The following is a 57,671-nucleotide window of genomic DNA, read 5'->3' on the forward strand; positions in this document are numbered from 1 at the left end:
TTCTCCAGAGCGGTCTGGCCGTCCAGCGAGGCGGCGATTTTCATGCGCACCCAGGGCGTCTTGCGCACCATGCGGCTGAAGAAGCCGATATTGAGCTCGCGTGATTCGGCGGCACCCGGGCCGATCTCGACCTCGATGCCGGCGGCGCGCAGCCGGGCAAAACCCTGACCGGCCACCTGGGGGTTGGGATCCTGCAGCGAGGCGACCACCCTGACGATGCCGGCTGCCACCAGCGCATCACAGCAGGGGCCGGTGCGCCCCTGGTGGGCACAGGGCTCCAGGGTGACGTGGGCGGTGGCGCCGCGGACTGAGTGGCCCTGTGCAGCCGCGTCATTGAGCGCCATGATTTCCGCATGCGGGCCACCGGCGCGCTGGGTGTGGCCCTGGCCCAGTACCTGGCCGTCAGGAGCGACGATGACGCAGCCCACGCGGGGGTTGGGTGAGGTCAGGCGCAGGCCTTGCGTGGCTAGATCAATTGCCGTAGCCATGGCCTTGGGGTGTGGTGTCATGGCGTTGCTTGGTCAGCAGGGTCCCTGGGCCAGGGCAGCTATGGTCTTTGTTGTGAAGGGGGTGAACGATGTACCGGCAGGCCACAACCCGAGCCGTTCAGCGACTCAGGGACACCATTCGTCACTTCGGTGAGGGGTTCATGATGTCGGCCACCTATTATGGTCCGTAAGTTCCCTTGCGTGACAGGTCTGGTAGTCGTCGGCAACGGGTGGCACTGATCGGTCCGACTCAATTTTGCTGGAGATTCTCGATGCTCTCTCTCTCAACCCTTGCCGAGCGAGTAAACCCCCGCACCCTGGCGCATCGCCACAAGGGTTTCACCTTGGTCGAGGTGCTCATCGTGGTGGCCATCATCGGGATCCTGGCCGCCATCGCCTTGCCTTCCTACAACGACTACATCACGCGCGGGAAGATTCCAGACGCCACATCCAATCTGGCGGTCATGCGGGTCCGGCTGGAGCAGTTCTACCAGGACAATAAAACCTATCTCAATGCGCCCGATTGCAATAACAACGCGACGGCCAGCAAGTACTTTACCTTTGGCTGCACGACGGCAGGTTCGGCAACCGGCTACGTTTTGCAGGCAACGGGCGTGGGAGCGATGGCCGGTTTTGCCTACAACATCGACCAGACCAATCTCAGGACGACCGTTAGCGTTCCTGCGGGTTGGACGGTGCCCAATCCCAATACGTGCTGGACGATCAGGAAGGGGGGCGTGTGTTGAGGCCTCGCCAAACCGGTTTCAGTCTGATCGAGTTGATGGTCGCCATCGCCATACTGGCCATGCTGATGGTCGCGGGGGTTCCCAGCTTCAGCTCTTTTATCCAGAACAGAAAAATCCGCACAGCAGCGAGTGCTGTTCAGGATGGACTGAATGTGGCCAAGTCCGAGGCGGTCAGGCGCAACACGAACATCAGTTTCGCATTGGATGCGGCGGGCGGCTGGGTCGTGGGGTGCACGACGGTCGTCGGGACGGATTGCCCCGCATCGATCCAGGCACGTCCCTCGGGCGAGGGCTCGGTCGGCATCGCGACGACTGCGACCAACCTCACCTTCAATGGCTACGGCAGGGCGTCATCCTTGGCTGCGGGCACCAACGCCACCATCGATGTGAGCAATCCGCTGGGGGCTTGCGAGGACGCGGGCGGCACCATGCGGTGCCTGCGAGTCGTGGTCACCCCCGGTGGGCAGATCCGCATGTGCGATCCCAAGTCGACGATATCGAATCCAACTTCCCCACAGGCGTGCTGATATGGAATTGCAATCGTTTTCACCCAAGCGCAGGCCGGCATCGCAATCGGGCGTGATGCTGATCGAGGTCATGATTGCGATCCTGATTTTCGCGCTAGGGGTGCTGGGCATCGTGAGCCTCCAGGCGGCCTCGGTGTCACAGATTTCAGATGCCAAGTACCGCTCGGACGCCAGCTTTCTGGCCAACCAGCTCTTTGCAACGATGTGGGTGGGTGACCGGAAGGTTGCGACCTTGCAGAACAATTTCAATACAAATAACCCGGCTTACGTGACATGGAAAAACAAGGTGACGGGTTCTCTCCCCGGGGTGGCGAGCAAGGCGCCTGATGTCGTAGTGTCGAACGATGGAATCGTGACGGTGACCATTTACTGGCTGCCACCGAGTGCGCCGGCTGGCACTGAGCACAACAAGTACGTAGCGGTTGCCCAAATCAAATAGGGGAAGATCAATTGATACGCTCTCAGTCAGTCACCTTGCGTCGCATGGCGGGTTTTAGCCTGGTCGAGATCCTGGTGGCCATGGTCATCGGCCTGATTGCGACGCTTGTCGTGATGCAGGTGTTTTTCGGTTCCGAGGCGCGCGGGCGTACGGCCGCCGGCAATGCGGATTCGCAGAGCAATGGCGTCATGACTTTTTATCAGATGCAAAGTCATATCCAGAAGGCGGGTTATGGCCTGGACTCCATCGGGCTCTATAACTGCCTGATGTCATGGACGCCAGCGTCGGGAGCACCTGTCGACAAAGCCATCACCCTGGCCCCAGTGTCCGTCAACCCTGTGGGCACCAAGGGGGGGGTGAAATCGCTGCTCCTGCCAGCGGGCGATGCCAATACCGATACATTGCTGGTGGTGTATGGCAACGGCAACGGCCAACCCCAGGGCAACCCCATCATCGACAAGTTGGGGGTGGTCTACACCATGCAGATGCCGGGTACGTTTGAGGTGGGCGACCGGGTCATCTTGGCTCTGGATACGGCGCCAGGCTTCTGCGGCACCACCGTCTTGAATATTGATCGTGTGGCTGCGGTGGACGCCACCACGGTCACGCTGGTGACGGGAAACGCCGGTGTCGCCATGTTCAACCTGGGCAAAGGGCCCAACGGCGTCAATGTCACCCCCACCAGTGCCAACCCCAGCAATGGACCGTCGATCCTTGCCTACGCGGTGCGAAACGGGGATTTGACCGTGTGTGACTTCACCGTCCATGACTGCAGCCTGGATGCCAACAAGACCTTGACCACCGTCTGGGTGCCCATCGCCAGCAATATCGTGAGCATGCGCGCAACCTATTGGAACGATACCAGTGGCGCCTGGGATGGCAGCTCAAGTGCGAGCAATCAGACGCAGCCCGCGACGGCCTGCCTTTGGGCCAAGGTCAAGGCCATCAGCCTGGTCCTGGTGGCCAGGAACACGGAGCGAGACAAGGACGTGGTGACCACCACCACCTTGAATGGCGTGAGCGCGGCCGATGCCAACCGGCCGGTATGGGACCAGGACGGTGTGGCGCCGTTGGTCGCCAACACAGGGGCTTTGGGTCCGGATGCGGCCGCCGATGAAGAGTGGAAGCACTACCGGTACAAGACATTCCAGGCGTTGATTCCCTTGCGCAACGTGAACTGGATGGGGAGGCCCACAGGATGCTAAATCACTCAATTCGTCGTCGTGGCACGGCCATGGGCCGCCACGCCCAGTCGGGTGTGGTGCTGGTCATCATGCTGATCGTTTTGGTCGCCATGACCTTGGCTGCCATTTCCATGGTGCGCTCGGTCGACACCACCAATTTGATCGCCGGCAATCTTTCCTTCCAGCAGGCTGCAACCCATTCGGGGGATACCGGCGTCGAGCTGGCTTCGACCTGGCTGTTTGCGAATGCGGCGGGCGTGGCGCTGGAGAACGACGATCCGACCAACGGCTATGTGGCCGCCGGACTCAAGATCGCTCCCAATCTGACGGCCAATCCGCCGCAGTCATGGAACGATTACTGGGTCAACACCCTGGCGGCACGTGCGGTGAAGGCGAATCAGGTGGACGCCGCCGGCAATACGGTGTCCTACGTCATCGACCGCATGTGCAACAACGCCGGGTCCTCAACCGGTGGCGCATCTTGCGTCGGTTCGCCGACGGTCACCTTGGCTTCCGGTAACAGTGAAGAAGCGGGCGAAAAGCAGCTCAATGCCTCGTCCGGTGTGTATTACCGCATCACGGTCCGTGTCGATGGCCCCAGAAATACCGTCAGTTATGTGCAGGCGGTCGTGTCCATGTAGTGGCAGGCACGGCTGGAGATTCATCGATGAGCAGGCTCAAGGTTTCCGGTGCCCGATAGGGCGCCAGCAAAGGAGAAGTTTTCATGGCAATCAACCAAACAAGCAAACTCGCCGGCAAGGCGGCGGTGCTGGCTTTGCTGGGCCTGGTGGCGGCAGTGTCGGGTGCGACCGATATTTCGACGGTTCCCCTGAGCACCTATGCCGCCACTTCGTCCACTGATATCAAGCCGAATGTGCTGTTTATCCTGGACGACTCGGGCAGTATGGACTGGAACTACATGCCCGACTACGCCGACCCGGCCGATGCGATCTCGAGCCCCGTCTACCGTTTCAGGAACGCGAACTACAACGGCATGGCCTATAACCCGGCCATCGTTTACAAGCCGCCGATCAACGTCAACAGTTCTGGCGTCACCGACACGACGACCTACAAGAACATGACCGGGGTGGATTCGACGACCGGTGGTGATGGTGCGGCGACATCGGCTTCGCCCAATTGGAATTCGGTCAAGAACGATGCGTATGGTGTGCAGAGCACGAGCACGACCAACCTGACACCCAGTTCCACGGCGGCGCCTTATTTCTACACCTCGATCGCCGGAGCGTACTGCAAGACCGCGAGTCTGCGCGAGTGCCAGGCGGCGACCGCACCAACCACGACCTATCCGTACCCGTCCTACCTGCGCTGGTGTAGCACCTCGGCGCTGACCACCTGCCAGGCTGCGTTTGACGCCACCAATTTCTCCTTTCCCCGCATGGCTTTCCCCAGGACGGGGACGGTGACCATCACCAGTGCATCCTCCGGCGTCATCACCGGGATCACGGTCGATTCGAAACAGATCATGTCTGCGGCAACAGCGTCGTCGTCAACGGCCAGCACGGTAGCGAACCTTATTGCTGCCCGGATCAATGCCTGCACTTACGCGATCTCTGGCAATTGTCAAATCGTCGGGTACACCGCTAGCGACAACGGCAGTGGCGTCCTCACCATCACGGCGCCGGGTCAGACATCCAGTTCGCCGGTGGTGACGTTCACTGGCACCGTTGCCTATTCAACGGCTGCATTCAGTCAAGGCACGGTGCCGGGCGAAAATCTGCGCACCACGATCTCACCGGATGTCACCAGCTATCCCTATCCCGGTAGCACGACCAAGGCATCCTCGCGTACCGACTGCGTTGGCACCACCTGCACCTACCTTGAGGAGATGACCAATTACGCCAACTGGTTCACGTATTACCGCACGCGCATGCAGATGATGAAGACGGCTTCCAGCAACGCGCTGGCAGCCGTCGACAGCGCTGTCGATATTGCAGCTGGTAAATCCAGGTTCCGCCTGGGTTTCATGACCATCAACAACAACAACACGACCGATTTCGTCAACCTGGGCGAGTTCACCGGGGCCCAGAAATACGCCTGGTACCAGAAGCTGATCAAGGCCAAGCCCAACAACAGCACGCCATTGCGCGAGGCCTTGGCAGATGCCGGCCGCATCTATGGCGGTAAATTGAACGGTGCCACCTTCAATGGCGTGACGGTGACGGACCCGCTGCAATACTCCTGCCAGCAAAACTTCACCATCCTCTCGACCGACGGCTTCTGGAACGGCAATGCCGGCTACAAGCTGGACGGCAGCACGGCCGTGGGCAACCAGGATGGCGGGATGTCCGCCCCTTACGGGGATGGCGCAACGGTCCAGCTGCAATCCCGCACCAGCACCTTGCAGACTGCCGCCGGCGCCCGCTACAGCCAGTCGACCAGCAACCTGCAGTCGCGCACCTTGTCGAGTCAGACGGCGCCTTTGCATCGTCAACGTACGTCGACCGACAGTGGAGCGACGTGGACCGCCTGGACTGACGTGGCGTCTTGCACCATTGATACGTCGGGCACAACCAGGACAGATTGCGAGTTCCCAACCAGCACGTCATCGGATAGTGGCACGTCGTGGACCAACTGGACCTATCTGGGTACGAATACGGTTTGCGTGGTCGATAATTCAGGCGGTAACCGAAGGGCCTGCTCAGGAAGCGTGGCCGTGTACAGCAACTGGGCCAACGTGAGCACGTGCACGGCCACGGGTGGGGTGGAGTGCCAGTACACGACCTGGTCCACGGCTGTCCCGGTCGGTTCCTGTACCGCGGTGGCCAGGGACACGACCTCGCCCCACACTGTCGGTACCGCCGTCCAGTGCACGGACAATGGCACGACACTGACCTGGACGAATGCCACCAATACCTGCACGCAAACGAGCACCACGAGCTGCCGTTACACCGCATGGAGCAGCTGGTCCAACACCACGGCATGTACCGCGGTGCCGCAGGATGCCGGGCCCACCTTCACCGTGCTGTCGGCACGCGGGTGCCAATCCCTCAGCACCGGTGGAACGTCGGATACCCTGGCGGACGTGGCGGCGTATTACTACGCCACCGATCTGCGCAGTGCCACCGCCACCGGCGTTGATGCGACGGGCACATGTACCGGCCCCGTCATCTCGCCGAACACCACGCCCAATGACCTGTGCGCGGACAACGTCGCGGTCAATGGCCTGGATACGGCCAAGACGCAGCATATGACGACTTTCACGCTGGGTCTCGGTGCCCAGGGCAAGATGATTTATGCCCCCAACGACGGGTCCAACTACTGGAATGACACCATTGGTGACTTCTACGACGTCAAGAACAAGACGACGGCCTCGCCCAGCACCGGCATCTGTTCCTGGCTCTCCAGCGGCACCTGTTATTGGCCGACCCCGGCCGCCAATAGCAACGCCAATATCGATGACCTCTGGCATGCCGCCGTCAACGGACGTGGCACCTACTTCAGCGCCAAGGACCCGTCTTCTCTGGCGAGCAGCCTGACCAGCTTGCTCGCCAAGATATCGAACACCCCGCGCCCGGGCACAGCGGCGGCTGCGGCCAGCAGTAACCCGAACGTGAGCACCAGCGACAACTATGTGTTCAGCTCTTCGTACCGGTCGGTGGACTGGTTTGGCGAACTGGTCCGCCAGCAGATCACCACTGCGGGCACACTGACAGCACAGAACTGGTCGGCCATGCGCTTGCTGGATTGCGCGACCACCCCCTGGGCAGCCAGCACTCTCTACACCACAGGCAAGGTGTACCGGCAGGGCGGCGCTTGCCATCTGGTCCTGGGCGACTACACCTCGGGCACGAGTTTTGATGGTTCGACTACGGGTGTGGATGGGCAGAGCACGCGTATCCTGAAGGAGGATGAAGCCTCTTCGACCTCCAGTGCCGTGACGGCGAAAACATCGCGCACCATTTACACCAACAGTGCGAGTGCTTTGATACCTTTCGACTGGACGGACCTGGTCACTGCGGGGCTGGATGGCAACTTTGCGCAAGCTTATCTGACGGGGCGCCTGTCCCAGTTCTGTGCGACAGGTGCCGATTGTCTGAGCAGTGCAAATCAGGCCAGTGCCAGTGGTTCGACCCTTGTGAACTATCTGCGTGGTGATCGCACCAACGAAAAAACCTACTACAGGGAAAGGGCGCACGTGCTGGGCGACATCGTGGCCTCGGAGGCTCGCTACGTGAAGGCGCCCTTGTTCAACTACGTGGACGCTGGGTATGCCGATTTCAAGACCCTGATGAAGACGCGCAACGGCGCGGTTTATGTAGGTGCCAACGACGGCATGCTGCACGCTTTTGATGCCGCCAACGGGCAGGAGCTGTGGGCGTATATCCCGCGCCCTGTCCTGCCCAATATGCATGCCCTGGCCGACAGGAATTACTCGAACAACCACCAGTTCTTCGTGGACAACACCCCCGAAGTAGGGGAGATCTCGGTACCCTGCACGGCCGTTTTCCCGGCGACCACCTGCAACCCATGGAAGACGATTCTGGTGGGTGGTTTGAATCGGGGTGGCAACAGTTATTACGCGCTGGATATCACCGACCCTGCCAGCCCGAAGTTTCTGTGGGAGTTCACGGCCAGCACCATGGGCTACAGCTATGCCAACCCCCGGATTACCAAGCTCAAGGATGGGACCTGGGTGGTGATGCTGACCTCAGGCTACAACAATGCCGATGACAAGGGCTACCTCTATGTGGTGAATGCGCAAACCGGTGCCCTGATCCGGAGTTTCACTGCCGACCCCGGAACGGGCAAGAAGGGGAACCTCGCTCGCATCAGTGCCCATGCCAAGACCGCCGATACGAACAACACGGTGACTGCGGTCTACGGTGGCGACATTCTGGGCAACCTCTGGCGCTTTGACGTGAATGGCGACATGGGCGCCAGCGGATACGACGCACAGTTGCTGATCAACTTCCAGGACGCCAGTGGGAATCCCCAGCCGATTACCGCCAAGCCTACGGTTGCGACGGTTGACGGCCAAACCGTGGTGTATGTCGGAACCGGGAAGTTCCTGGGTGTCTCTGACATCAGCGATCCGCAGTTCCAGTCTTTTTATGCGGTGGTCGACAGTGGCGGTAGCACGACGCTGACGACGCCGCGTACATCAGGCAGTGGCTTTGTCAAACAGGTGCTGACCGATACCACATGCCCTACAACGGCGTCTTCGTCGGTCTGTGCCCAAGGGCAGGTGGTTCGCACGTCCACATCGAACCCCGTGGACTGGACCTCGAACAAAGGCTGGTATATGGACTTTCTGGGTGCAGGTGAGCGCGCCAGTACAGACCCCAGCCTGGGCTTGGGGACCTTGCTGTTCACCACCAACCTGCCTTCTTTGACCTCGGGCAGCGTGTGCGGTGACCCCAGCACATCGGGTGCGAAAAGCTTCCTGTATTCCTTGAACTACAAAACCGGGGGCGCCGTAACCAACGCTTCTGGAGTTGCCGGTGTGTCCTTGGGCGATGGCGCAGTGACCCGCCCGGTCATGATCCTGATGGCGGATGGCACGGTCCGCGCTCTGACGCGTGTGTCCAACGGCCTGTCGAGTGGGGACAGCAACAGTACCGACCAGGGGCAGACCGTCATCACCACGCCGCCGATCGACAAGGGCGCAGGAAGCGGCCTGCGTCGAGTGTCCTGGCGCGAGCTGACGATGCAATAGTGAGTTGACTTGGCTGCGGTGGGGTTGGAAACGAGCGAGACTGGACGCATTGACATCCTGAAAGGTGGTCTTGCGCTCCTGTCCCGGCATCGTACGAGCCTGCTGGCCCTTGCGCTTTCCGGTCTGTTCCATGCGGTGCTGTTCTGGGGGCTCAGAACCGAGGTTTTGAGCGGCAGCGCACTTTTCGGTCTGCGCTCTTCTTCGACGGTTGTTCGCTTCGCCAGCATGCCACCTGACGGTGCCAGCATGAAGGTTGGAGAGCGTCGCTCCGAACTATCCGTCCCGGACACCTCAAAGCCTGGGCCAGAGGTGACGCCCCGAGCTTCGGAGGGTTCGAACCTTTCAGATCGGGGCACTGCCCAGCGTCTCTCGTCCGACGCGATGCCCCTGCTGGGCGGGCCTCTGCCGGAGCTTCACTATTTCTCTCCCGATGAGTTGTCGGTCAAACCACAGCTCATGAGTGACGCCGAGGTCTCGGGGCCCACTTTTATTCCTGACATCCTTCCATTGCCGGTATTGGTTCAGCTCCTGATCAATGAGCAAGGCGGGGTGGACAGGGTCATCCTGGGTGAGAACTTTCTGTCGGATGTCGCCAGGAAATACATCGTGGAATCTTTTTCGGGCATGAAATTCAGCCCGGGCATGCTGGGGGCGCGTCCCGTGAAATCTCAATTGCAGATCGTGGTGAACCTGGATCCGGCCATCCCCGTCAACTAAGGGCCACAAGCCATCCTCGGCGTCAGTCTGGGGATTTTTGATGGAAGGCATCCCCAATTTTGGGGATGCCTTTTTTCTTGGGCATGAATTAACTTACGTCCAGTCGCAACGGCCTCGATGCTGAAGGGGGATGTATGGTGTCGTATCAGATTGCTAAAGGGTATTCGCTGCCTGAGGTGATGGTGGTGATGCTGGTTTTCTCGTTGTGCATGACTCAGGCGGTCCCCGCCATGTCAAGAGTGGTGGACAACGTCCGGATAAAAACCGGGGTGTCTGCGTTCATGGACAGTCTGCATCTGACTCGTTCCGAAGCCATACGACGTAATGCCCGCGTTGTGTTGTGCAAATCGGCTTCCGGTAGCTCCTGCGCACCAACTGGAGCCTGGGAGCGCGGCTGGATCGTATTTCAGGATGTGAATGGGAATGGCGTGGTCGATCCTGGTGAAGAGGTGCTTCGCAGAGAAGCCTCGCTGCCGTCGAACTTGCGGATCGTCGGAAACTCAACAGTCGATGACTACGTGGCGTACACGGGGCTGGGGAAAACAACCTTGAACTCCGGCGCATTTCAAGCCGGTACCATTACGGTGTGCCAGCCATCGACACAGAGGGTCGATGCTTACCAGATCGTCATCAACAGTTCGGGTCGAGCGCGTGTCGCCAAGGCAGCGTTGAACGCGTGCCTTTGATTCAGCGCCGCACCTCATCCACCAGCGTCTTGAACTCGTCGATGTCTTCGAAGCTGCGGTAGACACTGGCAAAACGCACGTAGGCTACCTTGTCCAGTTTCTTGAGCTCGCGCATCACCAGTTCGCCGATGCGGGTGGATGCCACTTCGCGCAGGCCAAGATTGAGGAGTTTTTCCTCGATGCGCTCCATGGCGCTATCAATCTGCTCGGTACTGACCGGTCGCTTGCGCAGGGCCAGTTTCATGGACGCCAGCAGCTTGCCTCGCTCGTACTCAATGCGCCGGCCATCCTTCTTGACGATGGATGGGAAATTGACGTCCGGTCGCTCGTAGGTGGTGAAGCGCTTCTCGCAGGCACCGCACTGCCGGCGCCTGCGGATGAAATCCCCGTCCTCTGAAATTCGGGTCTCGACGACCTGAGTTTCAGAGTTTCCGCAGAAGGGGCATTTCATCGGGGCTGGCTTACTTGTAGACCGGGAAACGAGCGGTCAGCGCGTTGACCTTGGCGCGCACGGCGGCGATGTTGGCTTCGTCACGCGGCTTGTCCAGCACGTCGGCGATCAGGTTGGCCGTCATGCGGGCTTCCTCGTCCTTGAAACCACGGGTGGTCATGGCCGGCGTGCCGACGCGCACGCCGCTGGTGACCATCGGCTTCTCAGGGTCGTTCGGGATGGCATTCTTGTTGATGGTCATGTGGGCGGCGCCCAGCACGGCCTCGGCTTCCTTGCCCGTGATGCCCTTGGAACGCAGATCCACCAGCATGACGTGGCTCTGCGTGCCGCCGCTGACGATGCGCAGGCCGCGCTGGGTCAGGGTTTCGGCGACGATCTTCGCGTTCTTCACCACCTGTTGCTGGTAGGTCTTGAAGCCCGGGTCCATGGCTTCCTTGAAGGCCACGGCCTTGGCGGCGATGACGTGCATCAGCGGGCCGCCCTGCAGGCCGGGGAAGATGGCGCTGTTGATGGCCTTCTCGTGCTGGGCCTTCATCAGGATGATGCCGCCGCGCGGGCCGCGCAGGCTCTTGTGGGTGGTGGAGGTCACCACGTCGGCGTGCGGCACGGGGTTGGGGTAGACGCCGGCGGCGATCAGGCCGGCGTAGTGCGCCATGTCCACCATGAAGATGGCGCCCACGTCCTTGGCCACCTTGGCGAAGCGCGCGAAGTCGATGTGCAGGCTGTAGGCCGAGGCGCCGGCGATGATGAGCTTGGGCTTGGATTCGTGCGCCTTGCGCTCCATGGCCTCGTAGTCGATCTCTTCCTTGGCATTGAGGCCATAGGACACGACGTTGAACCACTTGCCGCTCATATTGAGCGCCATGCCGTGGGTCAGGTGGCCGCCTTCGGCCAGGCTCATGCCCATGATGGTGTCGCCGGGTTTGAGGAAGGCCAGGAAGACGGCTTCGTTGGCCGAGGCGCCGCAGTGCGGCTGCACGTTGGCGGCATCGGCGCCGAAGATGGCCTTGACGCGGTCGATGGCCAACTGCTCGGCCACATCCACATGCTCGCAGCCACCGTAATAGCGCTTGCCCGGGTAGCCCTCTGCGTACTTGTTGGTGAGCTGGGTACCTTGCGCGGCCATGACGGCGGGCGAGGCGTAGTTCTCGCTGGCGATCAGCTCGATATGGTGTTCCTGGCGGGCGTTTTCGGCCAGGATGGCGGCCCAGAGTTCGGGGTCGGTTTGTTCGACGAGGATGTTGCGGTTGTACATGGCAGTCGGAAAAAACAGGTGTCCCCCGGTGGGGTGGGGGCTGCCCAGGCGAACGGCTGAACACCGGACGAGGCTTGCCGCCTATCCCGTGGCACGCTTCCCGGTGGTCTGTCCACGTCAGCGCCACCCGACCTAAGGAGTCAGGCGCGCCTATCGCCAGTCGCGTGCCCGGCTAGTGTAGCGGAGAGCAGCGACCTGGCCAGTCTGGAACTCAGGAGTTCAGCAGGACGACGGTTTCGGTCGTTGCCGGTTTGGCCGGCGCCGTCACCGGGATAGGCTGGACGGACTGGGTCGGGACGGCGCGGCCGGAGGCCACCTGGACCAGGCGTGCATGCTCGGCCAGTACCTTGGCTGCGTAGCCGCCATCGTCCGGCAGGTTGGCCGCACCGACGTAGTAGCGCAGGCCGCCCTCGACCGATCCGGCGCGCCGGACGTATTCCTGCAGCACCAGGGCGCCGACACGCAGGTTGGCAACCGGGTCGAAGGCCGCCAGCTTGCCGCCAAAGGCTTCGTATTTGTCGCTGTGCACGCGGGTCATGACCTGCATCAGGCCCTGGGCCCCGACCGGGCTTTGTGCAAAGGGGTTGAAGCTGGACTCGATGGCCATGACCGAGAGCAGCAGCAGGGGGTCGATGTCGATGCGGCGGCCGATCTCATAGGCCTCCATGACCAGCGCCGAAACCGGTTCCGGCGCGACACGGTATTTCTTGCTGAGCCAGTAGGCCACTGCAGCCTGCTGTTTGGGCAGTTCATGCGGATGAGCTGCCGTGGCGCGCTCGACGGCCACGGGCTCGGGCTCGATACCGCTGGTTTCGAATTGGCGGTTCTGCAGCCAGTCCATCAGCTGGACTTCTCCCGCCTGGCGCAGTTCCGGGCGGGCCACCAGGGCAATGGTGGCGAAAAGGACAGCCAGCCCCAGCAGCGCAAAGCTGTTGTGGATGGTGGCGAAGAAGACTTGGGAGATATGGCGTGCGACGGATCGCATGCCCTGGCCCATTTCTTGAAACGCTGTCATAGCACTTCCTCATCTCGCGTGGTGCCGGGTCTGGGGCTGTGACTTGCTCACAGAACCAGACCGCAGTCAGCACGTCTGGGTTGGTACGCCATCTGGATCGGCCCGGCGACGTGTTGCCGGCATGTGATCCGATGTAGCCGGGGTCGGCAGCGGATTGGGGTAATCCCTAGTTCAGGGTGAAACGAATTGTAAGACCCCATATATAACCAGTCAATAATATCAAATCAATTAAATAGATCAAAAATGGATAACAAATCACTTTCAAAGCAAAAATAATTGAAGGTAATTCATATAAATCAATGACTTACATAATTCATATAAATATCAGCCTTAGCTCTACTGTATTTTGTAACAGTGCCCATCAGTCGTTTTCAAGCTCCTTGGGAGGGAGCTTCGGGTATCAATCAGGACGGAGGGTTTCATTGATACGGTGATTTGAATCCCGTGGCGGGCGAACTAGAGTGAATGGGCCTGTCACATCAGGCATCTCTGCTGGAAGTAGCCGGCACACACCTTCAGGGTGCAGGTGCCAGCGCCAAACTGGCAATCAAATGGAAGCAATCTCTTGCTTCCTTCGCATTGCGGGACTCGACTCTCCCCTTTGCGATACCCAGACGGCATGGGCTTGTAGCCCGCCGTCAGGCCCGGCGGGCTGGCTTATGGCCACCCGGCCGGGCTTTCTGCTTGTGGTGGCAAAAATCCGCGAAGCGGATGCAAATGACGGCGACAATCAGCCTCTTCATTTGCCACCCCGAGTCCGTGCCGTGTCCCCGTCTTCTTCTGCCCAACGCAACGATACCCAAGCCCTCGATGAACTGACAGGCGGTGCTTTTTCCGCGCCCACGGCGGGGGAGCGTGCTGCCCGCGTGCGAGCCTGGCTGCAGAGCATGCCCGCCGCCGAGCAGATGCAGCAGGTCTACCGAGAACTCAGCGTCAAGGACAAGGGTGCCGCCAAGCTCTTGCGCGAGAAGCTGGACGAGCTCAAGCGCCAGCGCGACCAGGAGGGCATGGCGGCCGACTGGGCGCAGAAAGCGCAGGCCTTGCTGGACGCTGCCAAACTGAATGTGGCCGACGCCATGGCCTGGCAGCGTGATGCCGCCAAGGCCGGGGCGCCGTTGAGCCGGGAGCCGCTGGCCACCCTCAAGGCCCGCCTGGCAGACCGCGTGAAGGCCATCGAGGATGTACAGCACCGTGCCCAGGTGCAGCGCGAGGCCGCCGTGTTGCTGGCCCAGCGCATCGAGGTGCTGTCCACCAAGTCCTGGATCGACGCCCAGGCGATCGCCGAAAGTCTGGCGACTGACGTGAATCACTGGCAGGCCGAGGCGGCTGCGCTGCCGGGCGACCCGCATTGGACCAGCATTGACCTGCGTTTTGCGCCGCAACTGGAGGCTTCGCGTGCCCAACTGGCCCTGGTCTGGGAGGCTTTTAGCGCGGCTCTGGCCCAGGCCCGGACAGCGGCCGCCGATCCGGCCGCGCCCCTGCCCAAGGTGCCGGTCTGGGCCGATGAGCTGCGCAAGGCGCGCGGTCTGCCGGTCGAGGCTGTGTCGCAGCCCTCCAAGCCCAAGGTTGACCCCGAAATCCGTGCCCAGGCCATGGCAGCCGTGCGTGAGGTGTTGAGCCGGCTGGAAGCAGAAGTGGCGCAGGGCCACGGCAAGGCCAGTGCGGGAGCAGCCAATGCACTGCGCCAGGCCCTGAAAGAACACGGCCGCCATATAGACAGTCACCTGGACCGCCAGGCCCATGCTGCTTTGGGGGCTGCCGGTGAACTGGAAGGCTGGCAGCGCTGGCGTGCCGACCAGTTGCGTGAAGAACTGGTGGGCAAGGCCGAGGCCTTGCTCAAGCGACCCGAAGGCCAGGCCCTGGGCGGGCGCAAGATGCAGGAGTCCTTGCGCGAACTGCGCGAGCTATGGAAACAGACCGACCAGGGCGGGGTGCCCAACCACGCACTCTGGAAGCGTTTCGACGAAGCCTGCAACCAGGCTTACAAGGTGGTCGAGGCCTGGCTGGAGAAGGTCAGGGCCGAGTCGGCCGAACACAGGGCCAAGCGTCTGGCCCTGATCGAGGAGCTCAGGACCTGGGGGCTAGCCCAGGCGGCCGCACCTGCCATTGACTTGAAAGCCTTCAACCGTGAATTGCACCAGTTTGCCGAGCGCTGGCGTGAAGCCGGGCATTTGAGTGAAAAAGCGTTTGCCGAGATGCAGCCACAGTGGAAGGCCGCCATGCATGCCGCCGCCGCGCCCCTGGAAGCCGCCCAGCAACTCAGCTTGCAGAACCGGCACGCCATGATCGAGGAGGCGACGCAGCTCGGTGCCGCGCCCATGCTGCGCATCGATGCTGTCAAGGCGCTGCAGCAGCGCTGGCAAGCCGAGGCCCATGCCGTCCCGCTGGAGCGGCGCCAGGAGCAGAAGCTGTGGGACGCTTTCCGCAAACCGATCGACGAGGCCTTCGCACGCAAGAGCGCGTCGCGCGAGCAGGCGGTCGCGGCCATGAGCGAACACGACAAGGCCGTGCTGCAGGCGTCCCAGGCGCTGGATGCTGCCAATGCCAGCGGCGATGCGCAAGCCATCCGTGCTGCCATGGGCGCGCTGGAGGCTGTGATCAAGGGGGCAGGGCAGGCGCCTGAGGCCGCCCCGCAACCGTCTCCCGCGACGGCGAGCGAAGAATCCGCATCCCTGGCCGCCGCGCCGGTTCAGCCGCGCAAGCCCGTGGTGGCCGTGCGTGGCGATGACCGTCCGGGCATGAAACGCACCGAGCCGGCGGCACCCGCCGGGCGGGCACGACCCGGGGAGCGACGCGATGCGCCCCGCCGTGACGAGCGCCGGCCCGAGCGCGAAGGCCGGCACGAGTTCAGTCGTGAGCGTGAGGGCCCGCGTCTGGGGGATACCGCTTTCCGCGCCCAGCGCGATGCGCTGGACCATGCGCAATCCGCCTTGAAGAAACTGGCGGTGCAGGCCCATGGAGAGGCGCTCACCCACTTGCTGACGGCCTGGGAGCAGCGCGATGCAGCCCAGCTGCCGACGGTTGCCGAGATCGGTGGGCGTGTCACGCCGGCCGTGCGCAGCCTGTGGACCCAGGCGCTTTCGGCCGCGCCTTCGGCCTCGGCAGATGAAACCCTGCTGCGCCTGGAGATCGCGGCCGAGGTGCCGACGCCGGCCGAGCATCTGGATGCGCGTCGCGCGCTGCAGCTGCAACTGCTGACGCGGCGCAATGATCCGGCACCGGCGCAGACCTGGGGCCAGGATGTGGCGCGTGTGTTGGCGGCCGCTCATGACGCCAGCCAGGCACGGCGCCTGCAGCAGGCGCTCAAGGCCTTGCTCAAGCGCTGACGATGGGCTGGGGGCCCGCCGCGATCAGCGTCCGGGCCGGAAATAGGCGTCGAAGAGCGGCAGCAGCGTGCCGAATTCGCGCCCGAAGCGCTCGCGGCTGACGAAATAGGCTTCGCTGGTCACGGCGAAGAATTCGTCGATGGCTTCGGCGCCATAGGGGTCGAGCCAGGTGGGTTCTGTGCCGAAGCGCTCGGCTTTGATGACCGCCTCCCTGAATGAGTCGTAAGCCAGCTGCAGTGTGGACTGCCAGTGATTGCGTGCCGCACGGGCCGTCGGCTGGCCCATGAACCCGGCCGGCAGGGGCGGGCAGCCATCAGCTAGGCCGTCTTGCAAATCAAGCTTGTGGACGAACTCGTGGATCACCACGTTGTAGCCGGTCTCGCTGGACGCCGATGTCACGTCGCGCCAGCTGAGCATCACCGGCCCTTCGTGCATGGCCTCGCCCGCCAGGGCCTCCTCATACCGGTGCACCACCCCGTGTTCGTCCACCACCTCGCGCTGCGCCACGACTTCGTCGGGGTGCACGACGATGCCCACGAAATCATCGTAGCTGCGCAGCGGCCGGTCCCCGGGGCCGAAGTGCAGCACCGGCAGGCAGGCTTGCGCGGCGATGGTGAGTGCCATCGCATCGGTGATCACCAGGCCCTGGGCGCCATGGAATTCCTTGTCTTCGAGGAACATGGCGCTGAGCTCGCGCAGCCTGGCCAGTTCGGGGGCGGAGCACGCCAGCAGAAAGCGGCATTCAGCCAGGGTCTGCCACCAGAGGGCATCGGGGAGATCCTGGCGTGGCCGGCGCTCACGCCTCCAGAAGCGGGCAAGCCAGGCCCGCATGCTCAGGCGATGTCGCTGGCAGGCAGGCGCAGAACCCGGACGGCACCCGTCGGATCGGACCGCTGTAGACGCAGCACTTCGGCACGCGGCGGCTGGGCGGCCGCGTCCCAGTCGCTGAGTACGTGGCGAAGCTGGCCCCTGCCCAGATCATGATCGGCCGGCCTGTGCGTGTGTCCATGGATCATGGTGCCCGCGTTTGCGATCCGCAGCCAGTCCCGCGTTATCGGGGTGTCGACGTCGGCGTAGGTCATGCCGCTTTGCTTGCGGTCCTCGCTTTGCTGGCGCAGGCCGCGCGCGAGGGCCCGGCGTTCGGCCAGCGGCTTGGCGAGGAAGGCCTGTTGCCAGTTGGCGGTGCGTACCTGGGCGCGGAACTGCAGGTAGTCGGCATCGTCCAGGCACAGTGCGTCGCCGTGGGTCAGCAGCCAGCGCTGCCCGCCAAATACCAGCACACAAGGATCGTCCAGCAGGGTGAAGCCGGTGGCTCGGGCGCAGGCGGTGCCGAGCAGGAAATCGCGATTGCCGTGCATGAAGTGCAGGGCGCATCGGCTGGCGGTCGCCTTCATCACGTCGACGCAATGCTGTTCGAAGCGGGCCTCTTCGTCTTCGGCCTGTAGCCCGTCATCACCGACCCAGACCTCGAACAGGTCGCCGAGGATGAACACAGCATCGGCACGCGTGCCCGCCATGTAGTGTTCCCAGGCCTGGGCGGTGCGAGGCTCCGTGGCCTGCAGGTGGAGGTCGGAAATGAAATCGACCACCCGCCAGTGCGCCGGTGCGTGCAGCTCGGCGAACCGGGGGGTGGTCGGGGTCATGGGGCCCGCGATCAGAGCGCGACGGCCTTCTCGATCACCACGTCGTCCTTGGGGACGTCGCCATGGAAGCCTTTTTGGCCGGTCTTGACGGCGGCGATCTTGTCCACCACATCGGTGCCGGCCACCACCTTGCCAAACACGGCGTAGCCCCAGCCCTGGGCCGAGGGGGCGGTGTGGTTGAGGAAGCCGTTGTCGGCGATGTTGATGAAGAACTGCGCCGTGGCCGAGTGCGGATCATTGGTGCGCGCCATGGCCAGGGTGTACTTGGTGTTCTTCAGGCCGTTGTTGGCTTCGTTGTCGATCGGCTTGTCCGTGGCCTTCTGGGTCATGCCGGGTTCGAAGCCGCCGCCCTGGATCATGAAGCCGGGGATGACACGATGGAACACCGTGCCGTCATAGTGGCCCTTGTTCACGTAGGCCAGGAAGTTGGCCACGCTGTTGGGCGCCTTGGCGGCGTCGAGTTCGATCTTGATGGTGCCGAGGCCGGCGATGTGGAGTTCGACGTGGGGATTGCTCATGGTGGATCTCAGGGCAGCACGGTGGCCGCGTTGATGGTGATGGGGGTCTGGGGCACGTTCTGGTGCATGCCTTTGTCGCCGGTGGGCACGGCGCTGATCTTGTCGACGACATCCATGCCTTCAACGACCTTGCCGAACACGGCATAGCCCCAGCCTTGCTGGGTGGGCGCCGTGTGGTTGAGGAAGGCGTTGTCAGCGACGTTGATGAAGAACTGCGCGGACGCCGAATGCGGATGCGGCGTGCGCGCCATGGCCAGGGTGTACTTGTCGTTCTTCAGGCCGTTGTTGGCTTCGTTCTCGATCGGCTTCTCGGTGGGCTTCTGTGCCATGGCGGCATCAAAGCCCCCGCCCTGGACCATGAAGCCGGGGATGACGCGGTGAAAAATCGTGCCCTTGTAGTGGCCTTTGCGCACGTAGGCCAGGAAGTTCTCGACGGTTTTGGGCGCTTTGGCGGCATCCAGTTCGATCACGATGTCGCCAGCGCTGGTGGCCAGCTTGACGCGCGGCGATTTGGCCTGTGCCTGTACCGCACTGGTGAACAGCAGACAGGCGCCGGCCAGCAGCAGGCCACGGCGCAGCCCGGAGAAAAAAGTCAGACTCATCCAATGATTCCTTCAAAGAAAATTTTCCATTCGCTGCCCTGGCGTACCCAGTACTGGCGTTTGGTGGGTCCGCTGCGCTCGCCGTCGGCGACTTCACCAAAGGTCACGACCATGGTGTCGGTGGCGTCGGTCCAGCGCAGGTAGGACAGGTCCTTGAGCTGGATGGGTTTGCCGCGGGCCTTGTCGACCTCGCTGCGCAGCGCTGGCACCCATTCGGCCAGGGATTTGTCGTAGCTCTTGAAGTCGGGCGTGTAGAAGCTCAGCAGCTGATCCACGTCGCCGCGGGATTTGGCACTGCGCCAGGCGTCCAGAACGTCTTCGAAGGGCTTGCGCTGGGCCTGCACACTGTGGGGGGCGACCCATTCCAGCCTTGGCGAGATGACGACCGGCGTGGTGCGGATCTCGACCGTTCGGCTGAGAAACGCCAGATCAGGGTTGGACAGGACCACGCAGCCGTCGGAGGCCAGGGGGGCGCGTGAGAACTGGTTGGGCGGCGTGCCGTGCAACCAGATGCCACGACCGGTCTTGCCGCGCTTGCTGTCGAGGACGTTGGGGTAGTTGATTGGGAGCGCCCCCGAACCGTAGAAGTCGCTCAATGACTTGGGGTCGAGATTGCTGATGATGAAGTACACACCCAGCGGAGTGCGGGCATCGCCTTCGACCATCTTTTCGATGCCCGACTTGCCGACCGAGATGTAGAAATCGGCCACCAGCTTGAGTTGCTGCGGAGTGTTCTCGAAGAGGTACAGGCGGGAGCGCGAGGCATCGATGGCGATGGCGTGGCGGTTGCGCGGCGACAGGGCCAGGAACTGCGAGGGGATGGCGCCGACGGGCGGCCGTTCGCGCAAGGCCTTGATGCGCATCTGTGATTCGTGGCGTAACTCGCTCAGGGTGGTGCCAGCGCTGCCACCGGCCAGGGCCGCAGGCACATCCCCAAAATCGCGCACGGGTCGGGCCTGGGTCGTCAGCAGGTCGCCGTAGACCAGTTGGGCCAACTGGAAGTTCGGATGGTCGCGCACCAGGCTTTCGGCGCGCTCCAGGGCATCCCGCGTGTAGCCGGCGCCGGTCAGTCGGTAGATCTCGATCAGGCGAGCCTCGGCCGCACCATTGACCTGACCAGCACCAGACGCAGATGACTGCATGAGCGCTGCTTGCATGGGCATCTGTGGCGCAGCCATCGCCACGGTCTCGCCACGCGCCTGTTCGCCACGGTCGCTGGCAAGCGCCACGAGGACGATGGTGGTACCCAGGAGCAGCAGAAGAGGGCGGGAGCCTAGTTTCATGTCAGTACGGAATGTGTCCAGCGCGGTGACGCAAGGCCTGCACGTCAGGTTCTCAGCCGCCGCTGGATTCCTTGACGATCAGCCAGCGGTCGCCCGCCCGGACCAGTTCGAGCGTCTTGCGGCTCAATACCGCCAGAGCGTCGGCCTTGTAGTCCTGGCGGAATTTTGCCACGGCGCGGTTGCCTTTGACAGTGATTTGCAACTCCAGCAGGTTGACCGAAATGCGCGACTTGCCAGTAATGCGCAGTCTGCGGTCCTGTTCCCAGGCGCTGCGGCTTTGCTGACCAGGCGTTTCGAAGCTCTTGTCGTAGGCCGCAAGATACTGGGTCATGTTCTTGTCGGTCCAGGCGCGGGCCCAGGCGCGCACGGCCAGTTCCACGTCGCGGTTGCTGTCCGCGGCAATTGGGGGCTGAGGTGGCGTGGCAGGAGGTGCTGGCACTGCTGCCGTTGCGGCCGCGGGTTTGGCCGGGGCGGGTGCGGCGGCCACGACGGCGGGCTTGGTCGGCGCCGGCGCGACGGGCTTGATCGCGGGTGTGCTGGGGGCGGCTGCCAGCACCGGCCGCGCCTGGCTGGCGGGTGCGGGGGAGAGTTCCCGGATCAGGGCCAGGCGGGCCGGGCCGGGCTGGGGGCTGCCATCGAGCTGCAGGGCCTTGCTGTAGGCCTGGCTGGCCAGGCGGGCGTAGACGTCAGCGAGGTTCTCGTGCGCCGTGGCGTAGCTCGGATTGGTGCGCAAGGCCTTTTCCAGCGCGACACGGGCCTTGTCGTATTGCCCCTGGGCGGCATGGATGACCGCCAGATTGTTGTAGGGCTCGGGCAGCTCGGGGTGGTCTTCGCTGAGCCGCGTGAAGGTGGTGAGGGCATCGGCCGGGCGGCCCGTTTCACGCTGGATCACGCCCTTGAAAAGGCGCATCTGGGGGTCGCGTGGCTTGGCGGCGAGATGACGGTCGACCCGGGTCTGGGCTTCGACCAGTTTGCCCTCGCGCAGCAGCTGGGCGACGTCACTGTAGTCGTCGGCGTGCGCTGTACCCAGGGTCAGGCTGATGGCCAGGGCCAGCAGGCGAACCAGCAGCAGAATGGAGGAGTGGGCACGACCTAGCTTCATGAACTGGACGAATTGTAGGGGGACAGGTCCCGAATGATGGCAGACAGCAGGACCGCTTGCAGCCGGTGAGAGCAGCGGATCACGGACAGCTGGCGCCCTGGGCTGCCAGCCTGGCTTTCAGGCCGCTGTTGGTGGCATCGAGCTGCAGTGCCTTGCAGTAGGCCTGCTGGGCCAGCCGCGCATGGATATCCCCCAGGTTTTCATGGGCTGTGGCATAGCCGGGATTGGCGCGGATCGCCATCTCGAGTGCGATACGAGCCCTGTCGAAATCGCCCTGCGCGGCGTGGATGACGGCCAGGCTGTTGTAAGGCTCGGGCAGTTCCGGGTAGTCCTCGGTCAACTTGGTGAAGGTGGCCAGCGCTTCAGCCGTCTGGCCCGATTCGCGCTGGATGACACCCTTGAAATAACGCATCTGGGGGTCGCGCGGCTTGGCGGCCAGGGCGCGGTCGACCCGGGCCTGGGCCTCGGCCAGTCGACCGGCGCGCAGCATCTGGCCGACATCGCTGTAGTCGTCGGCCACGGCCATGCCAGAACCCAGGCTGGCGCTTATCGCGAGCAGGCGTAGCAATGCAAGAAGGTGGGCGCGACCGGGCTTCATGAGGGCTGTGCTAGGGGTGGGGCATACCCGGTCCAGGGAGGTTGGCCGGGGCTTTATACTGCGTTCGATTGTAGCCCCCGTCCTAGTTCTCCGCCGGCGCGCCTGCCCTTGCGCGACGGTTTCTGATTGATCCATGAGTCTGCGCATATACAACACGCTGTCGCGTGCGCTGGAGCCTTTTATCCCGCTGGAAACCGGCCATGTCCGCATGTACGTCTGCGGCATGACGGTCTACGACCTGTGCCACCTGGGTCACGCCCGTGCCATGGTGGCTTTCGACGTGGTGCAACGCTGGCTCAGGGCCAGTGGTCTGCGTGTGACCTATGTGCGCAACGTCACCGACATCGACGACAAGATCATTAAGCGCGCGCTGGAGAACGGTGAAACCATCCGTTCCCTGACCGACCGCATGGTCGAGGCCCTGCACCAGGACGCCGATGCCCTGGGCATCGAGCGCCCCACGCACGAGCCGCGTGCCACCGAGTACGTGCCGCAGATGCTCGGCCTGATCGGCACCCTGGAGCAAAAGGGCCTGGCCTACCGCGCCGGCAATGGCGACGTGAACTATGCCGTGCGCAAGTTCGTGGGCTACGGCAAGCTCTCGGGCAAGTCGCTGGACGAGTTGCGCGCCGGCGAGCGCGTGGCGGTGCTGGACGGCAAGGACGATCCCTTGGATTTTGTCCTGTGGAAATCAGCCAAACCCAACGAGCCGGCTGAAGCCAAGTGGGACAGCGCCTACGGCCCGGGCCGCCCGGGCTGGCACATCGAGTGCTCGGCCATGAGCTGCGAGATGCTGGGCGAGACCTTCGACATCCACGGCGGTGGCGCCGACCTGCAGTTCCCTCACCACGAGAACGAGATCGCGCAGAGCGAAGGCGCCACCGGCAAGCCGCTGGCCCGTTACTGGATGCACAACGGCTTCGTGCGGGTGGACAACGAGAAGATGTCCAAGTCCCTGGGCAATTTCTTCACCATCCGCGAGATCCTGTCCAGGTACGACCCGGAGACGGTGCGCTTTTTCATCATCCGCGCGCATTACCGCAGCCCGCTGAACTACAGCGACGCGCATCTGGACGATGCGCGCGGCGCGCTCAAGCGTCTGTACACGGCCTTGCACGCGGTGAAGCCCGCGACCGTGGCGATCGACTGGCTCGACGCCCATGCGGCGCGCTTCAAGACCGCCATGGACGAGGACTTCGGTACGCCCGAGGCGGTAGCCGTGCTGTTCGAATTGGCGACCGAGGTCAACAAGACGGGCTCGGCGCAACTGGCCGGCCTGCTCAAGGCCCTGGGCGGCTGTCTGGGTTTGCTGCAGGATGATCCTGAGGCCTTTCTGAAGGCAGGCTCCGCGCTGGACGAGGCCTCGATCCAGGTGCTGATCGGGCAGCGCGCCGCGGCCAAGGCCGCCAAAAACTTCGCCGAGGCCGACCGCATCCGCAAAGCATTGCTGGAGCAGGGCATCGTGCTCAAGGACTCGCCCGCCGGCACCACCTGGGAGGCAGCCCAGTGAGCCCGGCCCTGGCACCCAAGGTGTACACGCCCGACTACTGGGAAGAGGCCTGCAAGCACCTGATGAAAAAAGACCGGGTGATGAAGCGCCTGATCCCGCAGCACGGCGACGCCTGCCTGCAGACCCGGGGCGACGCCTTCACCACGCTGGCACGCAGCATCGTGGGCCAGCAGATCTCGGTCAAGGCGGCGCAGACCGTCTGGGACCGTTTTGCAGAACTGCCCAAGCGCATGACGGCGGCCAATGTGCTCAAGCTCAAGGTGGACGACATGCGCGCTGCGGGCCTGAGCGCGCGCAAGGTCGAGTACCTGGTGGACCTGGCCCTGCATTTCGACAGCGGCGCCATCCGTGCGCCGGCCTGGAAGGACATGGACGACGAGGCCATCATCACCGAACTGGTGGGCATCCGTGGCATCGGCCGCTGGACGGCCGAGATGTTTTTGATCTTTCATCTGATGCGTCCCAACGTGTTGCCCCTGGACGATGTGGGGTTGATCAACGGCATCAGTCGCAGCTATTTCTCCGGTGAGTCCGTCAGCCGCAGTGACGCCCGCGAAGTGGCGGCCGCCTGGGCACCGTTTTGCAGCGTCGCAACTTGGTATATTTGGCGCTCGCTCGATCCGGTACCGGTCGAGTATTGACGTTTGGGGCCCGGGCTTTGGGAGCGGGCACATAAAACAAGGAGTTTCTCCATGGCCAAGAAGACATTTCTCGATTTCGAACAGCCGATCGCCGAGCTCGAGGCCAAGATCGAAGAGCTGCGTTATGTGCAGACCGAATCCGCCGTCGACATCAGCGAGGAGATCGATCAGCTCAGCAAGAAGAGCCAGCAGCTGACCAAGGACGTCTACAGTGACCTCAATCCCTGGCAGATCACCAAGATCGCCCGTCATCCCGAGCGTCCTTACACGCTCGATTACGTCAACGAGCTGTTCACCGACTTCGTCGAGATGCACGGTGACCGCCACTTTTCTGATGACCTGAGTATCGTGGGCGGCCTGGCGCGTTTCAACGGCACGGCCTGCATGGTGCTTGGCCAGCAGAAGGGCCGTGACACCAAGGAGCGCGGCCTGCGCAATTTCGGCATGAGCAAGCCCGAGGGCTACCGCAAGGCCCTGCGCCTGATGAAAACGGCCGAGAAGTTCGGCCTGCCGGTCTTCACCTTTGTCGATACACCCGGCGCCTACCCCGGCATCGATGCCGAGGAGCGCGGCCAGTCCGAGGCGATCGGTCGCAACATCTTCGAGATGGCGCAGCTGGAAGTGCCCATCATCACCACCATCATTGGTGAGGGCGGCTCCGGTGGCGCGCTGGCGATCTCGGTGGGTGACCAGGTGCTGATGCTGCAGTATTCGGTCTACTCGGTGATCAGCCCCGAGGGCTGCGCCTCCATCCTCTGGAAAACCGCCGAGCGCGCACAGGACGCAGCCGAGGCCCTGGGCATCACGGCGCATCGCCTCAAGGCCCTGGGCCTGGTCGACAAGATCGTCAACGAGCCGGTGGGTGGCGCGCACCGCGACCCCAAGCAGATGGCAGCCTTTCTCAAGCGCGCCCTGGGCGATGCCTACCGCCAGGTGGCCGACCTCAAGGTCAAGGAGCTGCTGGAGCGCCGTTATGAGCGTCTGCAGAGCTATGGCCGCTACACCGACACCAAGACCAGCGGCAAATAAGCCCCAGGCGCGGCGAAGAGCTCCGCCGGGCCGCTCCCAAGATGCTCGCGCCGCAGTGCGCAGCACGAAGGTACCCCAGTGACCCGCACACTGGCGCAGGCCCTGCAGGATTTCCAGCCCGGCTTGCCCCTGGCGGTGGCCTACAGCGGCGGTGCCGATTCCACCGCGTTGCTGCTGGCCTGTGCCGAGCGCTGGCCGGGCCAGGTCAGCGCCATCCACATCCATCACGGCCTGCAGGCAGCAGCCGACGGTTTCGAGTCGCATTGCCGCGAGGTCTGCGCCCGTCTGGGCGTGCCCTTGCAGGTGCAACGCGTCGATGCCCGCCATGCGCCCGGCCAGAGCCCCGAAGAAGCCGCCCGTAGTGCCCGCTACGCCGCCTTGCGCCAGTGTGCCGAGGCACACGATCCGCCGATCCGGCACATCGCCCTGGCCCAGCATGCCGACGACCAGGTCGAGACGCTGCTGCTGGCCCTGAGCCGTGGGGCCGGCCTGCCGGGCCTGAGCGCCATGCCGGTGCAGTGGGAACGTGATGGCATCTATTACTACCGTCCCCTGCTGGAGGTGAGTGGGGCCGAGTTGCGCCTGGGCTTGCGCGAGCGGGGCGCCTGCTGGGTCGAGGATCCGACCAATGCCGACGAGCAGTACACACGCAACCGCATCCGTTCCCGCCTGTTGCCGGCGCTGGAGGCAGCCTTTCCGCAGTTTCGCGATACCTTTGCCCGCAGTGCCGCCCATGCGGCGCAGGCCCAGCGCCTGCTGGACGAACTGGCAGCCGAGGACCTGGTGCGTGTGGGGGCACCACCGCAGATCCAGGCCTTGCAGCAGCTGTCCCGGGAGCGCCAAGCCAACGTGCTGCGCGCCTGGCTGCGCGGTACCCATGCCACGGCCCCCAGCGCGGCGCAGTTGCAGGAGTTGCTGGACCAGGTGGGGGCCTGCACCACGCGCGGCCACCGCATCCATCTGAAGGTCGGGAGCGGCTTTGTGGAGCGGCGGGGGCTCGTGCTGACTTGGTACAATCCCTAGGTTTTGCCCCTGGCGGCATTGCCGCGGCGGCAGGTCACTCACCCTTGTAGATACCGGCGCTTCGCCATCCAGGCGGGGCCAGCCATCCAATCCAGATATTTCAATGGCACTGATCGTTCACAAGTACGGCGGCACGTCCATGGGCTCGACCGAGCGCATCCGCAATGTCGCCAAGCGCGTCGCCAAGTGGGCCCGCGCCGGCCACCAGATGGTGGTGGTGCCCTCGGCCATGAGCGGCGAAACCAACCGCCTGCTCGGCCTGGCCAAGGAGCTCGCGCCCGCAAAGTCCAATGAGGCCACCAACCGCGAGCTCGACATGCTGGCCGCCACCGGCGAGCAGGCCTCCAGCGCGCTGCTGGCCATCGCCTTGCAAGCCGAAGGCATGGCCTCGGTGAGTTATGCCGGCTGGCAGGTGCCGATCAAGACCAACAGTGCCTACACCAAGGCCCGCATCGAATCCATCGACGACCAGCGTGTGCGCGCCGATCTGGCCCAGGGAAAAGTTGTGATCGTCACCGGTTTCCAGGGCATCGACGAGCAGGGCCACATCACCACGCTGGGTCGTGGCGGCTCGGACACCTCGGCCGTGGCCGTGGCGGCGGCCATGAAGGCTGACGAGTGTCTGATCTACACCGACGTCGATGGCGTCTACACCACCGATCCGCGTGTCGTGCCCGAGGCGCGCCGTTTGCATACCGTGAGCTTCGAAGAGATGCTCGAGATGGCCTCCATGGGCTCCAAGGTGCTGCAGATCCGCTCCGTGGAATTCGCCGGCAAATACAAGGTGCCGCTGCGCGTGCTTTCCAGTTTCACGCCCTGGGACATCGACATCAACGAGGAAGCCAAGTCCGGCACCCTGATCACCTTTGAGGAAGACGAGAAAATGGAACAAGCCATTGTTTCCGGCATTGCATTCAACCGCGACGAAGCCAAGATCTCCGTGGTCGGCGTACCCGACAAGCCGGGCATCGCCTACCAGATCCTGGGCGCCGTGGCTGACGCCAATATCGAAGTCGACATGATCATCCAGAACATCAGCAAGGATGGCAAGACCGACTTCAGTTTCACCGTCAACCGCAACGACTACGCGCGTGCCATGGACCTGCTCAAGGACAAGGTCGTGCCCGCGCTGGGTGCGCAGGAAGTACTGGGTGACACCAAGATATGCAAGGTCAGCATCGTTGGCATCGGCATGCGTAGCCACGTCGGCATCGCCAGCAAGATGTTCCGCTCGCTGAGCGAGGAGGGCATCAATATCCAGATGATTTCCACCAGCGAGATCAAGACCTCCGTCGTGATCGACGAGAAGTATATGGAGCTGGCCGTGCGCGCCCTGCACAAGGCCTTCGACCTGGACCAGCCTGCGGCCTGAAATCGCGCTGATCACAGGCGGGATTCATGCGATAATCCCGCTACCTTTTGGAGACGTGACCGAGTGGCCGAAGGTGCTCCCCTGCTAAGGGAGTATGGGGTGTAGAGCCTCATCGAGGGTTCGAATCCCTCCGTCTCCGCCAAAAGAAAAGCCCCGCCTAGTGCGGGGCTTTGCTTTTGGCGGAGACGGGAGGGTGAGAACACTCTGGTTCGCTCGAAAACAGTCCGGGGGACTGTTTTCGGACGCGCGCAGCCCCGAGAAATTCGCGTCAGACGAATTTCGAGCAATCCCTTGGCGCCAACCGCATCGCACAAACGCAGCGCTCAGGAGTCAGTGGAAGCACTCCACCGCTCGTTCCAGCCGGCCTTCTCGATCTGCCGCCGATCCCGCTTGGTCGGCCTTCCCTGCTCGATGCTGAGCGCCGGTTCGGCCGCCAGTCGCCGCTGTTCGACCGCAGCTTCACGCGCCAAACGGCTGGCCTCGGTTTCCTCATAGAGTTGTTGCGCGACCGGTGCCGGCCCACGTTGCCCGCTCAGACCCCGGACAGTCACGATGCGTGTGACAGGGCCCTGGCGCAGGGTGACCAGATCGCCGGACCGTACCTCGCGCGCTGGCTTGACCGTCTGCTCGTTGACCAGCACCCGGCCCTTGGCGATCTCCTCCACGGCCAGCGAGCGCGTCTTGTAGAAACGGGCCGTCCACAGCCATTTGTCGATGCGCAGGGCGTCCATCAGGGAAAGCGGGGAGGGCGGAACATGCGGGTCACTGTACCATCGCCGCATGGAAAAAACGGACGTCCTGCCGCGCGATGCCCAGAGCATCCTGGAGCTGGCTGCCCGCTCCATGTTCGACCTGTTTGCCAATGCCAGCGAAGGCATGCTGCTGGTGGACCGCCAGGGCAAGGTGGTCTGGATCAACGAGCAATACAAGCGCTTCCTGCCGGCGTTGGGATATGCGCGGGTCGAGGATTTCGTCGGCCACCCGGTGTCCAGCGTGGTCCACAACACGCAGCTGCACCATGTGCTGGAAACCGGCAAGCCCATCCTGATCGACCTGCTGAGCAACCGGGCCGGCACCTTCGGGGTCAGCCGTATTCCGCTGCGCGACAGTTCAGGGGAAGTCATCGGTGCCCTGGGCATCGTGCTGTTCGATCACCCCGAAACCAATCTGCAGCCGCTCATCAACAAGTTCGCCGCCCTGCAGCGTGAACTGGATGAGGCAAGGCGCGAACTGGCCAGCCAGCGCAGCAGCGGCCAGCGCCGCGCCAAGTACACCTTTGCCAGCTTCGTGGGGGGCAGTCCGGCCGTGGTGGAGCTCAAGCGTCTGGCGCGCCGCGCCGCGCAGTCGGGCAGCCCGGTGCTGCTGCTGGGCGAGACCGGCAGCGGCAAGGAGCTGCTGGCGCATGCCATCCATGCCGTGTCCTCGCATCCCAATGGCCCCTTCGTCACCGTCAACATTGCCGCCGTGCCCGACACCTTGCTGGAGGCCGAGTTCTTCGGTGTGGCACCCGGCGCCTACACCGGGGCCGAGCGCAAGGGGCGCGACGGCAAGCTCAAGCTGGCCGACGGCGGCACGCTGTTCCTGGACGAAATCGGTGACATGCCGCCGGGCCTGCAGGCCAAGCTGCTGCGTGCCCTGCAGGAAGGCGAGTTCGAACCCCTGGGCTCCAACCGGCTGCTGCGTTTCGAGGCCAAGGTGATTGCCGCCACCTCGCGCGACCTGGTGCGCCTGGTGCGCGAGGGCAAGTTCCGCGAAGACCTGTATTACCGCCTCAATGTGCTGCCCATCCGCGTGCCGCCCCTGCGTGAGCGGCGCTCCGACATCCCGGCGCTGGTCGAGGCCCTGGGCGAGGAACTGGCCCAGCGCAGCGGGCTGCCGCAACCCGAGTACACGCCCGAGGCCATGGACCTGCTGGCGGCCCAGCTCTGGCGCGGCAATGTGCGCGAACTGCGCAATGTGCTGGAACAGGCCGCCTTGCTGGGAGACTCAAGCCGGATCGACGGCGAACGGATCACGCGGGTGCTGCGGGAAACCGGTATCGAACAGCTGGAAGCGCCACTGTCTGCCGCGGCACCGGCCCGTGTCGCGCCGGAGGGCGGGGTGCGGCCACTCGCTGAGCAGGTGGCCGAACTCGAGCGCTCGGCCATCGCTACCGCCTTGACGGCCTGTGGCGGCAACAAGGTCGCCGCAGCCCGGATGCTGGGCATCTCGCGGGCCACGCTTTATGAGCGGCTGGATGCAAATGTCTTGAACTAAGACATGTGTATTAATTTCAGACATTTATTTGTATGATATTCAGTCAATTCATTGGCATCTGAAAATAAAGTCCATTGGAATCAATGGCTTGCGATGTGGCACGGTATCTGCAGATATGTATCCATAACATTTACATGAGGAGACCTGTATGCAACGTCGTTTCTGGATCATCCGCAGCGGCCTGATCGGCGCCGCCCTGATTACCGCCGTCCTGGCGGCAGGCGTCCACGCCCAGGGCAAGGACATCCGCATCGCCCACATCTACAGCAAGACCGGTCCACTCGAAGCCTATGGCAAGCAGACACAGACCGGCTTCATGATGGGCCTGGACTACGCCACCGGCGGCACCATGCAGGTGGCCGGCCGCAAGATCGTGGTGATGGAGAAGGACGACCAGGGCAAGCCCGACCTGGGCAAGAGCCTGCTGGCCGCCGCCTATGGCGACGACAAGGTGGACCTGGCCGTCGGCCCCACCGCTTCGCCCGTGGCCCTGGCCATGTTGCCTGTGGCCGAGGAATACAAGAAGATCCTGCTGGTCGAGCCGGCCGTGGCCGACTCCATCACCGGCGACAAGTGGAACAAGTACATCTTCCGCACCGGCCGCAACAGCAGCCAGGACGCCATCGCCAATGCCGTGGCCATGGACAAGGAAGGCATCAGCATCGTGACCATGGCGCAGGACTCCGCCTTCGGCAAGGACGGCGTCAAGGCCTTCCGCGAGGCGCTCAAGAAAGCCAAGCTGGTGCACGAGGAGTACCTGCCCCCGGCCACCACCGACTTCACCGCCGGCGGCCAGCGCATGATCGACAAGCTCAAGGGCCTGCCGGGCCGCAAGGTGATCTTCATCATCTGGGCTGGTGGCAACCCCTTCAAGATTGCCGACATGGACCTCAAGCGCCACGGTATCGAGATCGCCACCGGCGGCAACATCCTGCCGGCCATGGTGGCCTACAAGCAGTTCCCGGGCATGGAAGGCGCGGCCTACTACTACTTCGGCATGCCCAAGAACCCGATCAACGAGGCCCTGGTGGCCCAGCATTACAAGCAGTTCAAGGCGCCACCGGACTTCTTCACGGCCGGCGGTTTCAGCGCGGCCATGGCCGTGGTCACGGCCCTCAAGAAGACCAATGGCGACACGGCGACCAACACGCTGATCAAGACCATGGAAGGCATGAGCTTCGACACGCCCAAGGGCAAGATGACCTTCCGCAAGGAAGACCACCAGGCCATGCAGAGCATGTACCACTTCAAGATCAAGGTGGACCCGGCGTTCAACTGGGGCGTGCCTGAACTCGTGCGCGAGATCAAGGCAGAAGAGATGAACATCCCCATCCGCAACCGCTGAGGGTGTGCTCGGCTACTGCGCGCGCCGATGGCGGCGTTGCGCAGTGCTCGAAATCCTCACGTACCGCAAGTACGTTCCGGTTTCTGCGCGCTGTGCGCCTTGCCCTCGGCGCGCTCGCTACGCCGCTCCCACCCTCAGTACTTCTCCCTGGACATGCTGGAAACCAGAAATCTCACGATCCGCTTCGGCGGCCACGTGGCGGTCAACGCCGTTTCGTGCCGCTTCGAGCCGGGCACGCTCACGGCCATCGTCGGTCCCAACGGGGCGGGCAAGACCACCTATTTCAACCTGATCTCGGGGCAGTTGACGGCTTCCGAGGGCGCGGTGTTGCTGGGTGGGCGGGACGTGTCGGCCCTGTCGGCGTCGGCGCGCACGCGCGCGGGGCTGGGCCGGGCTTTCCAGCTGACCAATCTGTTTCCCAACCTCAGCGTGCTGGAGAACGTGCGCCTGGCCGTGCAGGCCACGCTCGGCGGGCCGCACCGCCGTGGCCTCAACCTCTGGAGCATCTGGAGCGACCACGCGCGCCTGACGGCACGTGCGCACGAGATTCTTGAATCGGTGGCCATGGCACAGCAGCAGGACGCCCCGGTGGCCAGCCTGCCGCATGGGGATCAGCGCAAGCTGGAAGTGGCGCTGCTGATGGCGCTGGATCCGCAGGTCTACATGTTCGACGAACCCACGGCCGGCATGAGCCACGACGAGGCGCCGGTGATCCTCAATCTGATACGCAAGTTGAAGCAGGACAAGAGCAAGACCATCCTGCTGGTCGAGCACAAGATGGACGTGGTGCGTGAACTGGCCGACCGCATCATCGTGCTGCACAACGGCACGCTGGTGGCCGATGGTGAGCCGGCGGAGGTGATCGCTTCGCCCGTCGTGCAGGAAGCCTATCTGGGTGTGGCGAAGGAGCCCGCATGAGCGACATCCTGCTGAAACTCGAGGGCGTACACACGCACATCGCGGCCTATCACATCCTGCATGGTGTGGACCTGCAGGTGCCGCGCGGCCAGCTCACCCTGCTGCTGGGCCGCAACGGCGCGGGCAAGACCACCACGCTGCGCACCATCATGGGCTTGTGGCGCGCCTCGGCCGGCCGCATCACCTTCGACGGCCAGGACATCACGGCCCTGCCGACACCGGCGATCGCGGCGCTGGACATTGCCTACGTGCCCGAGAACATGGGCATCTTCGCCGACCTCACGGTGAAAGAAAACATGCTGCTGGCCGCGCGCCAGGCACGTCGTGCCGGCGACATGGACGAAGCCCGCCTGCAGTGGATCTTCCAGCTCTTCCCCGCGGTGGAGAAGTTCTGGAACCATCCCGCCGGCAAGCTCTCGGGCGGGCAGAAGCAGATGCTGGCGGTCTCGCGCGCCATCGTCGAACCGCGCCGCCTGCTCATCGTGGACGAACCCAGCAAGGGCCTGGCGCCCGTGATGGTTGCCAACATGATCTCGGCCTTCCAGCAGCTCAAGGCCAGCGGCGTGACCATCCTGCTGGTGGAGCAGAACATCAACTTCGCCAAACAGCTGGGGGACAGCGTAGCCGTGATGGACAACGGCCGCGTGGTCCATGCCGGCAGCATGCAGGCGCTGGCCGGCGACGAGGAACTGCAGCACGCGCTGCTGGGGCTGGCCCTATGAGCATGAACAAGGATTTCGATTACAAGCCGCTGCTGTTGGTGCCTGTGCTGGCGCTGGCCGCACTGCCCCTGATCGGCTCGGGCTCCACGTGGCTTACGCTCACCGTGGCCGGCCTGGCCATGGGCATGATCGTCTTCATCATCGCCTCGGGCCTGACGCTGGTGTTTGGCCTGATGGACGTGCTCAACTTCGGCCATGGCGTCTTCATTGCGCTGGGCGCCTTCGTGGCCACCAGCGTGTTGGGAATGATGGGCGACTGGACCGGCTCACAGGAACTGTGGCGCAACCTGCTGGCCGTGCTGCCGGCCATGGTGGTGGCCATGCTCGTGGCCGGTGCCATCGGCCTGGCGTTCGAGCGCTTCATCGTGCGGCCGGTCTACGGCCAGCACCTCAAGCAGATCCTCATCACCATGGGCGGCATGATCATCGGCGAGGAGCTGATCAAGGTGATCTGGGGGCCGCTGCAGATCGCGCTGCCGCTGCCCGAGGGCATGCGCGGCGCCGTGCTGCTGGGCGATGCCTCGGTCGAAAAATACCGCCTGATCGCCGTGGTGGTCGGCCTGGCCGTGTTCGCCGCCCAGGCCTGGACGCTGTCGCGCACCAAGATCGGCCTGCTGATCCGCGCCGGTGTTCAGGACCGCGAGATGGTCGAGGCCCTGGGCTACCGCATCCGCCGGCTCTTTGTGGGCGTCTTTGTCATGGGCAGCGCACTGGCCGGCCTGGGCGGTGTGATGTGGGGCCTGTACCAGCAGAACGTGGTGCCGCAGATGGGTGCGCAGGTCAATGTGCTGATCTTCATCGTCATCATCATCGGCGGCCTGGGCTCCACGACGGGCGCCCTGATCGGCGCGCTGCTGGTGGGCCTGATGGCCAACTACACCGGCTTCCTGGTGCCCAAGGTGGCGCTGTTTTCCAACATCGCGCTGATGGTGGCCATCCTGCTGTGGCGGCCCCAGGGTGTTTATCCGGTCGCCAACCGCTGAACGGAGCGAAGCATGTTTGCCCGTCTCATCTCCAACGACCTGCCGCGCAGCCGCATCCTGACCGTGCTGCTGGTCCTGCTCCTGCTGGCCCTGGCCGCAGCGCCCTTTATCGTGCCGGGTGTCAAGGCGCTCAACGTGGCGGCCAAGATCCTGATCTTCCTGGTGCTGGTGGCCAGCTTCGACCTGCTGCTGGGTTACACCGGCATCGTCAGCTTCGCCCACACCATGTTCTTCGGCATCGGCGCCTACGGCATCGCCATCGCCACCACGCATCTGGGGCCGACCTGGACGGCACTGGCCGTGGGGCTGGCGGCCGCCCTGGCGCTGTCGCTGCTGCTGGCGCTGGCCATCGGCCTGTTCTCGCTGCGGGTGCGGGCGATCTTCTTTGCCATGATCACGCTGGCCGTGGCTTCGGCCTTCCAGACCCTGGCCTCGCAGCTCTCGGAGTTCACCGGCGGCGAAGACGGCCTGAGCTTCAAGCTGCCGGCGCTGCTCTCGCCCAGCTTCGAGTTGTTCGAGGAACCGGTGCTGGGCACCATGATCGACGGCAAGCTGATTTCCTACTACCTGCTTTTTGTCGTAGCCCTGCTGCTGCTGCTGGCCCTGCTGCGCATCGTCAATTCGCCTTTCGGACGCGTGCTGCAGGCCATCCGCGAGAACGAATTCCGGGCCGAGGCCCTGGGCTACCGCGTGGTGGTCTACCGCACGCTCTCCAGCGTGCTGTCGGCCCTGTTCGCCTGCCTGGCTGGCGCCATGCTGGCGCTCTGGCTGCGCTACAACGGGCCGGACACCTCGCTCTCCTTCGAGATCATGATGGACGTGCTGCTGATCGTGGTCATCGGCGGCATGGGCACGATCTACGGCGCGGCCATCGGCGCGGCGCTGTTCGTGGTGGCGCAGAGTTATCTGCAGGACCTCCTGCGTCTGGGCAGTGAGGCCGCCGCCGGCTGGCCGCTGCTGGCCGCCTTGCTTTCACCCGACCGCTGGTTGCTCTGGCTCGGTCTGCTTTTTGTCTTGTCGGTCTATTACTTCCCCACCGGGGTCGTGGGACGCTTGCGGGCGGCCTCTGCCCGTCGGATGGCCATGGGGGCTGCACGATGACTCCCCGGTCGACTTACCTGAGTTTGGCGGGGCGCGAGATTCACTGCATGGAGTGGGGCGCTGACCATCACAAGACCGTGATCGCCTGGCATGGCCTGGCGCGCACCGGACGCGACATGGACGAGCTGGCCGGGCACCTGAGCGCCCAGGGTTACCGCGTCATCTGTCCCGACACCCTGGGCCGCGGCCTGAGCCAGTGGAGTCCGCAGCCGCAGCAGGAATACAAGCTGGCCTTCTACGCGCGCCTGGCGGCCGATCTGTTCGAGCAACTGGGCATTGCTTCGGCGCATTGGGTGGGCACCTCCATGGGCGGGGCCATCGGCACGGTGTGCGCCGCAGGGTGCCTGCAGCCGCAACTCAAGGCCCGCATCCGCAGCCTGGTGCTCAATGACAATGCGCCGCAGCTGGCCGATGCAGCCATCGCACGCATCCGTGCCTATGCCGGCAACCCGCCGGCTTTCGAGACGGTCTGCGAACTGGAAGCGTTTTTTCGCCAGGCCTACAAGCCCTTTGGCTGGCTCAGCGACGCGCAGTGGCGCCGCCTGACCGAGACGTCGACGCGCCGCCTGCCCGACGGCCGGGTGACCCCGCACTACGACCCGGCGATGGTGCAGCAGTTCGTTCACCACCCGGACGACTACCTGTTGTGGGAGCACTACGACCAGATCGACATCCCGATGCTCTTGTTGCGCGGGGCCGAATCGGATCTCGTGCTGCCCGAGACGGTGGAGCACATGCGCACGCGAGGGCCAGGTAGCCAGGGCAGGCTGCAGGTGATCGAGGTCCCGGGTTGCGGCCATGCGCCGGCGCTCAATGTGCCTGCTCAACTCGATGCCGTGCTGGACTTCATCCGTCGCAACGACTGAGCCGGGGCGACATCAGGCCCAGGGTCTTGGGCACAATGCTGGCTGTTTCAAACGAGGAGACTTCATGGCATTGACGATCTACGGCATCCAGGCATCCCGGGCGGTGCGCCCGCTCTGGGTGGCGACCGAACTCGGCCTGGCGTTCGAGCACGTGCAGACGGACTACAAGGCCGGCACCACACGGATGCCGGACTTCCTGGCGCTCAATCCGAACGGCCATATTCCGGTGGTGGTGGACCATCGGCCCGAGGGTGATGTGACGGTCTGGGAGAGCATGGCCTGTGCGCTCTACATCGCGCGCCAGCACGGGCAGTCCGATGGCCTCAACCTGGTACCGGCCACCCCGCGCGAGGATGCCGAGGCCCTGCGCTGGAGTTTCTGGACCGTCACCGAAGTGGAAAAGGATGCGCTTACCGTGCTCATGCACCGGCTCGCCATGCCGGAAGACCAGCGCAAGCCCGAGCTGGCCGAAGCGGCCGAGCAGCGCCTCAAGGTGCCGCTGCGTGTGCTGGAACAGCACCTGGCGCAACAGAAGGCGCGTGGTGAGGCACACATCGCTGCCGCCCGTTTCACCGTGGCCGATCTCTGCGTTTCCAGCGTGATGCTGTGGGTGCGCCCGGCACGTGAACTGCTGGCGCAATACCCGCTGGTCAGCGAGTGGCTGACGCACTGCCTGGCACGGCCGGCCTACACCTCCTTGCGCCACCCCAAGAAGACCTGAAGCTACGCTGATTCAGCGCGGGGCTCCCAGGGCCAGGGCGGCGGCACGCGAAGCCGCCAGCGCGGCTGCATCCGGCGCCTGCCGGGTCGGCCAGCCGGCCAGGTGCTGCTGCGTCAGCTGACCCATGGCCTCGATCCATGCCGCGCTGTCGTTCAGGCAAGGGATGTAGTGGAAGGCCTGGCCGCCGGCGTGCAGGAAGGCTTCGCGCACTTCCTGCGCGATCTCCTCCAGCGTCTCCAGGCAGTCGCTGGTGAAGCCGGGGCAGACCACGTCAATACGCTTGATGCCGGCCTGCGCCATCCGGATCACGGTCGGCTCGGTATAGGGCTCCAGCCACTTGGCCTTGCCAAAGCGCGACTGGAAGGTCACCGTGTACTGCTCCTTCGTCAGGCCCAGTTCCTGCGCCAGCAGGCGCGCGGTCTTGTGGCACTCGCAGTGGTAGGGATCGCCGAGGTGCAGGGTGCGCTCGGGCACACCATGAAAGCTCATGACCAGCTGGTCCGGCTGGCCATGCGCCTGCCAGTGGGTGCGGATGCGCTGTGCCAGTGCGCCGATGTAGCCGGCATCGTCGTGGTAGCGGTTGATGAAACGCAACTCGGGGATGGTGCGCACGCGGTCGGCCCAGTGGTAGACGGCATCGAACACGCTGGCCGTGGTGGTGCCCGAGTACTGCGGGTAGGCCGGCAGCACCAGCACGCGGGTGGCGCCCTCGGCCTTGAGCGCATCGAGCTGCGCGGCCATGGACGGGTTGCCGTAGCGCATGGCGTAGCGCACGGTGACGTGGTGGCCCTGCTGCTGCATCCACGCCTGCAGGGCTTGCGCCTGCCTTTCGGTCCAGACCTTGAGCGGCGAGCCTTCGGGCGTCCAGATCGTGGCGTATTTGGCTGCCGATTTGGCCGGACGCAAGCGCAGGATGATGCCGTGCAGGATCAGCCACCAGATCGGCCGGGGGATCTCCACCACGCGGTGGTCACCGAGGAACTCGGCCAGGTAACGGCGCAGCGCAGCGGGGGTGGGGGCGTCGGGGGTGCCCAGGTTGCACAACAGGATGGCCGTGGTCGGCACCTGGCCATGGGTGTACGCGGGTTCTTTTTTGAATGCCATGCGGTATTCTCGCCCACCTATGCACGCCACGCTCGACGCTTCCCGGATCAAGGCCATTTCCCTCGACCTCGACGACACCCTGTGGCCGATCTGGCCGGTGATCACCCGCGCCGAGTTGGCCCTGCAGGACTGGCTGCGCCCGCATGCGCCGGCCACCGCCGAATTCCTGACCGACGGCGAACGGCGCCTGGCCCTGCGCCGCGAGGTGCAGGCCAGCCGGCCCGAGATCGGGCACGACCTGCGCACCCTGCGCCAGGAGCTGATCCGCCGCGCCCTGCAACGCCATGACGAGGACAGCACGCTGGTGGAGCCAGCCTACGAGGTTTTCATCGCCGAACGCATGCGCGTCGAACTCTACGCCGATGCGCGTCCGGCGCTGGCCTGGCTGGCGCAGCGTTACCCGGTGGTGGCCCTGTCCAACGGCAATGCCGATGTGCAGCGCATCGGCCTGGGCGAGTTTTTCCAGGCGGGCTTCAGCGCGCAGGAGTTCGGCCTGGGCAAGCCTGATGCGCGCTTCTTCCATGCAGCGGCCGAGGCTGTGGGCGTGTTGCCGCACGAGGTGCTGCACGTGGGCGACGATGCCGCGCTCGACGTCGTGGGGGCGCTGGAGGCCGGCTTGCAGACCGTCTGGGTCAACCGGGGTGGCCACGACTGGACGCACGACAGCCACCGCCCGCATGCCACCGTGGAGGACATGCAGGCGCTCTGCGCGCTGCTGGACAAGGACGCTTAAGGCGCAGGCTGCAGCACCAGCGTGCTGCGCGTGACCGCTTTCACGTCGGCCGGGTTCAGGTGCATGGGCTGGTAGCGGCCGGCGATGAAGTCCTGCGCCTGGTCGGCGTAATGCGGATCGAACAGCGCACCGCTCTGGCCCACGGGATTGATGCCCAGGGCCTTGCCGGCATCGGCGAAGTCGATCAGCCGCCGCGTCGAGGGGCCGTAGTTCACGCTCCAGGGCGCCGGCCCCAGCGCGTGGGCCAGGTTGTTGGGAATCTCACGCCCGCCCGGGGCTTGCAGCGGACCGACGTCGAACAGCTTGTCCAGCGGCTTGAGGCGCCCCAGCGGGTGGCCGTGGGTCACCGTGTGGTTCTTGCCCCAGGTCCAGCCGGGCAGGGAGAGGCCACGCAGGTCCTGCAGATGCTTGAGGGTGGCGCGCCAGGCCTGCTGCACGGTGTCGCTGCGGTTCTCTTTCTTCTCCGTGCGGCGATCGTCCCACCAGGGCGAACGCGGGTCGGCCACCAGCCGTGGCAGTGCATGGTCGATGGCACGTGTACGCAAGAGGTTGTTGAACTGCACCTCGCCCAGTTCATCGGCCATGGTCGCCTTGAGCAGCTCGTAGACGAACTGGTTGTAGACCGTGGGGGCGATGCTGGCCGTGCTGTGGCGGCCATCCCATTCGGCCACCTGGTCGATCAGCGCGCGCTCGATGGTGTCGGTTGACATCTCACGTAGCAGCGGTAGCAGCGGGCCCAGCACGCGCGCCGCGTAGTCGGTCTGCTCGTCGAGCTGCAGGGCCTGGCTGTTCTGCAGGTTCCACAGGGTGCCGGTGGGACGCAGCAGCTGGTCCAGGCGCCGCGCGCGCTCGGGCAGGTTGTAGTAACCCGGCACCGGCACGCCGCTGCGCGGCACGGGCTGATGGTTGGCCGAGACGATGTAACCCCGCGCCGGGTTTTCTTCCTGCGGGTTGTCGGCAAAGCGGTAATAACCCGGCTTGTCGGCCTGCTCGCTGCCGCCGTCGAGGATAAAACTCGGGTTCACGCTGGGCGGGCGCTGCACCAGCCTGGCCGCGGCCCACCAGCCGATGTCGCCGGCTGCGTTGGCCCACACCACGTTCAGGCCTGGTGCGTGGATCTTGCTGGCTGCCGCACGCGCCTTGGGCAGGGTGTCGGCGCGGTTGAGTTCATGGAAGGCGTCGAGGATGGGGTTCTCGGTCTCCAGAAAGGTCCACCACATGGCGATCGGTGCCTGGCCCATGCTGTCGGGGAAGGCCTGGTTGATGAGGGGGCCGTGGGGCGAGCGGGTCAGCGTGATGTTGACCGGATCGGCGTTCTTCACGGTGATGGTTTCGGTGCGGCTTTGCAGCGCGACCCACTGGCCCTGGTGCCAGACCTGGCGCGGGTTGTCCGGGTTCACCTTCAGGGCCACCAGATCCATGTCGTCGTTCTGGAACATGGTCAGGCTCCAGCCGAACTGCTTGTTGTGGCCCAGCAGCGCAAAAGGGTTCAGGGCCTGGTGGTGGCCGTAGAGCTCGAAACCCGGCGCGCTCAGGTGCGCCTCGTACCAGACCGCGGGCAGCGCATAGGCGATGTGCGGATCACCGGCCAGCAGGGGTTTGCCACTGGCGGTGCGCCGACCGGAAATGGCCCAGGCATTGCTGCCTTCGAAGAGCGGCACCCCTGCGAGGTCCATGGCCTGCTGGCTGACTTCAGAGACGCGCGCCAGCGCCTGCCAGTCGGCCGCGGCCAGCTTGCGCGCGGGTGCCTTTTGCGCCACCGGGCCGACCACCCCCAGGGGTTGCCATTCCAGATCGAAGACCTGCAGATAGTCGGGGCCGAGCTGGTCCCGCACATAACTCAGCACGGGCTCGGTGCGCAGCGTGGCGGCGAAGCTGTAGGCCAGGTAGCCGGCCACGGCCAGGGTGTCGACGGGCGTGTAGTGCTGGGGCTGGATGCGCAGCAGATCGAACTCGACCGGCAGGGGACGCGTGTCCTGGAATTCGTTGATGCCGTCCAGGTAGGCCAGCAGGCCCACCCAGGCGGGGCTGTTGCGATCGATGCGTTTCACGCGTTCCTCGGCATGGGCCCGCAGCTCCAGCGTGCGGAACAGGCGGTCGGTATCGAGCAGTTTGGGGCCGAGGATCTCGGCCAGCTCACCGCGCGCCAGGCGTCGCACCATCTCCATCTGGAACAGCCGGTCCTGGGCGTGCAGGAAACCGAGGGCGCGGTAGAGGTCGATTTCGTTCTGCGCCTGCAGGTGCGGTACGCCACGCTCGTCCCAGTTCACCAGGACCGGGGCCTTGAGCTGGCTCAGCGTGAGCGTGCCGCTGCGCTGTGGCAGCTTGCTGCGGGCATGCCAGACGCCGGCGGCGATGGCGATGGCCAGCGCGGTGATCAGCACGATGAGCAGGATGAACAGGACTTTGAAGGTGCGTTTCATCTCGGCGGGGTCTCCTGGTAATCAGCGGTGCTGCTCTGGGTTCTCTTGCGTTGCCGCATGTCTGCTTTGTATCACCTGCCGAGGGCCTGTGCGGCCGCCAGGCCGCTGCGCACCGCACCTTCGAGGGTAGCGGGGTAGGGGCCTGCGACATAGTCGCTGCAGGCCAGCAGGCCGGGCGCGATGGTCTGCGCAGGGCGTTGCAGGGCGGGCGTACAGGCAAAGGTGGCGCGTTTCTCGACCACGGTCTGTACGGCCTGCAGGTCCAGGCCCAGTTGGCTGCGGGCCTGCTGCAGGACCTGGGCCTGGATCGTCTCGCGTTCCCCCTGGCTGGCACTGACCACGAAGGCCAGCAGGCCGGTTGATCCGTCGAGCTGGCCGCGGTCAAAGACGAATTGCGCCGGCTGCCCGGTGTCGTGGCGCAGGGCCAGCATGGGGGCTGGCAGTCGGGCCGTTGGGGCCCAGGCATAGACGGTGGTGATGGCTTCGAAGTGCAGGGCGGCGGCGGTTGCCGCCCAGGCTTTCAGGGCCGCGGATTCCGCTTGGGGCCCTGCGGCACCGGCGACCAGGCGCGCCGCCTCGGTCGAGGAACAGGCCAGCAGCGCGCGGTCGAAGATCTCTTCATTGAGTTGCCACTGCGCGGCCTTGGCCTGCAAGGTGTTGATGCGTGTACCGGTCTGAATGGCCGCACCGTGCCGGGCCAGCCAGTGCGCAGCCGCCTGCGGAAACAGGCCGGTCAGATCGATGCGCGGCAGCAGCAGTTGCGAGCCGCCGCGCACACCGAACAGCGCATCGCGCAGAACGCGCAGAAAAACCTGGGCGCTGGCCTGGTGGGCGGGGGTGTTCAGGGCCGACACGCACAGCGGTTCGATCAGCTCCTGCATGACATGGGGACCGAGCGTGCGGCACAGATCGGCCACCGACAGCTGTGCCTCGCACTCGAACCCCCGGAGCTTCCATCCCAGGGCCGCCTGCAACAGGCCCAGGCGCTCCGGCAGCGGCCAGCTGCCGTTGCGCAGGATGCCAGCCAGCACATCCAGCGGCACGGGCAGGCGTGGCAGTTGCAGTCCGGCCCCGTCGGGAAACTTCAGGGTCAGTGGCAGGCGTTGCAGCGCGGTCTCCGTGTCCACACCGACCTCTTGCATCAGGCGCAGTGTCTCGGTGTAGGCGCCGATCAGGATGTGCTGGCCGTTGTCCAGTGTCACGGCACGACCATCGGGCAGGTGGCCTTCCAGGCCACGCGCTCGTCCCCCGAGGGTACGTGCGGCTTCGAACACCGTGACCTGATGGCCAGCCTGTGTTGCTGCGACTGCCGCGGCCATGCCGGCCCAGCCAGCGCCGACAACCGCAACTCTCACTTGAGCACCGCCGGGCCGCCCCAAGGTGCGAGACGTGACGACGCCAGAGGCGTGCGTTTCTTCGGCCCGTCCGAGCCTGCGCAGGCAGGCTCGGAGCCGCGGCCCTCAGCCCCCTTGGGGGGCAGCGCAGTACACGCAGTGACAAGCGTGGGGGTCATAGCTTCCCCAAGGCCTGCACGCGCCAGGCCAGCCAGAGCTTGCGCAGGGGCGTGAGGCTGATGCGCTGGTGCAGCACCTGGAAGTTGTCGCGCTCGATCTCGCGCAGCAGGGTGCGGTAGATGCTGGCCATCATCAGGCCGGGTTTCTGGGTGCGGCGATCGGCCTCGGGCAGCAGGGCCAGGGCTTCGTCGTAGAGCTGGTGGGCCCGTGTTGTCTGGAACTTCATCAAGGCCACGAAACGCTCCGAGTGCTGGCGCTTGAGCAGTTCGTGCGCCTTGACCTCGAACTGTTGCAGTTCGTTCACCGGCAGGTAGATGCGACCGCGCAGCGCGTCTTCGCCGACGTCGCGAATGATGTTGGTCAGCTGGAAGGCCAGGCCCAGAGTGTGGGCGTAGCGCGTGGTCTGCTCCTGGGTCTGGCCGAAGATGCGGGCCGCCACCTCACCCACCACGCCCGCCACCAGGTGGCAGTAGCGCTGCAGGCCCTGGTAGTCCAGGTAACGGGTCTGCTGCAGGTCCATCTGGCAGCCTTCGATCACGGCCAGCAGGTGGCGCGCCTCGATGCCGTACGCGGCGGTGTGCGGCATCAGGGCCTGCAGCACCGGGTGCGTGGGCTGGCCGGCATAGGCGCGGGTGACCTCGGCTTCCCACCAGGCCAGCTTGGTCTGGGCCACGCCGGGGTCGGACACTTCGTCCACCACGTCATCGACCTCACGACAGAAGGCGTAGAAAGCCGTGATGGCCGCGCGGCGCGGCTTGGGCAGGAAGAGGAAGGCGTAATAGAAGCTGCTGCCGGAGGCGGCGGCTTTTTGCTGGACGTAGGTCTCGGGCGTCATGGGTTTGATTGTCGCTGCATCAGTGGCCATCGCTTCACATCCACAGGCTGCGCCAAAGGAGCAGCGGGGCGTCGGCAGCGCCGACCTTGGGGCGATGCTGCAGGCTGTTGAAGCCCAGGGCCTCTATCTTGTCCAGGATGCGCAGGCCGCCTTGCACCACCAGGCGCAGTTCCCAGCCGGCGCGGCCCGGGATGCGGTGCACCAGCGGCGCGCCTGTTTGCATGAGGGCACGCGCCGCGCGCACCTGCGATGCGATCAGGGCCAGGATGTGGGGCGTCGGTCTGAGGCTGGCCAGTTCAGCGCGCTGTACGCCCTGGGCGGCGCAGTCCGCGTCGGTCAGGTAGTGGCGTCCACGCGGGATGTCGCGGCTGAGGTCCTGCCAGAAGTTGATGAGCTGCAGGGCGCTGCAGATGGCGTCGCTCTCGCGCAGTGCGGTCTCGTCCTGTACCCCGTACAGATGCAGTAGCAGGCGGCCCACCGGGTTGGCCGAGCGGCGGCAATAGTCCAGCAATTCAGCCGGGTCGGCGTAGCTGGCCTGGTCGCGGGTCATGCGCACGTCCTGGGCAAAGGCGTCGAGCAGGTCGTCCAGCAGCGGCACAGGCAGGTGGAATTCCCGCAGCATGGCGGCCAGCGGCTCGCAGACCTGCGGCCAGCGCCCGCTATGCGGCTGACCCTGGGCCAGGGCCAGCAGGTCGGCCCGGTAGGCGCTCAGGTCGTCCAGGCGCTGTTGGGCCGTGGCCTCGCCTTCGTCGGCGATGTCGTCGGCCGTGCGGGCGTAGTGGTAGATGGCGGCGATGGGCGGGCGTAGCCGCGGCGGGCACAGCCAGGAAGCGACGGGGAAGTTCTCGTAATGCTCAACGGGCTGGGTGGGGATGGGCTTGTTCACGCCGTGGATTTTCGCCCGGCTTGACATAGGTCGGGTTTTTACCTAGATTACTGACCCATTGGTTATTAATTAAAAACTCACTTCCGGAACCCCTGCCATGTCCGATACACGCCCCCACTGGTCCAGGCGCGCAGCCTGGGCAGCACTGCTACCGATGGCAGCCTGCACACTGGTCGCCTGCTCCCCGGCAGCACCGCCCGAAGAGCCGGTGCGGGCTGTCAAGGTCATGACCGTGCGCCATGCCAGCCTGAACGCCACCCAGGAATTTTCGGGTGAAGTGCGCCCGCGCATCGAGTCGCGTCTGGGCTTCCGGGTGGCCGGCAAGCTGGTGCGCCGGGAGGTCGAGTTGGGTCAACGTGTAAAAGCCGGCGAGGTGTTGGCCCGCCTGGATCCGCAAGACTTCCGGCTGGCGGCCGATGCCGCCCAGGCGCAATTCGGTGCCGCCGTGACCAACCGTGACCTGGCGGCGGCCGATTTCAAGCGCTTCAAGGAGTTGCGCGAGCAGAATTTCATCAGCGGTGCCGAGCTGGAGCGGCGTGACGCGGCGCTCAAGGCGGCGCAGGCCCAGGTTGACCAGGCCCAGGCACAGCTGGCGTCCCAGCGCAACCAGGGCAGCTACACGACCCTGGTGGCCGATGCGGCCGGTGTGGTGACGGCCGTCGAGGCCGAGCCCGGCCAGGTGGTCAGCGCCGGCCAGCCCGTGGTGCGTGTGGCACAGGATGGCCCGCGTGACGCGGTGTTCGCCGTGCCCGAGGACAAGCTGGCCGCCATGCCCCAGGGCAGCGCGGTGGACGTGCGGATCTGGCCCGGCCAGACGCAATTGGCGGGCCGCGTGCGCGAGGTCTCAGCCAGTGCCGATCCGGTGACGCGTACCTACCAGGTCAAGGTGGCGCTGGAAGGGCGGCAGCCGCCGCCCCTGGGTGCGACGGTCACGGTTTTCCCCAAGCTGCGCAGCGAACAACGCGTGGCGGCCATCAAGCTGCCGACCAGCGCCTTGCGCCAGGACGGCCAGGCCACGGCGGTCTGGGTGCTGGACCCCAAGACCATGACGGTCGCGTCGCAAACCGTGCAGATCGCCACGGCCGATGGCAACGAGGCCGTGGTGGCCGGCGGCCTGCAGGACGGCCAGCTGGTGGTGTCGGCGGGCGTGCATGTGCTGTCCCCCGGACAGAAAGTGACGATTTATCGCGAGAAGTCGACCAGCTCCTTGACCAGCGTGCCCCAGACCGCCGTGGACGCCACGATCGGCACCGCAGTCGTGCCCTCGGCAGCCAGCAAGTGAGGCGCGCATGAGCTCCACAGAACAAGCATCCACCGGCTTCAACCTCTCGCGCTGGGCCATTGAGCACCCGGCGCTCACGCGTTACCTGCTGCTCGTGCTCATGGTGCTGGGCTTCGTGGCCTATTTCCAGCTCGGGCAGGACGAGGACCCGCCCTTCACCTTCCGGGCCATGGTGGTGCGCACCTACTGGCCGGGCGCCACAGCGCAGCAGGTGGCCGAGCAGGTCACCGACAAGATCGAACGGACCCTGCAGGAAGTGCCCGGCGCCGACAAGATCCGCAGCTACTCCAAGCCGGGTGAGTCGCAGATCATCTTCCAGCTCAAGGACTCGACCAAGGCGGCCGACGTGGCCAACACCTGGTACACGGTGCGCAAGAAGATCGGCGACATGCGGGGCGCGCTGCCCGGCGGCATCCAGGGGCCCTTTTTCAACGACGAGTTCGGTGATGTCTACGGCGTGATCTACGCGCTGGAGGCCGATGGCTTCAGCGATGCCGAAGTGAAGGTCTTTGCCGACGAGGTGCGCCAGCAGCTGCTGCGCGTGCCCGATGTGGCCAAGGTCGAACTCTTCGGCGTGCAGGACGAGAAGCTCTACATCGAGATCTCGCAAAAGCGCCTGTCGCAGCTCGGCCTGGACCTGAACCAGGTGCTGGCCCAACTGGGCCAGCAGAACGCGGTGGAGAGCGCCGGGGCGGTGCAGACGCCGCTGGATGTGGTGCAGGTGCGGGTGGCCGGCCAGTTCGAGGCGGTGAGCCAGCTGCGCGCCATGCCCATCCGCGGCAGCACGGGTTACCAGCTGCGCCTGGGCGATATCGCCGAGATCCGCCGCGGTTATGTGGACCCGGCCAGCATCAAGGTGCGACACCAGGGCCAGCAGGTCATCGCCCTGGGCATCTCCATGGCCAAGGGCGGGGACATCATTGTCCTGGGCAAGTCGCTGCGCAAGACCACGGACCGCATCGAAAAGACCCTGCCGGCCGGCATCCAGCTGGTGCAGCTGCAAGACCAGCCCAGGGCGGTGGCAACTTCCGTCAATGAGTTCGTCGGCGTGCTGATCGAGGCGGTGCTCATCGTGCTGGCGGTCAGCTTCATCAGCCTGGGTCTGCACAAGCACCAGGGGGCTGCCCATCTGCCGCTCTGGAAACGTTATTACGTGGACATGCGGCCTGGCCTGGTGGTGGGCATCACCATCCCCTTGGTGCTGGCGCTGACCTTCCTGGGCATGCAGTACTGGGGCATCGGCCTGCACAAGATTTCGCTGGGCTCGCTGATCATCGCCCTGGGCCTGCTGGTGGACGACGCCATCATTGCTGTGGAGATGATGGTGCGCAAGATGGAAGAGGGCTACGACAAGGTGCGTGCGGCCACCTTCGCCTACGAGATCACCGCCATGCCCATGCTGACCGGCACGTTGATCACCGCCGCCGGTTTCCTGCCCATCGGCATGGCCAAGTCGTCCGTGGGCGAATACACCTTTGCCATCTTCGGCGTCACGGCGCTGGCCCTGGTGCTGAGCTGGATCGTCTCGGTCTACTTCGTACCCTATCTGGGCACGCTGCTGCTCAAGGCCCAACCGCACCATTCATCGGCCGAGCCGGACCCTGCCGATGGCCCGCACGAGCACTTCGACACGCCTTTCTACCAGCGCTTTCGCGCCACCGTGAACTGGTGCGTGCAGCACCGCTGGCTCACCATCGGCGCCACCGTGCTGACCTTTGCGCTCGGCATTGCCGGCATGGGCAAGGTGCAACAGCAGTTCTTCCCCGATTCGAGCCGGCCGGAAATCCTGGTCGATCTCTGGTTCCCGGAGGGCACGTCCTTTGCCGCCAACGAGGAAACGACGAAGCGCGTCGAAAAACGCCTGCTGGCCTTGACGGGCGTGAACGCGGTGAGCACCTGGGTGGGTTCGGGCGTGCCGCGTTTTTATCTGCCGCTGGACCAGGTCTTCCCGCAGACCAATGTCTCGCAGCTGATCGTGCTCCCCCAAGACCTCAAGACGCGTGAAACCCTGCGTGTGCAGCTGCCGACCCTGCTGGCCCAGGAATTCCCGGAGGCGCGTGGCCGCGTCAAGCTGCTGCCCAACGGGCCGCCGGTGCCCTACCCGGTGCAGTTCCGCGTGGTCGGCGCCGATCCGGCCGTGCTGCGTGCGCGTGCCGACGAGGTCAAGGCCGTGATGCGCGAGAGCGCCAACACGCGTGGCGTCAACGACAACTGGAACGAGTCGGTCAAGGTGCTGCGCCTGGAGGTCGACCAGGCCAAGGCGCGCGCCTTGGGCGTGAGCAGCCAGTCCATCGCCCAGGCCTCGCGCACCCTGCTGGCCGGCCAGAACGTGGGCCAGTACCGCGAGGGCGACAAGCTGATCGACATCGTGCTGCGCCAGCCCCTGGACGAGCGCAACGCCCTGACCGACCTGGCCAACGCCTACCTGCCGACCAGCAGCGGACGTTCCATCCCGCTGACGCAGATTGCCAAGCCGGTCTTCACCTGGGAGCCGGGCGTGATGTGGCGCGAGAACCGCGAGTTCGGCATCACCGTGCAGTCCGACGCCGTGGAAGGCATGCAGGGCGCCACCTTGACGGCCGAACTGCTGCCATCGCTGCGCGCTCTGGAGTCCAAATGGCATGCCGCGGGTCTCAATGGCTATCGCATCGAGGTGGCCGGCGCGGTGGAGGAGAGCAGCAAGGGCACGGGCTCGATCGCTGCAGGCATGCCCCTGATGCTCTTCATCACCTTCACGCTGTTGATGTTGCAATTGCAGAGCTTCAGCCGCGCCATGCTGGTGTTCCTGACCGGACCCCTGGGCCTGGCCGGGGTGGCCGGTGCGCTGCTGGTACTCAACCGCCCCTTCGGCTTCGTGGCCCTGCTGGGCGTGATCGCCCTCATGGGCATGATCCAGCGCAACTCGGTGATCCTGATCGACCAGATCGAGCAGGACCGTGCCGCCGGTGTGCCGGCCTGGGACGCCATCGTGGAGTCCGCCGTGCGCCGTCTGCGCCCCATCGTGCTGACCGCGGCGGCGGCCGTGCTGGCCATGATCCCGCTGTCGCGCTCGGTGTTCTGGGGCCCCATGGCCGTGGCCATCATGGGCGGCCTGATCGTCGCTACCGTACTGACGCTGCTGGCCTTGCCGGCCATGTACGCCGCATGGTTTCGCGTGAAGCGCGAAACACCGGCGTTACCTTGAATCCGCCCCGCGGGGGCCAGCGCGTAGCGCCAGACCCCGCTTGGTTCCGTGTGAAACGCTAGACACCGGTGTTGCCTGGTTTGAGATGAAACGGCGGTCTTCTGGCCGGGTTAAAATGCCCGGTTGACCGATTTCATGGGGAGGTCTGTCGGACCTCCCCTTTTGTTTGGACCCGCGCGGGTGGCGAAATTGGTAGACGCACCAGGTTTAGGTCCTGACGCCAGCAATGGTGTGGGGGTTCGAGTCCCCCCCCGCGCACCAGTCCGGCCCCAGCCCAGCCTGTGGGCCGACCCCGTTTTTGAATTGATTGGAGTGAGTCATCATGGCCGTTACCGTTGAAACCCTCGAGAAGCTCGAGCGCAAGATCACCCTGAGCCTGCCGCTGGCAGCCATCCAGTCCGAAGTTGAGACGCGCCTCAAGAAGCTGGCCCGCACCGTCAAGATGGACGGTTTCCGTCCCGGCAAGGTGCCGATGAACGTGGTGACCCAGCGCTACGGCTACTCCGTGCACTACGAAGTGCTGAACGACAAGGTCGGCGAGGCCTTTGCCCTGGCCGCCAACGAGGCCAAGCTGCGCGTGGCCGGCCAGCCCAGCATCACCGAGAAGGAAGGTGCACCGGTCGGCGAGGTGAGCTTCGATGCCGTGTTCGAGGTCTATCCGGAAGTCAAGATCGGCGACCTGGCCGGCGCCGAGATCGAGAAGCTGAATTCCGAGGTGAGCGAGAGCGCCATCCAGAAGACCCTGGACATCCTGCGCAAGCAGCGCCGCACCTTTGCCCAGCGTGCCATGGACACCGCGGCCCAGGACGGCGACCGTGTGACGATCGACTTCGAAGGCAAGATCGACGGCGAGCCCTTTGCCGGCGGCAAGGCTGACGCCTTCCAGTTCCTGGTCGGTGACGGCCAGATGCTCAAGGAATTCGAGGACGCCGTGCGCGGCATGAAATCCGGCGAGAGCAAGACCTTCCCCCTGGCTTTCCCGGCTGATTACCACGGCCAGGACGTGGCCGGCAAGACCGCCGATTTCCTGGTGACCGTGAAGAAGATCGAAGCGGCCCACCTGCCTGAAGTCAATGATGCCCTGGCCAAGTCCCTGGGCGTGGCCGAAGGCACCGTGGCGGCCCTGAACGCCGACATCAAGAAGAACCTGGAGCGCGAGGTCAAGTCGCGCCTGGCGGCCCGCAACAAGCAGGCCGTCATGGACGCCCTGGTGGCCAAGGCCGAACTGGATCTGCCCAAGTCCATCGTGCAGGCAGAGATCGACCGCATGGTCGAGAGCGCGCGCGAGGACCTCAAGCAGCGCGGCATCAAGGACGCCGACAAGGCCCCGATCCCCGGCGAAATGTTCCAGCCCCAGGCCGAGCGCCGTGTGCGCCTGGGCCTGGTGGTGGCGGAGCTGGTGCGCGTGAACAACCTGCACGCCACGCCCGATCAGATCAAGGCCCACGTGGACGAACTGGCCGCCAGCTACGAGCGTCCGGAAGATGTGAAGCGCTGGTATCTGGGCGACAACCGCCGCATGGCCGAGGTCGAAGCCGTGGTGATCGAGAACAATGTCACCGACTTCGTGCTGTCCAAGGCCAAGGTGAGCGACAAGGCGATTTCCTTCGATGAACTGATGGGCCAGGCCTGATCCGGGTACTCCGGATTCCAGCGAGTGGGGCTTGTGCCGGGCTTGCAGTCCGGGCGACAAGCCCCACTTTCATTTGGGGCCGGTATTTTTCGGTAAAGTAGACCCCATATTTGGAGTGAGCATGAATCTGCGCAACAGTGCATACAACGGCGCCCTGGACACCCAGGCCCTGGGCATGATCCCGATGGTGATCGAGCAGTCGGGCCGCGGCGAGCGTTCCTACGACATTTATTCGCGCCTGCTCAAGGAACGCGTGGTGTTCCTGGTCGGCCCGGTCAATGACCAGACCGCCAATCTGGTGGTGGCCCAGCTGCTGTTTCTGGAGAGCGAGAATCCCGACAAGGACATCTCTTTCTACATCAACTCGCCCGGCGGTTCGGTCAGCGCTGGCATGGCGATCTTCGACACCATGAACTTCATCAAACCCGACGTGTCCACGCTGTGCGTGGGCATGGCCGCCAGCATGGGTGCCTTCCTGCTGGCCGCGGGTGCCAAGGGCAAGCGTTTCTCGCTGCCCAATTCCAAGGTCATGATCCACCAGCCGCTGGGCGGGACCCAGGGCCAGGCGACCGAAATCGAGATCCATGCCCGTGAGATCCTCAAGACCCGCGAGCAGCTCAACAAGATCCTGGCCGAGCGCACCGGCCAGCCGCTGGACAAGATCGAGCGCGACACCGAGCGGGACTATTACCTCTCGGCCGACGAAGCCAAGGACTATGGCCTGGTGGATCAGGTGATCTCCAAGCGTCCCTGAGCCGCTCGTCGGGTTTGTTGTTTTCTGGCGCCAGTCCCTAGCCGGGGACGGGCGCCGCATGGTTATCATAGATTCGGTAAATCCCGAAAAGGCATTCCTCCCATGGCCGATAAAAAAGGCACGACCGGCGAAAAGACCCTGTACTGCTCTTTCTGCGGCAAGAGCCAGCACGAGGTCAAGAAGCTGATTGCCGGCCCCTCGGTCTTCGTCTGCGACGAATGCATCGAACTGTGCAACGAGATCATCCGTGACGAGTTGCCGGCCAGCACCGAGTCGACCGATGGGCGCGGCAACCTGCCCATACCGTCCGAGATCAAGCTCAACCTGGACAACTATGTGATCGGCCAGGAAGCCGCCAAGCGCACGCTGGCGGTGGCGGTCTATAACCACTACAAGCGCCTTCAGCACAAGGAATCTGCGCGCAAGGACGATGTCGAGCTGGCCAAGAGCAACATCCTGCTGATCGGCCCCACGGGCTCGGGCAAGACGCTGCTGGCGCAGACGCTGGCGCGCCAGCTTAACGTGCCCTTCGTCATGGCCGACGCCACCACGCTGACTGAAGCCGGTTACGTGGGCGAAGACGTCGAGAACATCATTGCCAAGCTGCTGCAGAGTTGTAATTACGAGGTCGAGCGCGCCCAGCGCGGCATTGTCTACATCGACGAGATCGACAAGATTTCGCGCAAGTCCGACAACCCCTCCATTACCCGTGACGTGTCGGGGGAGGGTGTGCAGCAGGCCCTGCTCAAGCTGATCGAAGGCACCATGGCCAGCGTGCCGCCGCAGGGCGGGCGCAAGCACCCGAACCAGGACTTCATCCAGATCGACACCACCAACATCCTCTTCATCTGCGGCGGCGCCTTTGCCGGCCTGGAGAAGGTGATCGAGAACCGTACCGAATCCTCCGGTATCGGCTTTGGCGCCGCGGTCAAGAGCAAGCAGCAACGCAGCCTGACTGAGGTGTTCAAGGACGTCGAACCCGAGGACCTGATCAAGTTCGGCCTGATCCCGGAACTGGTGGGTCGCATGCCGGTGGTTGCGACCTTGGCCGAGCTGTCTGAAGACGCGATGGTCCAGATCCTGACCGAGCCCAAGAACGCCCTGATCAAGCAATACGCCAAGCTGTTTGCCATGGAAGGCGCGGATCTGGAGATTCGTGCCGCCGCGCTCAAGGCCATTGCTCGCAAGGCCCTGGCACGCAAGACCGGTGCACGTGGTCTGCGTTCCATCCTGGAGCAGTCCCTGATCGACACCATGTTCGAGCTGCCCAGCATGAACAATGTGGAGCGTGTGGTGGTGGATGAATCCACCATCGAGGAAAACAAGCCTCCCTTGCTGGTGTATCGCGAGGCTGCCAAGAAGGCCTGAACCAGCGGGTTTTCCTACCCCACCTTCACGGATTTGACCTAACAGCCCGTCTCATAATCGAAACCGGGTTGAAAATTCCCATTCGCAATCCATATTCAACAGGTCAACTAAAGGTTTACCCATGTCCGGTCATACCCCTCTGCCTGCCACCCCCATCGAGTTGCCGCTGTTGCCGCTGCGCGATGTCGTGATCTTCCCGCACATGGTGATCCCGCTCTTCGTGGGTCGCCCCAAGAGCATCAAGGCGCTCGAATCTGCCATGGAGGCCGAGCGCCGCATCATGCTGGTGGCGCAGAAAGCCGCCGCCAAGGACGAGCCGCAGGTCTCCGACATGTTCGAAGTCGGCTGCGTGTCCACCATCCTGCAGATGCTCAAGCTGCCCGATGGCACCGTGAAGGTGCTGGTCGAGGGGCAGCAACGCGCCCTGGTCGACAAGATCATCGAGGGCGATACGCATTTCACCGCCACCGTGACGCCGGTGCAGGCGCCCGCCGAGGCGGGCGCAGGCGAGCACAAGCAGACCAGCGAGATCGAGGCCCTGCGCCGCGCCGTGATGCAGCAGTTTGACCAGTACGTCAAGCTCAACAAGAAGATCCCGCCCGAGATACTGACCTCCATCTCCAGCATCGACGATCCGGGTCGCCTGGCCGACACCATTGCTGCGCACCTCCCGCTCAAGCTGGAGAACAAGCAGGCCGTGCTGAGCCTGTCCGACATCAAGGAGCGCCTGGAGAACCTGTTCGAGCAGATCGAGCGCGAGGTGGACATCCTCAACGTGGACAAGCGCATCCGCGGCCGGGTCAAGCGCCAGATGGAGAAGAACCAGCGCGACTTCTACCTGAACGAGCAGGTCAAGGCCATCCAGAAGGAACTGGGCGAGGGCGAAGACGGTGCCGACATCGAGGAGATCGAGAAAAAGATCAAGGCGGCCCGCATGCCGGCCGAGGCGCGCAAGAAGGCCGATGCCGAGTTGAAGAAGCTCAAGCTGATGTCGCCCATGTCGGCCGAAGCCACCGTGGTGCGCAACTACATCGATACCCTGGTCGGACTGCCCTGGAGCAAGAAGACCAAGATCAAGCACGATCTGGCCAACGCCGAAGCGGTGCTCAACGAAGACCACTTCGGCCTGGAAAAGGTCAAGGACCGCATCCTCGAGTATCTTGCTGTGCAACAGCGTGTGGACAAGGTCAAGGCGCCCATCCTCTGCCTCGTGGGCCCGCCGGGTGTGGGCAAGACCTCGCTTGGACAATCCGTGGCCAAGGCGACCGGGCGCAAGTACGTGCGCATGGCCCTGGGCGGCATGCGTGACGAGGCCGAGATCCGCGGCCACCGTCGTACCTACATCGGCGCCATGCCGGGCAAGGTGCTGCAAAGCCTGACCAAGGCCGGCACGCGCAATCCGCTGTTCCTGCTGGATGAAATCGACAAGCTGGGCACCGACTTCCGCGGTGATCCTTCGAGCGCGCTGCTGGAGGTGCTGGACCCCGAGCAGAACAACAAGTTCGGTGACCACTACGTGGAAGTCGACTTCGACCTGAGCGACGTGATGTTCGTGGCGACCTCCAACTCCATGAACATCCCGCCGGCCCTGCTGGACCGCATGGAAGTGATCCGCCTGTCCGGTTATACAGAGGACGAGAAGGTCAATATCGCCCAGCGTTACCTGCTGCCCAAGCAGCTGAAGAACAACGGTGTCAAGGAAGAAGAGCTGCTGATCGCCGAGGACGCCCTGCGCGACATCGTGCGCTACTACACCCGCGAGGCGGGCGTGCGTTCACTGGAGCGCGAGATCTCCAAGATCTGTCGCAAGGTGGTCAAGGGCCTGCAGCTCAAGAAACTGCAGCCGCTGGTCAAGGTCTCGGCCGAGAACCTCAACGATTATCTGGGCGTGCGCAAGTTCAGCTATGGCCGTGCCGAGCAGCAGAACCAGGTCGGGCAGGTGGTCGGGCTGGCGTGGACCGAGGTCGGCGGCGACCTGCTGACCATCGAGACGGCGCTGATGCCCGGCAAGGGCGTGATCACGCGCACGGGTTCGCTGGGCGACGTGATGAAGGAGTCGGTCGAGGCGGCCCGCACCGTGGTGCGCAGTCGTTCCCGCCAGCTGGGTATCCCGGACGAATACTTCGAGAAGCGCGACATGCACATCCACGTGCCCGACGGCGCCACGCCCAAGGACGGACCCAGTGCCGGTGCTGCCATGACGACCTCCATGGTGTCGGCACTCACGGGGATTCCCGTGCGCGGTGATGTGGCCATGACAGGCGAGATCACCTTGCGTGGTGAGGTCACGGCCATTGGCGGTCTGAAGGAAAAACTGCTGGCGGCTCTGCGTGGCGGCATCAAGACGGTGCTGATTCCCGAAGAGAACGTCAAGGACCTGCAGGAGATCCCGGACAACGTGAAGAGCGGCCTGGACATCGTGCCGGTCAAGTGGATCGACAAGGTGCTGGAGGTCGCCCTGGAACGCAAGCCCACGCCGTTGCCGGATGAGGAGCCGGCGGTCGCCGCGCCGGTGGCCCCGGCTGTGGTACCGGTGCAGGACTCGATCAAGCATTGAGCCAAAATTTTTGGCGGCCTTTTGCAAAAGTGAAAAAATGCCGCTATAATTTGAGGCTTGAAACGCGGGAATAGCTCAGTTGGTAGAGCGCAACCTTGCCAAGGTTGAGGTCGAGAGTTCGAGACTCTTTTCCCGCTCCAGATTCCGAAAAAGGGAAGCACCTGCTTCCCTTTTTTATTGAAGGAAAACCGGCCCCAAGCCGGCGGCAACGAAATCCTGGCGCGGTAGCAAAGCGGTTATGCACCGGATTGCAAATCCGTGTAGGTCGGTTCGACTCCGGCCCGCGCCTCCAGACTCCATGCGGGAGTAGCTCAGTTGGTAGAGCGCAACCTTGCCAAGGTTGAGGTCGAGAGTTCGAGACTCTTCTCCCGCTCCATTTCACATGCTTGATGCCCCTGTCCGCAAGCGCGGCGACCGCTTGGGCAGCTCTGTTGCCATTTGCAGGACAATGCAAGGGCGGCATGGCCTCGATGGTGAAATTGGTAGACACAGCGGACTTAAAATCCGCCGCTTCCAGAAATGGGGCGTGCCGGTTCGATTCCGGCTCGAGGCACCAGATTTGCGGGATACTGATTGGTCTGCTATCGCGAACCGGCACGCCCAAGGGCGGTCATGACGAAGCGCGCGGTGCGCGCGGGTTCGATTCCGGTTGGTGTGGTTTCGGTTTGAGGCGCGTGTGCGGAAGAGAGAACATCATGGCAAGCTACGACGCTCCTTTTGAAATCCATGTTCATGGTCAGGTGCTGCTGCGCCCGGAGGTTGGCTTCGACCAGCTGGAGGAAACGCTCAAGCCCTTGTGGAAATACGCCGGGGCTCGCTCGCTGACGGATGGTGCCCCGAGTCACTACGAGGACGAGCCGGGCATACGCTTCGACGCGCAGGAGCACATGCTGCAGCTGTGCTGGACCGTGATCGGTGACGATGATTTCCGTCAGTCGCTCGACGAGATGTGCATGAATCTTAATGAACTCTCGCAGGCCGGGGCCGCCATCGAAGTCACCTTCTACGACACCGAGTTCGACGAGGACGAGGCCGAGCCCGGCGCACAGTCGCGTGATGATTTCATGATGATCTTCGTCGGCCCCAACCCGGCAGCCATCATGCAGGTGCAGCGCGACCTGCTGGTGCAGGACGTGATCAGCCTGATGGAGCGTCACTTCGATGCCTCCGAACTCGGCGGTGTGGTGAGCGAGGTGGACCGTCTGTTCAGCCAACGCTTCGACTCGCTGGTCAACTCGCTCGAGATCGGCAAGCCACCCCGCGGCTCCGGCGGCGGGCACGGTGGCGGCCACGGCGGCGGTCGTAAACCGCGACATTTGCACTGATTTCCCGCTTCTGTGTGCCGGCGGGCGATTCAAATCGGGTCGCCCGTGCTACTATTTTCATAGTTATGGTGCCACGCAAGGACTGACGCATGAACATGGCTGTTGCAGCCACGGCCAAGCCCGCCGGAGCCCGCCCCCCAGCAGGCCGGCCGGAAAAACTGCGTCTGGGCGATGTGCTGGTGCAGCAGCGCCTGATCTCGCTGGAGCAGTTGCAGCAGACCCTGGAACTGCAGCAGCAGACCGGCAAGAAAGTCGGTCGTCTGCTGATCGAGAGCGGCGTCATCACCGAGGAGTTGCTGGCTGATGCGCTGGCGCGCCAGTTGCGCGTGCCCTTCATCAATCTCAAGACCTACCCCTTCCGCGGTGACGTGGTCAAGCTGTTGCAGGAGTCGGCGGCCAGGCGTTTTCGGGCCCTGGTGCTGGAAGACAAGGGCGACAGCCTGCTGGTGGCCATGGCCGACCCGCTGGACCTTTTCGCCTACGACGAAATCACGCGCCTGCTCAAGCGCAACATCAGCATTGCGGCCGTGCCGGAAAGCCAGCTCGCGCTGGCCTGTGATCGCCTGTACCGCCGTACCGAGGAGATCAGCGGCTTTGCCCGCGCGCTTGAGAAGGACCTGGGCGATGCCGTCGACTTTGGCGAACTGACGGCTTCGGCCGGCGCCGAGGGCGCACCCGTGGTGCGCCTGCTCCAATCGCTGTTCGAGGATGCCACCCAGGTCGGTGCCTCGGACATCCATATCGAACCCCTGGAGTCCGGCCTGCAGATCCGCGTGCGCGTCGATGGCGTGCTGCAGACGCAAACCCAGGCCGAAAAGCGGATCGGCGCAGCCCTGGCGCAGCGCATCAAGCTCATGGCCGGTCTGGATATCTCCGAAAAACGCCTGCCGCAGGATGGCCGGTTCAGCGTACGCTTGAAGGACCAGACCATCGACGTGCGTCTGTCCACCATGCCCAGCACCTACGGCGAATCGGTGGTCATGCGCCTGTTGAGCCTGGACGGTGGGGTGCGCCAGCTCGACCGCATCGGCATGCCGCCGGCCATGCTGGAACGTTTCCGCCAGCTGCTGGGGCGGACCTCCGGGCTGATCCTGGTGACCGGCCCGACCGGCTCGGGCAAGACCACCAGCCTCTACGCTGCGCTGGCCGAACTCAATTCCACCGAGCTCAAGATCATCACGGTCGAAGATCCGGTGGAATATCGCCTGCCCGGCATCACACAGGTGCAGGTCAACGAAAAGATCGAGCTTTCCTTCGCCAAGGTCCTGCGTGCGACCCTGCGCCAGGATCCGGACGTGATCCTGGTGGGCGAGATGCGCGACGCCGAGA

At 64.4% G+C, this 57,671-nt stretch carries 48 protein-coding genes, 6 tRNA genes and 1 riboswitch (1 of these 55 only partly in view); of the genes, 37 read left to right on the forward strand and 17 right to left on the reverse strand.

Annotation, left to right across the window (positions count from 1 at the left end; translation table 11 throughout):
* Positions 1-509: bifunctional diaminohydroxyphosphoribosylaminopyrimidine deaminase/5-amino-6-(5-phosphoribosylamino)uracil reductase RibD (gene ribD, locus AO057_RS18270; protein ID WP_371258269.1), on the reverse strand; the 509-nt coding region annotated here is incomplete at its 3' end.
* Between the two features lie 251 nt (positions 510-760).
* On the opposite strand from ribD, the gene AO057_RS18280 reads away from it, so the two are divergent.
* The 8 genes from AO057_RS18280 to AO057_RS09830 all read left to right on the forward strand — a co-directional run bounded on the left by AO057_RS18280 (position 761) and on the right by AO057_RS09830 (position 10,464).
* The gene (locus tag AO057_RS18280) at positions 761-1,234 is read left to right on the forward strand and encodes a type IV pilin protein (protein ID WP_082605500.1); all 474 of its coding nucleotides are present in this window, start codon (positions 761-763) and stop codon (positions 1,232-1,234) included.
* Positions 1,228-1,761, forward strand: coding sequence for a GspH/FimT family pseudopilin (locus AO057_RS09800; protein ID WP_057675449.1), 534 nt, complete (start codon positions 1,228-1,230; stop codon positions 1,759-1,761). Before AO057_RS18280 ends, AO057_RS09800 begins: the two co-directional genes overlap by 7 nt.
* Before the next feature lies 1 nt (position 1,762).
* On the forward strand, positions 1,763-2,200 hold the full coding sequence (gene pilV / locus AO057_RS09805; protein ID WP_057675450.1) for a type IV pilus modification protein PilV: 438 nt from the start codon (positions 1,763-1,765) through the stop codon (positions 2,198-2,200).
* Positions 2,201-2,244: 44 nt separating this feature from the next.
* Positions 2,245-3,405 carry a PilW family protein gene (locus AO057_RS09810; RefSeq protein ID WP_057675451.1) on the forward strand — a complete coding sequence of 387 codons (1,161 nt, stop codon included), beginning with the start codon at positions 2,245-2,247 and terminating at the stop codon, positions 3,403-3,405.
* Positions 3,406-3,434: 29 nt separating this feature from the next.
* Complete coding sequence (locus tag AO057_RS09815; protein WP_057675452.1) at positions 3,435-4,025, forward strand: pilus assembly PilX family protein; 591 nt, start codon at positions 3,435-3,437, stop codon at positions 4,023-4,025.
* A gap of 83 nt (positions 4,026-4,108) precedes the next feature.
* Positions 4,109-9,061 carry a pilus assembly protein gene (locus AO057_RS09820; protein ID WP_057675453.1) on the forward strand — a complete coding sequence of 1,651 codons (4,953 nt, stop codon included), beginning with the start codon at positions 4,109-4,111 and terminating at the stop codon, positions 9,059-9,061.
* A gap of 9 nt (positions 9,062-9,070) precedes the next feature.
* On the forward strand, positions 9,071-9,778 hold the full coding sequence (locus tag AO057_RS09825) for a hypothetical protein (protein ID WP_057675454.1): 708 nt from the start codon (positions 9,071-9,073) through the stop codon (positions 9,776-9,778).
* Between the two features lie 134 nt (positions 9,779-9,912).
* Complete coding sequence (locus tag AO057_RS09830; RefSeq protein WP_057675455.1) at positions 9,913-10,464, forward strand: GspH/FimT family pseudopilin; 552 nt, start codon at positions 9,913-9,915, stop codon at positions 10,462-10,464.
* Position 10,465: 1 nt separating this feature from the next.
* Here the strand turns inward: AO057_RS09830 and nrdR are convergent, their stop codons facing one another.
* The 3 genes from nrdR to AO057_RS09845 all read right to left on the reverse strand — a co-directional run bounded on the left by nrdR (position 10,466) and on the right by AO057_RS09845 (position 13,185).
* Positions 10,466-10,915 (reverse strand): transcriptional regulator NrdR, encoded by a 450-nt coding sequence (gene nrdR, locus AO057_RS09835; RefSeq protein WP_057675456.1) that lies wholly within the window; start codon positions 10,913-10,915, stop codon positions 10,466-10,468.
* A gap of 10 nt (positions 10,916-10,925) precedes the next feature.
* Complete coding sequence (glyA, locus tag AO057_RS09840) at positions 10,926-12,170, reverse strand: serine hydroxymethyltransferase (RefSeq protein ID WP_057675457.1); 1,245 nt, start codon at positions 12,168-12,170, stop codon at positions 10,926-10,928.
* A gap of 35 nt (positions 12,171-12,205) precedes the next feature.
* Positions 12,206-12,344, reverse strand: a riboswitch (ZMP/ZTP riboswitch).
* Positions 12,345-12,381: 37 nt separating this feature from the next.
* Positions 12,382-13,185 (reverse strand): lytic transglycosylase domain-containing protein, encoded by an 804-nt coding sequence (locus AO057_RS09845; protein ID WP_057675458.1) that lies wholly within the window; start codon positions 13,183-13,185, stop codon positions 12,382-12,384.
* Between the two features lie 866 nt (positions 13,186-14,051).
* Between AO057_RS09845 and AO057_RS09850 the strand changes: the two genes are divergently transcribed.
* Positions 14,052-16,511, forward strand: a complete 2,460-nt coding sequence (locus AO057_RS09850) for a DUF349 domain-containing protein (RefSeq protein WP_240480765.1) — start codon at positions 14,052-14,054, stop codon at positions 16,509-16,511.
* 24 nt (positions 16,512-16,535) lie between these two features.
* On the opposite strand, the gene AO057_RS09855 is transcribed toward AO057_RS09850, so the two are convergent.
* The 7 genes from AO057_RS09855 to AO057_RS09885 form a co-directional block, all read right to left on the reverse strand.
* The gene (locus AO057_RS09855; protein ID WP_057675460.1) at positions 16,536-17,342 is read right to left on the reverse strand and encodes a M90 family metallopeptidase; all 807 of its coding nucleotides are present in this window, start codon (positions 17,340-17,342) and stop codon (positions 16,536-16,538) included.
* Positions 17,343-17,344: 2 nt separating this feature from the next.
* On the reverse strand, positions 17,345-18,154 hold the full coding sequence (locus AO057_RS09860; protein ID WP_057675461.1) for a UDP-2,3-diacylglucosamine diphosphatase: 810 nt from the start codon (positions 18,152-18,154) through the stop codon (positions 17,345-17,347).
* A gap of 11 nt (positions 18,155-18,165) precedes the next feature.
* The gene (locus AO057_RS09865) at positions 18,166-18,672 is read right to left on the reverse strand and encodes a peptidylprolyl isomerase (protein WP_057675462.1); all 507 of its coding nucleotides are present in this window, start codon (positions 18,670-18,672) and stop codon (positions 18,166-18,168) included.
* A gap of 8 nt (positions 18,673-18,680) precedes the next feature.
* A complete protein-coding gene (locus AO057_RS09870; RefSeq protein ID WP_082605502.1) occupies positions 18,681-19,274 on the reverse strand; it encodes a peptidylprolyl isomerase in 594 nt (197 codons plus the stop codon).
* Complete coding sequence (locus AO057_RS09875) at positions 19,271-20,557, reverse strand: L,D-transpeptidase family protein (protein ID WP_057675463.1); 1,287 nt, start codon at positions 20,555-20,557, stop codon at positions 19,271-19,273. The genes AO057_RS09870 and AO057_RS09875 overlap by 4 nt, the downstream gene beginning before the upstream one ends.
* Before the next feature lie 52 nt (positions 20,558-20,609).
* Complete coding sequence (locus AO057_RS09880) at positions 20,610-21,659, reverse strand: tetratricopeptide repeat protein (RefSeq protein ID WP_057675464.1); 1,050 nt, start codon at positions 21,657-21,659, stop codon at positions 20,610-20,612.
* 79 nt (positions 21,660-21,738) lie between these two features.
* Complete coding sequence (locus tag AO057_RS09885) at positions 21,739-22,257, reverse strand: tetratricopeptide repeat protein (RefSeq protein WP_057675465.1); 519 nt, start codon at positions 22,255-22,257, stop codon at positions 21,739-21,741.
* A 133-nt stretch (positions 22,258-22,390) separates the two neighbouring features.
* Between AO057_RS09885 and cysS the strand changes: the two genes are divergently transcribed.
* The 6 genes from cysS (at position 22,391) to AO057_RS09915 (ending at position 27,974) form a co-directional block, all read left to right on the forward strand.
* On the forward strand, positions 22,391-23,767 hold the full coding sequence (gene cysS, locus AO057_RS09890; RefSeq protein WP_057675466.1) for a cysteine--tRNA ligase: 1,377 nt from the start codon (positions 22,391-22,393) through the stop codon (positions 23,765-23,767).
* Entirely contained in the window at positions 23,764-24,408 is a 645-nt protein-coding gene (locus tag AO057_RS09895) for a DNA-3-methyladenine glycosylase family protein (RefSeq protein ID WP_057675467.1), read from the forward strand. The genes cysS and AO057_RS09895 overlap by 4 nt, the downstream gene beginning before the upstream one ends.
* 51 nt (positions 24,409-24,459) lie before the next feature.
* Positions 24,460-25,437, forward strand: a complete 978-nt coding sequence (locus AO057_RS09900) for an acetyl-CoA carboxylase carboxyltransferase subunit alpha (protein ID WP_057675468.1) — start codon at positions 24,460-24,462, stop codon at positions 25,435-25,437.
* Between the two features lie 78 nt (positions 25,438-25,515).
* Positions 25,516-26,460, forward strand: coding sequence for a tRNA lysidine(34) synthetase TilS (gene tilS, locus AO057_RS09905; protein WP_057675469.1), 945 nt, complete (start codon positions 25,516-25,518; stop codon positions 26,458-26,460).
* A gap of 103 nt (positions 26,461-26,563) precedes the next feature.
* Complete coding sequence (locus tag AO057_RS09910) at positions 26,564-27,832, forward strand: aspartate kinase (protein WP_057675470.1); 1,269 nt, start codon at positions 26,564-26,566, stop codon at positions 27,830-27,832.
* Between the two features lie 49 nt (positions 27,833-27,881).
* Positions 27,882-27,974 (forward strand) — tRNA-Ser (locus tag AO057_RS09915).
* 181 nt (positions 27,975-28,155) lie between these two features.
* On the opposite strand, the gene AO057_RS09920 is transcribed toward AO057_RS09915, so the two are convergent.
* A complete protein-coding gene (locus AO057_RS09920; protein WP_057675471.1) occupies positions 28,156-28,563 on the reverse strand; it encodes an RNA-binding S4 domain-containing protein in 408 nt (135 codons plus the stop codon).
* A 49-nt stretch (positions 28,564-28,612) separates the two neighbouring features.
* Here AO057_RS09920 and AO057_RS09925 point away from each other — a divergent pair, with 49 nt between their 5' ends.
* From AO057_RS09925 to AO057_RS09960, 8 genes are all read left to right on the forward strand, one after another.
* On the forward strand, positions 28,613-30,088 hold the full coding sequence (locus AO057_RS09925) for a sigma-54 interaction domain-containing protein (protein ID WP_057675472.1): 1,476 nt from the start codon (positions 28,613-28,615) through the stop codon (positions 30,086-30,088).
* 148 nt (positions 30,089-30,236) lie between these two features.
* Positions 30,237-31,433, forward strand: coding sequence for a substrate-binding domain-containing protein (locus tag AO057_RS09930; RefSeq protein WP_082605503.1), 1,197 nt, complete (start codon positions 30,237-30,239; stop codon positions 31,431-31,433).
* 153 nt (positions 31,434-31,586) lie between these two features.
* Entirely contained in the window at positions 31,587-32,351 is a 765-nt protein-coding gene (locus AO057_RS09935) for an ABC transporter ATP-binding protein (protein ID WP_057675473.1), read from the forward strand.
* The gene (locus AO057_RS09940) at positions 32,348-33,073 is read left to right on the forward strand and encodes an ABC transporter ATP-binding protein (RefSeq protein WP_057675474.1); all 726 of its coding nucleotides are present in this window, start codon (positions 32,348-32,350) and stop codon (positions 33,071-33,073) included. The genes AO057_RS09935 and AO057_RS09940 overlap by 4 nt, the downstream gene beginning before the upstream one ends.
* Complete coding sequence (locus AO057_RS09945; protein WP_371258270.1) at positions 33,070-34,056, forward strand: branched-chain amino acid ABC transporter permease; 987 nt, start codon at positions 33,070-33,072, stop codon at positions 34,054-34,056. The genes AO057_RS09940 and AO057_RS09945 overlap by 4 nt, the downstream gene beginning before the upstream one ends.
* Positions 34,057-34,068: 12 nt before the next feature.
* Positions 34,069-35,157, forward strand: a complete 1,089-nt coding sequence (locus AO057_RS09950) for a branched-chain amino acid ABC transporter permease (protein ID WP_057675476.1) — start codon at positions 34,069-34,071, stop codon at positions 35,155-35,157.
* Complete coding sequence (locus AO057_RS09955; protein WP_057675477.1) at positions 35,154-36,023, forward strand: alpha/beta fold hydrolase; 870 nt, start codon at positions 35,154-35,156, stop codon at positions 36,021-36,023. Before AO057_RS09950 ends, AO057_RS09955 begins: the two co-directional genes overlap by 4 nt.
* Before the next feature lie 64 nt (positions 36,024-36,087).
* A complete protein-coding gene (locus tag AO057_RS09960; protein ID WP_057675478.1) occupies positions 36,088-36,744 on the forward strand; it encodes a glutathione S-transferase family protein in 657 nt (218 codons plus the stop codon).
* A 12-nt stretch (positions 36,745-36,756) separates the two neighbouring features.
* Here AO057_RS09960 and hemH read toward each other — a convergent pair whose 3' ends face one another.
* A complete protein-coding gene (gene hemH / locus AO057_RS09965) occupies positions 36,757-37,848 on the reverse strand; it encodes a ferrochelatase (protein ID WP_057675479.1) in 1,092 nt (363 codons plus the stop codon).
* Between the two features lie 19 nt (positions 37,849-37,867).
* On the opposite strand from hemH, the gene AO057_RS09970 reads away from it, so the two are divergent.
* Positions 37,868-38,581, forward strand: a complete 714-nt coding sequence (locus tag AO057_RS09970; RefSeq protein WP_082605504.1) for an HAD family hydrolase — start codon at positions 37,868-37,870, stop codon at positions 38,579-38,581.
* On the opposite strand, the gene AO057_RS09975 is transcribed toward AO057_RS09970, so the two are convergent.
* The 4 genes from AO057_RS09975 to hpnC form a co-directional block, all read right to left on the reverse strand.
* Positions 38,578-41,004 carry a penicillin acylase family protein gene (locus tag AO057_RS09975; protein WP_057675481.1) on the reverse strand — a complete coding sequence of 809 codons (2,427 nt, stop codon included), beginning with the start codon at positions 41,002-41,004 and terminating at the stop codon, positions 38,578-38,580. The two genes, AO057_RS09970 and AO057_RS09975, sit on opposite strands and share 4 nt — an antisense overlap.
* A 71-nt stretch (positions 41,005-41,075) precedes the next feature.
* The gene (gene hpnE, locus AO057_RS09980) at positions 41,076-42,359 is read right to left on the reverse strand and encodes a hydroxysqualene dehydroxylase HpnE (RefSeq protein ID WP_057675482.1); all 1,284 of its coding nucleotides are present in this window, start codon (positions 42,357-42,359) and stop codon (positions 41,076-41,078) included.
* A gap of 154 nt (positions 42,360-42,513) precedes the next feature.
* Positions 42,514-43,353, reverse strand: coding sequence for a presqualene diphosphate synthase HpnD (hpnD, locus tag AO057_RS09985; RefSeq protein WP_057675483.1), 840 nt, complete (start codon positions 43,351-43,353; stop codon positions 42,514-42,516).
* Positions 43,354-43,387: 34 nt separating this feature from the next.
* Positions 43,388-44,266, reverse strand: a complete 879-nt coding sequence (hpnC, locus tag AO057_RS09990) for a squalene synthase HpnC (protein ID WP_057675484.1) — start codon at positions 44,264-44,266, stop codon at positions 43,388-43,390.
* Between the two features lie 127 nt (positions 44,267-44,393).
* On the opposite strand from hpnC, the gene AO057_RS09995 reads away from it, so the two are divergent.
* From AO057_RS09995 to AO057_RS10055, 13 genes are all read left to right on the forward strand, one after another.
* On the forward strand, positions 44,394-45,521 hold the full coding sequence (locus tag AO057_RS09995) for an efflux RND transporter periplasmic adaptor subunit (protein ID WP_057675485.1): 1,128 nt from the start codon (positions 44,394-44,396) through the stop codon (positions 45,519-45,521).
* 7 nt (positions 45,522-45,528) lie between these two features.
* On the forward strand, positions 45,529-48,705 hold the full coding sequence (locus AO057_RS10000; RefSeq protein WP_057675486.1) for an efflux RND transporter permease subunit: 3,177 nt from the start codon (positions 45,529-45,531) through the stop codon (positions 48,703-48,705).
* A 174-nt stretch (positions 48,706-48,879) separates the two neighbouring features.
* Positions 48,880-48,966 (forward strand) — tRNA-Leu (locus AO057_RS10005).
* Positions 48,967-49,027: 61 nt separating this feature from the next.
* On the forward strand, positions 49,028-50,338 hold the full coding sequence (gene tig, locus AO057_RS10010) for a trigger factor (RefSeq protein ID WP_057675487.1): 1,311 nt from the start codon (positions 49,028-49,030) through the stop codon (positions 50,336-50,338).
* 121 nt (positions 50,339-50,459) lie between these two features.
* Positions 50,460-51,092, forward strand: a complete 633-nt coding sequence (gene clpP, locus AO057_RS10015; RefSeq protein WP_057675489.1) for an ATP-dependent Clp endopeptidase proteolytic subunit ClpP — start codon at positions 50,460-50,462, stop codon at positions 51,090-51,092.
* A 102-nt stretch (positions 51,093-51,194) separates the two neighbouring features.
* Positions 51,195-52,460, forward strand: coding sequence for an ATP-dependent Clp protease ATP-binding subunit ClpX (gene clpX, locus AO057_RS10020; RefSeq protein WP_057675492.1), 1,266 nt, complete (start codon positions 51,195-51,197; stop codon positions 52,458-52,460).
* A 121-nt stretch (positions 52,461-52,581) separates the two neighbouring features.
* Entirely contained in the window at positions 52,582-55,017 is a 2,436-nt protein-coding gene (gene lon, locus AO057_RS10025) for an endopeptidase La (protein ID WP_057675494.1), read from the forward strand.
* A 64-nt stretch (positions 55,018-55,081) separates the two neighbouring features.
* Positions 55,082-55,157, forward strand: a tRNA-Gly gene (locus tag AO057_RS10030).
* A 78-nt stretch (positions 55,158-55,235) separates the two neighbouring features.
* A tRNA-Cys gene (locus AO057_RS10035) sits at positions 55,236-55,309 on the forward strand.
* Positions 55,310-55,317: 8 nt separating this feature from the next.
* Positions 55,318-55,393 (forward strand) — tRNA-Gly (locus AO057_RS10040).
* 88 nt (positions 55,394-55,481) lie between these two features.
* Positions 55,482-55,573 (forward strand) — tRNA-Leu (locus AO057_RS10045).
* Positions 55,574-55,712: 139 nt separating this feature from the next.
* On the forward strand, positions 55,713-56,342 hold the full coding sequence (locus AO057_RS10050; RefSeq protein ID WP_057675496.1) for a DUF6806 family protein: 630 nt from the start codon (positions 55,713-55,715) through the stop codon (positions 56,340-56,342).
* Positions 56,343-56,431: 89 nt separating this feature from the next.
* A protein-coding gene (locus AO057_RS10055) for a GspE/PulE family protein (RefSeq protein WP_305728277.1) crosses the window boundary here: on the forward strand, positions 56,432-57,671 show its 5' portion. Its footprint extends 509 nt past the window's final position; 1,240 of the gene's 1,749 nt are visible here — the first part of the coding sequence; the start codon lies at positions 56,432-56,434; its stop codon lies beyond the right edge, outside the window.

This window comes from Curvibacter sp. PAE-UM (assembly GCF_001432305.1).
Classification (GTDB): Bacteria; Pseudomonadota; Gammaproteobacteria; order Burkholderiales; family Burkholderiaceae_C; genus Hylemonella.

What these genes read in the sequence shown, in the direction of transcription:
- glyA (WP_057675457.1), bottom strand. Translation starts at nt 12,170, where the DNA reads ATGTACAACCGCAACATCCTCGTCGAACAAACCGACCCCGAACTCTGG.
- clpX (WP_057675492.1), top strand. Translation starts at nt 51,195, where the DNA reads ATGGCCGATAAAAAAGGCACGACCGGCGAAAAGACCCTGTACTGCTCT.
- pilV (WP_057675450.1), top strand. Translation starts at nt 1,763, where the DNA reads ATGGAATTGCAATCGTTTTCACCCAAGCGCAGGCCGGCATCGCAATCG.
- AO057_RS09860 (WP_057675461.1), bottom strand. Translation starts at nt 18,154, where the DNA reads ATGACCCCGACCACCCCCCGGTTCGCCGAGCTGCACGCACCGGCGCAC.
- AO057_RS09865 (WP_057675462.1), bottom strand. Translation starts at nt 18,672, where the DNA reads ATGAGCAATCCCCACGTCGAACTCCACATCGCCGGCCTCGGCACCATC.
- AO057_RS09975 (WP_057675481.1), bottom strand. Translation starts at nt 41,004, where the DNA reads ATGAAACGCACCTTCAAAGTCCTGTTCATCCTGCTCATCGTGCTGATC.
- AO057_RS09810 (WP_057675451.1), top strand. Translation starts at nt 2,245, where the DNA reads ATGGCGGGTTTTAGCCTGGTCGAGATCCTGGTGGCCATGGTCATCGGC.
- AO057_RS09855 (WP_057675460.1), bottom strand. Translation starts at nt 17,342, where the DNA reads ATGCGGGCCTGGCTTGCCCGCTTCTGGAGGCGTGAGCGCCGGCCACGC.
- AO057_RS09815 (WP_057675452.1), top strand. Translation starts at nt 3,435, where the DNA reads ATGGGCCGCCACGCCCAGTCGGGTGTGGTGCTGGTCATCATGCTGATC.
- cysS (WP_057675466.1), top strand. Translation starts at nt 22,391, where the DNA reads ATGAGTCTGCGCATATACAACACGCTGTCGCGTGCGCTGGAGCCTTTT.
- AO057_RS10050 (WP_057675496.1), top strand. Translation starts at nt 55,713, where the DNA reads ATGGCAAGCTACGACGCTCCTTTTGAAATCCATGTTCATGGTCAGGTG.
- AO057_RS09920 (WP_057675471.1), bottom strand. Translation starts at nt 28,563, where the DNA reads ATGGACGCCCTGCGCATCGACAAATGGCTGTGGACGGCCCGTTTCTAC.
- AO057_RS09940 (WP_057675474.1), top strand. Translation starts at nt 32,348, where the DNA reads ATGAGCGACATCCTGCTGAAACTCGAGGGCGTACACACGCACATCGCG.
- AO057_RS09830 (WP_057675455.1), top strand. Translation starts at nt 9,913, where the DNA reads ATGGTGTCGTATCAGATTGCTAAAGGGTATTCGCTGCCTGAGGTGATG.
- AO057_RS10000 (WP_057675486.1), top strand. Translation starts at nt 45,529, where the DNA reads ATGAGCTCCACAGAACAAGCATCCACCGGCTTCAACCTCTCGCGCTGG.
- hpnC (WP_057675484.1), bottom strand. Translation starts at nt 44,266, where the DNA reads ATGTCAAGCCGGGCGAAAATCCACGGCGTGAACAAGCCCATCCCCACC.
- AO057_RS18280 (WP_082605500.1), top strand. Translation starts at nt 761, where the DNA reads ATGCTCTCTCTCTCAACCCTTGCCGAGCGAGTAAACCCCCGCACCCTG.
- AO057_RS09970 (WP_082605504.1), top strand. Translation starts at nt 37,868, where the DNA reads ATGCACGCCACGCTCGACGCTTCCCGGATCAAGGCCATTTCCCTCGAC.
- hpnD (WP_057675483.1), bottom strand. Translation starts at nt 43,353, where the DNA reads ATGACGCCCGAGACCTACGTCCAGCAAAAAGCCGCCGCCTCCGGCAGC.
- AO057_RS09945 (WP_371258270.1), top strand. Translation starts at nt 33,070, where the DNA reads ATGAGCATGAACAAGGATTTCGATTACAAGCCGCTGCTGTTGGTGCCT.
- AO057_RS09880 (WP_057675464.1), bottom strand. Translation starts at nt 21,659, where the DNA reads ATGAAGCTAGGTCGTGCCCACTCCTCCATTCTGCTGCTGGTTCGCCTG.
- AO057_RS09875 (WP_057675463.1), bottom strand. Translation starts at nt 20,557, where the DNA reads ATGAAACTAGGCTCCCGCCCTCTTCTGCTGCTCCTGGGTACCACCATC.
- AO057_RS09845 (WP_057675458.1), bottom strand. Translation starts at nt 13,185, where the DNA reads ATGACAGCGTTTCAAGAAATGGGCCAGGGCATGCGATCCGTCGCACGC.
- tig (WP_057675487.1), top strand. Translation starts at nt 49,028, where the DNA reads ATGGCCGTTACCGTTGAAACCCTCGAGAAGCTCGAGCGCAAGATCACC.
- AO057_RS09995 (WP_057675485.1), top strand. Translation starts at nt 44,394, where the DNA reads ATGGCAGCCTGCACACTGGTCGCCTGCTCCCCGGCAGCACCGCCCGAA.
- AO057_RS09960 (WP_057675478.1), top strand. Translation starts at nt 36,088, where the DNA reads ATGGCATTGACGATCTACGGCATCCAGGCATCCCGGGCGGTGCGCCCG.
- AO057_RS09900 (WP_057675468.1), top strand. Translation starts at nt 24,460, where the DNA reads ATGGCCAAGAAGACATTTCTCGATTTCGAACAGCCGATCGCCGAGCTC.
- clpP (WP_057675489.1), top strand. Translation starts at nt 50,460, where the DNA reads ATGAATCTGCGCAACAGTGCATACAACGGCGCCCTGGACACCCAGGCC.
- AO057_RS09930 (WP_082605503.1), top strand. Translation starts at nt 30,237, where the DNA reads ATGCAACGTCGTTTCTGGATCATCCGCAGCGGCCTGATCGGCGCCGCC.
- AO057_RS09955 (WP_057675477.1), top strand. Translation starts at nt 35,154, where the DNA reads ATGACTCCCCGGTCGACTTACCTGAGTTTGGCGGGGCGCGAGATTCAC.
- lon (WP_057675494.1), top strand. Translation starts at nt 52,582, where the DNA reads ATGTCCGGTCATACCCCTCTGCCTGCCACCCCCATCGAGTTGCCGCTG.
- hemH (WP_057675479.1), bottom strand. Translation starts at nt 37,848, where the DNA reads ATGGCATTCAAAAAAGAACCCGCGTACACCCATGGCCAGGTGCCGACC.
- AO057_RS09925 (WP_057675472.1), top strand. Translation starts at nt 28,613, where the DNA reads ATGGAAAAAACGGACGTCCTGCCGCGCGATGCCCAGAGCATCCTGGAG.
- AO057_RS09935 (WP_057675473.1), top strand. Translation starts at nt 31,587, where the DNA reads ATGCTGGAAACCAGAAATCTCACGATCCGCTTCGGCGGCCACGTGGCG.
- AO057_RS09870 (WP_082605502.1), bottom strand. Translation starts at nt 19,274, where the DNA reads ATGAGTCTGACTTTTTTCTCCGGGCTGCGCCGTGGCCTGCTGCTGGCC.
- AO057_RS09950 (WP_057675476.1), top strand. Translation starts at nt 34,069, where the DNA reads ATGTTTGCCCGTCTCATCTCCAACGACCTGCCGCGCAGCCGCATCCTG.
- AO057_RS09820 (WP_057675453.1), top strand. Translation starts at nt 4,109, where the DNA reads ATGGCAATCAACCAAACAAGCAAACTCGCCGGCAAGGCGGCGGTGCTG.
- AO057_RS09885 (WP_057675465.1), bottom strand. Translation starts at nt 22,257, where the DNA reads ATGAAGCCCGGTCGCGCCCACCTTCTTGCATTGCTACGCCTGCTCGCG.
- nrdR (WP_057675456.1), bottom strand. Translation starts at nt 10,915, where the DNA reads ATGAAATGCCCCTTCTGCGGAAACTCTGAAACTCAGGTCGTCGAGACC.
- AO057_RS09910 (WP_057675470.1), top strand. Translation starts at nt 26,564, where the DNA reads ATGGCACTGATCGTTCACAAGTACGGCGGCACGTCCATGGGCTCGACC.